General features: G+C 47.3%; 40 protein-coding genes and 2 pseudogenes. 17 read left to right on the top strand and 25 right to left on the bottom strand.

Translation table 11 applies throughout. The features are described 5' to 3' along the window. The 4 genes from CMR00_09165 to CMR00_09150 form a co-directional block, all read right to left on the bottom strand. Positions 1–336: hypothetical protein (locus CMR00_09165; protein PIO47689.1), on the bottom strand; the 336-nt coding region annotated here is incomplete at its 3' end. 114 nt (positions 337–450) lie between these two features. Then, complete coding sequence (gene galE, locus CMR00_09160) at positions 451–1,449, bottom strand: UDP-glucose 4-epimerase GalE (protein PIO47688.1); 999 nt, start codon at positions 1,447–1,449, stop codon at positions 451–453. Between the two features lie 13 nt (positions 1,450–1,462). After that, the gene (locus CMR00_09155; GenBank protein PIO47692.1) at positions 1,463–2,644 is read right to left on the bottom strand and encodes a hypothetical protein; all 1,182 of its coding nucleotides are present in this window, start codon (positions 2,642–2,644) and stop codon (positions 1,463–1,465) included. A gap of 389 nt (positions 2,645–3,033) precedes the next feature. Beyond that, entirely contained in the window at positions 3,034–4,098 is a 1,065-nt protein-coding gene (locus CMR00_09150) for a sodium:solute symporter (protein ID PIO47687.1), read from the bottom strand. Between the two features lie 166 nt (positions 4,099–4,264). On the opposite strand from CMR00_09150, the gene CMR00_09145 reads away from it, so the two are divergent. The 6 genes from CMR00_09145 to CMR00_09120 all read left to right on the top strand — a co-directional run bounded on the left by CMR00_09145 (position 4,265) and on the right by CMR00_09120 (position 11,466). After that, positions 4,265–4,762 carry a YajQ family cyclic di-GMP-binding protein gene (locus CMR00_09145; protein ID PIO47686.1) on the top strand — a complete coding sequence of 166 codons (498 nt, stop codon included), beginning with the start codon at positions 4,265–4,267 and terminating at the stop codon, positions 4,760–4,762. Between the two features lie 21 nt (positions 4,763–4,783). After that, the gene (locus CMR00_09140; GenBank protein ID PIO47685.1) at positions 4,784–6,718 is read left to right on the top strand and encodes a glycoside hydrolase family 3; all 1,935 of its coding nucleotides are present in this window, start codon (positions 4,784–4,786) and stop codon (positions 6,716–6,718) included. Positions 6,719–6,816: 98 nt separating this feature from the next. Next, positions 6,817–7,041 (top strand): ferrous iron transport protein A, encoded by a 225-nt coding sequence (locus CMR00_09135; protein PIO47691.1) that lies wholly within the window; start codon positions 6,817–6,819, stop codon positions 7,039–7,041. A gap of 17 nt (positions 7,042–7,058) precedes the next feature. Then, on the top strand, positions 7,059–9,140 hold the full coding sequence (locus CMR00_09130; GenBank protein PIO47684.1) for a ferrous iron transporter B: 2,082 nt from the start codon (positions 7,059–7,061) through the stop codon (positions 9,138–9,140). A gap of 8 nt (positions 9,141–9,148) precedes the next feature. After that, the gene (locus CMR00_09125) at positions 9,149–10,225 is read left to right on the top strand and encodes a hypothetical protein (GenBank protein ID PIO47683.1); all 1,077 of its coding nucleotides are present in this window, start codon (positions 9,149–9,151) and stop codon (positions 10,223–10,225) included. A 68-nt stretch (positions 10,226–10,293) separates the two neighbouring features. Then, positions 10,294–11,466 (top strand): cysteine desulfurase NifS, encoded by a 1,173-nt coding sequence (locus CMR00_09120; protein ID PIO47682.1) that lies wholly within the window; start codon positions 10,294–10,296, stop codon positions 11,464–11,466. Here CMR00_09120 and CMR00_09115 read toward each other — a convergent pair. Further along, the gene (locus tag CMR00_09115) at positions 11,463–12,422 is read right to left on the bottom strand and encodes an adenylate/guanylate cyclase domain-containing response regulator (GenBank protein PIO47681.1); all 960 of its coding nucleotides are present in this window, start codon (positions 12,420–12,422) and stop codon (positions 11,463–11,465) included. The two genes, CMR00_09120 and CMR00_09115, sit on opposite strands and share 4 nt — an antisense overlap. Before the next feature lie 83 nt (positions 12,423–12,505). On the opposite strand from CMR00_09115, the gene CMR00_09110 reads away from it, so the two are divergent. After that, a complete protein-coding gene (locus tag CMR00_09110; protein ID PIO47680.1) occupies positions 12,506–12,817 on the top strand; it encodes a hypothetical protein in 312 nt (103 codons plus the stop codon). Then, complete coding sequence (gene ptsP, locus CMR00_09105; GenBank protein ID PIO47679.1) at positions 12,814–14,289, top strand: phosphoenolpyruvate--protein phosphotransferase; 1,476 nt, start codon at positions 12,814–12,816, stop codon at positions 14,287–14,289. The genes CMR00_09110 and ptsP overlap by 4 nt, the downstream gene beginning before the upstream one ends. Positions 14,290–14,314: 25 nt before the next feature. Here ptsP and CMR00_09100 read toward each other — a convergent pair whose 3' ends face one another. From CMR00_09100 to CMR00_09025, 16 genes are all read right to left on the bottom strand, one after another. Beyond that, entirely contained in the window at positions 14,315–15,631 is a 1,317-nt protein-coding gene (locus CMR00_09100; GenBank protein ID PIO47678.1) for a transcription termination factor Rho, read from the bottom strand. A gap of 272 nt (positions 15,632–15,903) precedes the next feature. Then, the gene (locus tag CMR00_09095) at positions 15,904–16,512 is read right to left on the bottom strand and encodes a hypothetical protein (protein ID PIO47677.1); all 609 of its coding nucleotides are present in this window, start codon (positions 16,510–16,512) and stop codon (positions 15,904–15,906) included. A 5-nt stretch (positions 16,513–16,517) separates the two neighbouring features. Then, positions 16,518–17,207: a hypothetical protein gene (locus tag CMR00_09090; protein ID PIO47676.1), complete on the bottom strand. Its 690-nt coding sequence runs from the start codon at positions 17,205–17,207 to the stop codon at positions 16,518–16,520. Positions 17,208–17,364: 157 nt separating this feature from the next. After that, the gene (locus CMR00_09085) at positions 17,365–17,961 is read right to left on the bottom strand and encodes a Holliday junction branch migration protein RuvA (protein ID PIO47675.1); all 597 of its coding nucleotides are present in this window, start codon (positions 17,959–17,961) and stop codon (positions 17,365–17,367) included. A gap of 75 nt (positions 17,962–18,036) precedes the next feature. Then, positions 18,037–18,324: a 30S ribosomal protein S20 gene (gene rpsT, locus CMR00_09080; GenBank protein ID PIO47674.1), complete on the bottom strand. Its 288-nt coding sequence runs from the start codon at positions 18,322–18,324 to the stop codon at positions 18,037–18,039. 138 nt (positions 18,325–18,462) lie between these two features. Continuing rightward, a complete protein-coding gene (locus tag CMR00_09075; protein PIO47673.1) occupies positions 18,463–19,653 on the bottom strand; it encodes a hypothetical protein in 1,191 nt (396 codons plus the stop codon). Beyond that, positions 19,653–20,093 carry a hypothetical protein gene (locus tag CMR00_09070; GenBank protein PIO47672.1) on the bottom strand — a complete coding sequence of 147 codons (441 nt, stop codon included), beginning with the start codon at positions 20,091–20,093 and terminating at the stop codon, positions 19,653–19,655. The genes CMR00_09075 and CMR00_09070 overlap by 1 nt, the downstream gene beginning before the upstream one ends. Then, positions 20,063–20,560, bottom strand: a complete 498-nt coding sequence (locus CMR00_09065) for a hypothetical protein (protein PIO47671.1) — start codon at positions 20,558–20,560, stop codon at positions 20,063–20,065. The genes CMR00_09070 and CMR00_09065 overlap by 31 nt, the downstream gene beginning before the upstream one ends. A gap of 7 nt (positions 20,561–20,567) precedes the next feature. Then, positions 20,568–21,656 (bottom strand): hypothetical protein, encoded by a 1,089-nt coding sequence (locus tag CMR00_09060; GenBank protein PIO47670.1) that lies wholly within the window; start codon positions 21,654–21,656, stop codon positions 20,568–20,570. After that, complete coding sequence (locus CMR00_09055; GenBank protein ID PIO47669.1) at positions 21,565–22,221, bottom strand: hypothetical protein; 657 nt, start codon at positions 22,219–22,221, stop codon at positions 21,565–21,567. Before CMR00_09055 ends, CMR00_09060 begins: the two co-directional genes overlap by 92 nt. Then, the gene (locus tag CMR00_09050; GenBank protein ID PIO47668.1) at positions 22,124–22,702 is read right to left on the bottom strand and encodes a hypothetical protein; all 579 of its coding nucleotides are present in this window, start codon (positions 22,700–22,702) and stop codon (positions 22,124–22,126) included. The genes CMR00_09055 and CMR00_09050 overlap by 98 nt, the downstream gene beginning before the upstream one ends. A 126-nt stretch (positions 22,703–22,828) precedes the next feature. Next, the gene (locus tag CMR00_09045; protein PIO47690.1) at positions 22,829–23,572 is read right to left on the bottom strand and encodes a hypothetical protein; all 744 of its coding nucleotides are present in this window, start codon (positions 23,570–23,572) and stop codon (positions 22,829–22,831) included. Further along, on the bottom strand, positions 23,496–24,935 hold the full coding sequence (locus CMR00_09040; GenBank protein PIO47667.1) for a hypothetical protein: 1,440 nt from the start codon (positions 24,933–24,935) through the stop codon (positions 23,496–23,498). The genes CMR00_09045 and CMR00_09040 overlap by 77 nt, the downstream gene beginning before the upstream one ends. Further along, on the bottom strand, positions 24,896–26,167 hold the full coding sequence (locus CMR00_09035) for a hypothetical protein (protein ID PIO47666.1): 1,272 nt from the start codon (positions 26,165–26,167) through the stop codon (positions 24,896–24,898). Before CMR00_09035 ends, CMR00_09040 begins: the two co-directional genes overlap by 40 nt. Before the next feature lie 23 nt (positions 26,168–26,190). Continuing rightward, a complete protein-coding gene (locus CMR00_09030) occupies positions 26,191–27,138 on the bottom strand; it encodes a hypothetical protein (protein PIO47665.1) in 948 nt (315 codons plus the stop codon). Then, entirely contained in the window at positions 26,996–27,946 is a 951-nt protein-coding gene (locus CMR00_09025; protein PIO47664.1) for a hypothetical protein, read from the bottom strand. Before CMR00_09025 ends, CMR00_09030 begins: the two co-directional genes overlap by 143 nt. Positions 27,947–28,127: 181 nt before the next feature. On the opposite strand from CMR00_09025, the gene bchD reads away from it, so the two are divergent. The 3 genes from bchD to CMR00_09010 all read left to right on the top strand — a co-directional run bounded on the left by bchD (position 28,128) and on the right by CMR00_09010 (position 32,745). Continuing rightward, positions 28,128–29,954 (top strand): magnesium chelatase ATPase subunit D, encoded by a 1,827-nt coding sequence (gene bchD / locus CMR00_09020; GenBank protein ID PIO47663.1) that lies wholly within the window; start codon positions 28,128–28,130, stop codon positions 29,952–29,954. Positions 29,955–29,995: 41 nt separating this feature from the next. After that, positions 29,996–30,559: an anthranilate/aminodeoxychorismate synthase component II gene (locus tag CMR00_09015; GenBank protein PIO47662.1), complete on the top strand. Its 564-nt coding sequence runs from the start codon at positions 29,996–29,998 to the stop codon at positions 30,557–30,559. A gap of 143 nt (positions 30,560–30,702) precedes the next feature. After that, the gene (locus tag CMR00_09010) at positions 30,703–32,745 is read left to right on the top strand and encodes an oligopeptidase B (protein PIO47661.1); all 2,043 of its coding nucleotides are present in this window, start codon (positions 30,703–30,705) and stop codon (positions 32,743–32,745) included. Between the two features lie 34 nt (positions 32,746–32,779). On the opposite strand, the pseudogene CMR00_09005 reads toward CMR00_09010, so the two are convergent. The 3 genes and pseudogenes from CMR00_09005 to CMR00_08995 all read right to left on the bottom strand — a co-directional run bounded on the left by CMR00_09005 (position 32,780) and on the right by CMR00_08995 (position 35,373). Beyond that, positions 32,780–34,083, bottom strand: a pseudogene (locus CMR00_09005) (DUF58 domain-containing protein). Further along, positions 34,083–35,048: pseudogene (locus CMR00_09000) on the bottom strand (magnesium chelatase). Before CMR00_09000 ends, CMR00_09005 begins: the two co-directional pseudogenes overlap by 1 nt. Next, positions 35,017–35,373: a hypothetical protein gene (locus CMR00_08995; GenBank protein PIO47660.1), complete on the bottom strand. Its 357-nt coding sequence runs from the start codon at positions 35,371–35,373 to the stop codon at positions 35,017–35,019. Before CMR00_08995 ends, CMR00_09000 begins: the two are co-directional and overlap by 32 nt. A 768-nt stretch (positions 35,374–36,141) precedes the next feature. Here CMR00_08995 and CMR00_08990 point away from each other — a divergent pair. Then, a complete protein-coding gene (locus CMR00_08990) occupies positions 36,142–36,390 on the top strand; it encodes a hypothetical protein (GenBank protein ID PIO47659.1) in 249 nt (82 codons plus the stop codon). Between the two features lie 248 nt (positions 36,391–36,638). Then, positions 36,639–39,011: an endonuclease MutS2 gene (locus CMR00_08985; protein PIO47658.1), complete on the top strand. Its 2,373-nt coding sequence runs from the start codon at positions 36,639–36,641 to the stop codon at positions 39,009–39,011. Positions 39,012–39,059: 48 nt separating this feature from the next. Here the strand turns inward: CMR00_08985 and CMR00_08980 are convergent, their stop codons facing one another. Beyond that, positions 39,060–39,494, bottom strand: coding sequence for a hypothetical protein (locus CMR00_08980; protein PIO47657.1), 435 nt, complete (start codon positions 39,492–39,494; stop codon positions 39,060–39,062). A 143-nt stretch (positions 39,495–39,637) separates the two neighbouring features. On the opposite strand from CMR00_08980, the gene CMR00_08975 reads away from it, so the two are divergent. The 4 genes from CMR00_08975 (at position 39,638) to CMR00_08960 (ending at position 45,028) form a co-directional block, all read left to right on the top strand. Beyond that, positions 39,638–40,906, top strand: a complete 1,269-nt coding sequence (locus CMR00_08975) for a hypothetical protein (GenBank protein ID PIO47656.1) — start codon at positions 39,638–39,640, stop codon at positions 40,904–40,906. Between the two features lie 244 nt (positions 40,907–41,150). Further along, complete coding sequence (locus tag CMR00_08970; GenBank protein ID PIO47655.1) at positions 41,151–43,682, top strand: hypothetical protein; 2,532 nt, start codon at positions 41,151–41,153, stop codon at positions 43,680–43,682. 13 nt (positions 43,683–43,695) lie between these two features. Further along, entirely contained in the window at positions 43,696–44,391 is a 696-nt protein-coding gene (locus CMR00_08965; GenBank protein ID PIO47654.1) for a thymidylate synthase (FAD), read from the top strand. A 76-nt stretch (positions 44,392–44,467) separates the two neighbouring features. Next, on the top strand, positions 44,468–45,028 hold the full coding sequence (locus CMR00_08960) for a hypothetical protein (protein ID PIO47653.1): 561 nt from the start codon (positions 44,468–44,470) through the stop codon (positions 45,026–45,028). Positions 45,029–45,411: the final 383 nt, after the last annotated feature.

Raw genomic sequence — 45,411 nt, 5'->3', positions numbered from 1 at the left:
ACCAGTGCCTTGAATCGTGCCAAAAGTCTGCGTTGTGAAGGTCTGCACATTAAGCGTGCCGTTGACCGTAACGGTGCGTGCTGCAGCGGTTTGAACAATTTGCGAGTTCGCGGTCAGCGTAATGGTGTGCCCCGGGTTGATGGTGAAGTTATCATCAACGTTAGGCGCTACGAAGTCTGTGCCGCCGTTGGTGAGCGTCCAGATGTTTGGGTCATTGAAGTTTCCACTTTGGTAGGAGTAGAGTTGCCTATTTTGCGCTGTGGCTAAGGCAGGGATGAGAGAAGAGATGAGAAGCAACGCGAAGAGCCGTATTGCCATGGAATTGCCTCCACTCATTGAGTTTTTTTGGTTATTGGTTATTGGTTATTTTTAAGCAGGTGATTTAGGGCAGAATATATCAGGACAGAATATAGCATACAAATATACAAAAATTTTCAAACCCACAAATCTTCAAGGTGCAGATTTTTGTGTGAGTCGAGATGCAAATCGTTCTTGATGCCATTGCCAAGCGGTGCGGATAATAGTTTCAAGGTCAGCAAATCGGGGTTGCCAGCCTAAGATGCATTTTGCTTTTTCGGCGCTACCGATAAGTCGTGCAGGGTCGCCAGCGCGGCGCTCACCGATAATGGCTTTGATAGGTTTGCCAGTTACCCACTCTGCCATTGCGTGTACGTCCTTAACTGAAAACCCATTGCCGTTGCCGAGATTAAACACATCACTGTTGCCGCCCGCTTCAAGGTATTTCAAGCCTAAGACGTGTGCGTCAGCAAGGTCGGTAACATGAATGTAATCGCGGATGCAGGTGCCGTCAGGCGTAGGGTAGTCGTTGCCATAGATGGTGATGGACTCGCGCTTGCCGAGTGCGACATCGAGCAAGAGGGGAATAAGATGGGTCTCTGGCGTATGGTCTTCACCGATACCGCCTTCTGGATCGGCACCGGCGGCATTGAAATAGCGCAGGGAGACAAACTTTATACCGTAGGCTGCATCGTAATCACGCAAGATTTGTTCGACCATGAGTTTAGAGCGTCCGTAAGGGTTAATCGGGCGCTGTGGGTGCGTTTCAGGAATAGGAATTTCTTCAGGTTCACCGTATGTGGCACAAGTCGAAGAGAAGATGAAGAGTTTTACGCCGTGCTGTCGCATAGCATCAAGCACGTTGAGTGTGGCCACAAGGTTATTGCGGTAATACTTTGCAGGCTCTCTAACTGATTCGCCCACATAAGCAAATGCCGCAAAGTGCATCACGGCATGAATTTGATAGCGTGCAAAGACATCTTGTACAAATGCAGCATCTTGCAAATCGCCGATAAGATGCTCGCTTTTTTCAGCAAAGTCACGATGACCGTAGATGAGATTATCTACAATGAGGGTTTGATAGCCAGCGCGTTGCAATTGCCGGACACCGTGCGAACCAATGTAGCCAGCGCCACCGGTTACAAGAATCATGGAGCGTGCGTGGTTATGGATGATAAGCTAAACTTGCACCAATCCATTCTGCATCTTTGTTGTAAGATGCACCAAGCATTTTGCCACGGCTCATGCGTACGAGGTTATTGACCAAGGTTGGTTTTTCGTTCTCATCCCACAGAAACATCATACGGATTTCAGCTTTGGTGCCACCTTCGGGCGTACGCACTACGGGGGCGTACTCGACTTTTTCTTGCAGAAGGTAATTCTTACGATCGCTAATTCGATCAAGCGTCTCGGGCGTGACATCAATCTCTACACCAGAGCCTGAAAATGAAAAGAGCGGCTTTAAGACATAGTGCTCTAAATTTTCAGGATAATGCTCCAAGTCAGAAAGCAAATAAGCCTTTGGCGCATATTCATTTTTGAAAAGCGGCAGACAATACTTGGAGATTTTCATAAACCAATTTGGGTGATTGAGCCAGACGACATCGAGTTCATCTTGAAAGCGGAAGCCGAACTCAATTTGCTTTTTGTAGAGTTCATCGAAGACGACGCGGTTGTAGATGCGCTCAATTGGAATCTCTTTGCCGTTTTGTTTGTAGTAGAGTTTCTTTCCACGCTTAATCACTTCAGTGAGACAAACCGTCTTGACGCCGGTCAGCTCTTCGGTGCAATAAAAATCAACTCGAGTTTTTTGAGTGTGTGGTTGTACTTCAAGCAGCACGACGTTTTCAGGTGCTGCATCAGCAAGAAGCAAGCGTTTGAAGAGTTTAAGGTATGAATCGGATGAATGTCCGCTAAAGTATGGTGTCAGCGAATCGGGAATATCGAAGAACTGACGGATTTTGAGATCAAGTAGCCATTGAAAGGCATAAAGTGTTGGAAAGCCTTGCAGTTCAATCAAGCGCGGGGCAAGTTCGCCATTTGGCAAACTTACAAGTGCAAAATCAATTTGCAAAAATGTGGGATGTGCATCTTCGTTAGGTACGCGCAGGTGTTCGGGCACAGCGGCATCTAAACGTTTGAGAAAGTCAGGCGCGATGAGTTCGTCAATTAAGATGTCGCAGGCGTGTATCAACTCCTGCGTCATTTTCTCTGAAAGAAAGAGTGGGGTTTCGCAGAGTCGAAAATCCATTGCGCCACGATTATACTTGTTTAGATCGTTGATGAAGGCTTGATAGGTTTCGCGCTTGAATTTACGATTAAATTCCTCACGAATTGAGTGTTCCATTTTGCATGTGCTGAAAAATTGTTGAGATAATGAAAAATGTTGAGACACTGGCAAAGATGTTGCACTTAAAGCGCGTGACTTTGCAGAAATCTGTGTCGCATGCAGATGCTCGAGACATGCGCCTACAGCATAACTTAGGAAAGATACGCCTAAGGCAAGTGTGTATGCAAAATCAAGATGAAGAAGGTAAGTGCCAAAAGTCCAGACAAGTGCGCCTGCCAGCAAGGCGACTGTGGCGCTGTATTTCTGACCGAGCGGTGAAAACAGACCGACAGCCACCACCACAAAGACACCTGCACTGCCAATTGCCGAGGCAAGTTTGACAAGTTCATGAATGCTGCTGACATACAGCGCTAAGCAATATGCAGCAATTCCAAAAAGTCCAACCCCTAAGCGTTGATGCGTACCTTGGCAGTCTCGCTCATATCAGGACGCATCGGCAAAATGACATTGTGCGCTAAAAGAGCGCTTGCAGCAAGGAGTGTGCTATCGACGGTCGAGAGAATGGCAGAAAAGAGCGCACCGATAAAAAGCACATACAAAACTGGAGGCAAGTAGGTGTGTGCAGCAATCGGTAAAAGTTTTTCTGCATCGCTCAGATTTGGAAGAAGTGCAATGCCAAGCAGGCCGAGGAGCACAGGGATGGTGCCAAAGAGCATGTATAACGCACTTGCAATCAAGGCTGAGCGGCTTGCCACATGCGCTGACTTTGCAGCAAGGGCACGTGCCACAAGCTCCTGCGCCACGACCGAGCCGCAAATGGGCACAAGCCATGCTTCAAGTTGCTGCAAAATTGAGCCACTCTGAAAGAGATTTAATCGCTCAGCTGTAAAGGCGATGGAAAGATGCTCAGGTGTCGTTTGCATCAGCACCACGACAAAAAGGCTTGTCAAGCCAACAATTAGCATCAAGCCTTGCACGACATCAGTAATCGCATCAGCCCACAATCCACCTGAGATGGTATAGATCACCACAACGGCAGCAGAGAGTGTAATTGCAACTGAAATGTCAAGATGGGAAGAGGCAGAGAGCACTTGTCCGAACGCACGCATCTGCGAGGCTGCCCACAAAAGTGACGAGGGAATCATCAAGACTGCAGCAAGCTGTGCAACTGAAGGAGCATAACGCTGCCGAAAAAAATCAGCCAGTGTGGTCAAGTTTCTTTTCCAAAGCGGCACGGCAAAGAACAGTCCCATCAGCAAAAGGCAGATGCCATAAGCAAATGGATCTGCAACACTACCCGAAAGCCCTTCTTGATAAATCACGCCAGCAGCACCAAGACAGGCTTCTGCGCCAAACCATGTGGAAAAGAGTGTGAGCACTGAAATGCTTAAGCCTAAGCGGCGTCCAGCCAGCAAATAATCTGCTTCAGTGTGAATGCGCCGAGAGAGCAAAAAGCCAAGGCCAAGTTGAAGCACGATATAAGCTAAAATGCCAAGTTGTGTTGCGTTCATCTCTCGGCTACATAGCAAGAAAGTTTTTTGCAAATTGCGCAAACTTATATTCCAAGCTAAACATTTGAAAATAGCATCACTTGGAGAGCAAACTCAACATCACGTCAGCAGGCTACCAAAGCGATGCAAACTCAAATGAAAAAGTAATCAACAACTTGTCTTGGCAATGGCAAGCGAACACTCTTTTGACATCGTCTCCAAAATTCCAATGCAGGAACTCGACAATGCGCTCAATCAAGCGCGCAAAGAACTGCAACAGCGCTATGACCTCAAAGACTCAAAATCGCAAATTCTCTTCAATGAAAAGGAGATGGAACTGACATTAGAGTCGCAAAATGAATTTACACTGAAATCTGTCATTGATGTGTTGCAATCCAAACTCATCAAGCGCGGTATTTCTATCAAAGCCTTAGAGTATGGTAAAATTGAGCCGGCATCGCAAAACACAGTTCGCCAAAAAATCAAGTTGAAGCAAGGCATCAGCAAAGAGGTATCAAAGCAAATTACGACTGCTATAAAAGACTTAAAACTCAAAGTGCAAGCCCAAGTGCAAGGCGATGCCATACGCGTCAGTGGCAAGCAGATTGATGATTTGCAAGCTGTGCAAAAACACTTACTGGCGTTGGATCTGAATTTGCCCTTACAGTTCGAAAACTATCGCTAAACTTTGACAAGTGTGCAGCGTATGAAAGCATGGCTTGAAACACAAAACCGCAATCAATCCGAAGAGATAACGATGAGCTCAAAAACTGCGCCGAGATGTTTTCGCTCCCTGCATTTCATGGCTATGGTCTGTTTGCTGATAAGCTTGCCGCTATCACTTTCGGCGCAAGTAAGCAGCGAAATATCGCTCACCAAAGAATTGCTCACTACAAGAATACCGATTTCGCTGGTCGATGAACCGCTGCCGCTGAACACTTTCGAAGAGATGTTCCCCAATACTTCAGCATGGGTCGATTCCACTTTAGCATCGCTTACGCTTGAAGAAAAAATTGGGCAAATGTTCAGTGCGTTTTCTTACTCGTTTTACATGAGTGCAGATAACGCAGACTTTGAGCGCCTTGCAGAGCTTGTGCGTTCAGGTAAAATCGGTGGCGTAATGTTCTCCAAAGGTGATGTCTATGAAGCAGCAATGCTGGCAAATCGATTGCAGCGCCTTGCAAAAATTCCATTGCTCATTAGTGCCGACATGGAATGGGGTGTATCCATGCGCATTGAACGCGCAACAGAATTCCCCTACAATATGGCAATTGCAGCAACCCGTAAGCCAGAATATGCTTTCCGTGTCGCACAAGCTATTGCCAGAGAAGCGCGTGCCTTAGGCATTCATCAAAACTATGCACCATCGGTCGATCTGAACAATAATCCACGCAACCCCATCATCAATACACGTGCCTTTAGTGAAAATGTTGCGCTCACCAATCAAATGGCAGCGGCTTTCATCAAAGGCACTCAAGCCGGCGGAATGATTGCAACGGTCAAACATTTTCCTGGACACGGCGACACGGATATCGATAGTCATAAAGATTTACCCATCTTGCCGTTCGAGCGCCCTCGCCTCAATGCACTTGAACTCAAACCGTTCAGGCATGCCATTGAGCAAGGTGTGGCTAGTGTGATGGTCGGACACTTAGCACTTCCAAAAATCAGTCTCTCTGACAAAATCCCAGCAACACTCTCGCCTGAAATCACAACCAAAATTTTGCGTGAAGAATTAGGCTTCAAAGGCTTGGTCGTAACTGATGCGATGGGGATGAAAGGCGTGAGGAAAAACTTTGAGGTTGGCGAAGCTGCTGTGCGCGCCGTGCTGGCAGGCAACGATATGATTCTGATGTCGCCCGATATTGATGCAGCGCAAAGCGCACTACTCAAAGCCGTGCAAGAACAACAAATCGAGCTTGAGCGCATCAATGCATCCGTACGCAAAATTCTTGCACTTAAAGCTTGGCTTGGCTTGAATAAATCGCGTTTTGTGAGTCTGGACGACATTGAGACCAAAGTAGGCACGCGCGCCCATCAAATGCTGGCACAGGAAGTTGCAAATAACTCTATTACGCTGCTCAAGAATGAACGAGGAATTTTACCACTTCAACTGACTGAGCCGAAACAGCGTGTGCTCAATATCTCGCTGCAAACCTCGGAGAACTGCACCATCGGCAAAAGTTTCTTTGCAGAACTCGAAAAAGTCTATTCCAATACCCTGCGCTTGCAACTTATGCCCAAGAGCAATGAACTGAACTTCAAATTTGCCTTGCGCGCCGCTGAAAAATCCGCTGCTGTTATCGTCTCCTGTTATGCCGATACACGCGCATGGGAAGGCAAATTCGGCTTGGATAAAGACCAGACCAAGTTTCTACAAACTTTAGTCAAAATGTGTAATGCGCGTCAGATTCCAATTGTGCTGATTTCATTTGGCACACCTTATATCATCATGGACGTGCCTGATGTCCCAGCCTATCTGTGCACATATTGCCCTGCCAAAGTCTCTGAAATCGCTGCACTGAAAGTGATAACAGGACAACTGACGCCAAAAGGCAAACTCCCTGTAAGCATTCCTGATCTTTTCCCCTATGGCTCAGGATTGACAAGTTTCGCTGCACCTGCCGATAGCACGCAGTAAAGTGCGACAAGTGCTTACGAAAGTATGCGCATAAAGACGGCTTGGTGAGTTAGGAGAATTCGATTAGATTCAATCTAAATAAAAATAAAACAAATGTGATTTTGCTTAACCATGTCAAAAAGGGAAAACGATTCAAAGTGGTGCGTATTGATGATAAGGATACACGCACTCAGCTTTTGCGCTTTGGTTTAGGCGAAGGCAGTACAGGCATCTGCTTTGAGCGATTGCCGTTTGGTCCTATCGTCATCAAGCACCAGCGACAAGAGGTAGCAATCGGCAGAGAACTGGCTAATAAAATTTGGGTAGAGACCTTTGAAAACTAATTTCAACATTTCATGCTATGGAAAAGTCTACATTTGAGCTGCCGACAGAGGCAGAAGTGACCGCACCAATTCCCGCCGTTTCTAAAGACACAGCGACGGCTAGACCGACCAAGTTGGTTTTAGTTGGTAACCCGAATGTGGGTAAGTCAGGCTTCTTCAATTACTTCAGCGGTTTGTATGTCGATGTCTCTAATTTTCCGGGCACAACGGTTGAAATCGCCCGTGCCCATTACAAAAATTATGAGGTCTATGACACACCAGGCATCTATGGTGTAAGTTCTTTCAACGATGAAGAGCGTGTGGCACGCGATACCGTGCTTTCGGCGGATGTGGTCTTGAACGTGGTGGATGCAACCAATCTCGAGCGCGATCTTTTTCTGACGCTGCAACTGATCGATATGCGCTTCAAAATGGTTGTGGCGCTCAACATGATGGATGCGCTGAGTGAAGCTGGCTTAGAGATCGATACCAAAGAATTAGAACGCTTGCTGGGCGTGCCGGTCGTCGAAGTTGTGGCAATTAAGAAAAAAGGATTTGACAGACTTGAAGCCATGCTGCCACACGCCCGTGTAGGGCACTCCGATGCAGCGCTGCAGCACGAAATTGAAGCGCTAAGAGCGAGGCTCAAACCGACAACGAACCCTACTGCCGACGCTCTGATGATTCTCGAAGGTGATGAAGTGGTCGCAGAACGCCATGCGCTTCGACCAATGGACAGACGCGAAGAAATCTATGTGGCGCGCCGCAACCGCGTAAATGAACTTGTAGCGAAAGTCTACAAGCAAAAATCAGCGATGCGTTTTAGCATGCAGCTAAGCGAAAAATTAGGACAATGGACAATCAACCCGATAACAGGTATCCCGATTCTGTTCTTGATGCTCTGGCTAATCTATCAAGTTGTTGGAGTGCTGGTGGCACAGCGTGTGGTAGGACATCTGGAAGTAGAATACGGCAATAAACTTTGGGAACCTGCGGTCAAACATGTGTTTGCGCTCATCACACCAGTAAGCATTTCTGTTGAAGTCTTGCAAGAGAATGAGGAGGGTGAAGAGAAGGTCGTGGAGACACGCACATTTGATTTCCCAAATGGCACACGTGCTGATGATGCAGAGCTGCAAAAGTTGCGCAAGTTCATTGAAGGCAAAGATGTGATGCAGAGTTTTACTTTTTCGCAAGAGACGCTGTGGGGAAAACTCGTAACCATTCTTGCCGGTGAGTTTGGTGCCATCACCATGACCGTTACATACTTGCTTTTCCTGCTCTTGCCACTCATTATTGGCTTTTACCTTTTCCTTGCAATTCTTGAAGATTGTGGTTACTTGCCACGTCTTGCAACTATGGTTGATAGACTGCTCAACATGATGGGGCTCAACGGTCGCGCGGTCATTCCAATTATCTTGGGCTTTGGCTGTGTAACGATGGCAACGATTACAACACGCTTGCTGAATACCTCACGCGAGAAAACGATTGCTGCCTCGATTCTCAATTTTGCAATTCCTTGCTCGGCACAGCTGGCGGTCATTACTGCCTTGCTCACCAAAGCAGGCGGCGAATACACGCTCATCTTCTTCGTGATTATTCTTGCAAATCTTGTGGGCATTGGCACAGCAATTGACAAAATTTTACCGGGCAAGTCTTCCGCCCTGCTGATTGATTTGCCGCCGATACGTTTGCCACGCCTTGACAACATTATCAAAAAAACTTGGATTAAGACGCTAAGTTTCATGAAAGAAGCCTCACCGTGGTTTTTCATCGGCGCCGTGCTAGTTTCTACGATGCAAGTTACAGGACTTTTGAGCGCATGGGTAAATGTCTTTGAGCCGATAACCACTCGCTGGTTAGACTTACCTGCCGATGCCGCACGCGCTTTTGTAATGGGAATGGTACGGCGCGATTTTGGCGCAGCAGGTCTCTATGAACTTGCCTTGACGCCAAAGCAGATAGTGGTCTCGCTTACAGTCATCACGCTGTTTGTGCCATGTATTGCAAGTTTGATGGTGCTGCTCAAAGAGCGCGGGGTGCGCGAAGCTATGACCATATGGTTCGGCAGTTGGGTGCTAGCATTCTCGATTGGCGGTATCGTGGCTGTTGTATTGTAACACAACCTGTGGCATCGTTGCAATTCGACAGCTTGGTCTTTGCGCAGCATAGACATTTCGTATTTTGTGCGCAAGATTGTAGTGCGACCAAAATTTTCTCAAATGCACAAAAATTCTTAGCACTGAGGTCAATTGTCCTGCTCTGTAGTAGTTTGCTTTTTGTAGATGTGCTGTTTGCGCAAGTGCGTGCGTCTTTCAGTGTTCTTGATGCCTCTAAATTGCAAGCAGAGTATGAAGCCAAGCGCGGTTTTCAAGCTAAGTTGCAAGGTGAGCGTGTAAGTTCGCTGCAGACTCAAGTGCACCATGCCACACTTGAGAAGGCGCAACCTCGCATGCTTCGCTCGCCAGCTTTGGCAGGTATTTTCTCGGCAATTGTGCCGGGGGCAGGAGAGTTTTACGCAGAAAGTTACTTACGCGCAGGATTGTTTGTAGCCATAGAAGCTGCGCTGTGGATATTTCACATACAACTTCTCGATCGAGGCAATCGCGCAGCGCAAGATTACAAGGCTTTTGCTGATGCCCCTTCCGCTCTCAACGATGGGCTTTCACGGTGGAGTGCCGCGCGTTATGCCAGTCGGCTCTCTCAAATTTTCCGCGAACATCCTAATCCACAGCTGCGCTCACTGGCGCAAGAACTCAGCACGTCAGCACGTCTGAACGAAATCCGCAATCAAGACTATCGCTTCCTTAACACTTTTGAGCGACAGGCTGTCTTTGCCAATGGCACCACGTTCTCGCATACACTCTCACCTTTCGGCTCACAGCAGTACTATGAACTCATCGGCAAATACAGCGAATATGCCATCGGTTGGGATGACTTCGACCTGCGTCAACTTAGCAATGCATTTCCACCTGCCAGTCAACATTTTTTGAATTATGGCATTCAGCGTCGAGACTTCAACGACATTTTGAACCGCGCTACAACCGTAACATATTTCATCATTCTCAATCACCTCTTTAGTGTGATCGATGCAGTCTTAGCCACCAATGAATACAATTGGCGCATCAAGACAACTCTTGACCTAACACCTGACCCGCTGACGGGCGCACTCATCCCACGCACCACAGTACAAGTGCGTTTCTGAACTTGCCTAATGAACATTTCTGCTCACAAAGAGTGTTTGAGATGCTATGAAAAAAAATCAATGCTACGATGACACGCATTTATCTTGACAATGCGGCTACGACCGCCATTGAGCCAGAAGTTTGGGCGCAGGTGCAACCCTATTTCACAGAACACTTTGGTAACGCAGCCTCAATTCATTCTTTCGGACAATTCACAAAAAACATTTTGGAAGAAGCACGTGAGCGTGTGGCGACAGTGCTTGGCGCTTCACCAGCTGAGATTTTCTTTACATCAAGCGGTACGGAAGCCAATAACTTTGCGCTCAAAGGATTTGCCTTTGCAATGATGCGTGCCAAAAAGCCTTTTCGTTTTATTAGCTCACGCCTTGAACATAAAGCCGTGCTCGAAAGTCTTGCGTGGATTGAAAGTGTCTTTGATGCACCAGTGCACTTTGTTGAGCATGATGCTCGCGGCATACTCGACCTTGACAGTCTAAAAAAACTTTTGTGCAGCGGCGATAAAGAAATGGCTACACTGGTCTCAATCATGCATGCCAATAATGAACTCGGCAATATCAATCCTCTTGAAGAGATGGCGCAGATAGCTAAGCAATATGGCGCATTTGTGCATAGCGATGCGGTTCAAACCGCAGCAAAGTTGCCAATCCATGTAGAAAAACTGGGCGTGGATATGCTCTCAATTTCTGGACACAAGTTTCATGCGCCGAAAGGAATTGGAGCAATTTATGTGCGCAAGGGCGTGCCAATTGAACCGCTATTGCACGGCGGGAGTCATGAGCGCAATCGACGCGCAGGTACGGAGAACTACGCCTTTGCTTTAGCACTGGCTGAAGCACTACAGCGTGCAACATCATCAGCAGCGCAGACGATGGCACATGTCGAGGCGTTACGCGAGAGATTTCTCTCTCAATTAGAGCGTGAAGGTATAGCGTTTGAAATCAATGGGCAACCAGATGCAGCGTTACCTCACATTTTAAATCTGACATTCAAGATTAAAGTCGCCAGCAAAGTTGCAGCTGATGTGTTGCTGTTAGCGTTTGATGCTTGTGGGATAGCGGTCTCAAGTGGCAGTGCATGCACGAGCGGTACAGAAAAGCCATCGCACGTGCTCTTAGCCTTGGGGAAAACGGAGCAAGAAGCACGTACCAGTATTCGGGTCTCTTTCTCGAAGTTTAATACGATGCAGGAGGTAGAGCAAGCAGCGCAGCGTATGGCGTCGGTCTTGAAGCGGTGGCTCTAGGTGTGAAACGATTTGCGTCCAACAAGAAAATAGGTTGGCATTTCCCCAATGCCGCGCACATTGATTTTGCCCGGGCCTTCGAAGATGTAGCGGTTTTTAAGTAACTTAAATGATGACTCTGACACCTGAATTTTTCCGCTGACGCCCTGCGATTCCATTCGGCTAGCGATATTGACTGTATCGCCCCAGAGGTCATAGATAAATTTCTTTTTGCCAATAACGCCAGCCACAACGCTACCAGTGCTCAGACCAATGCGCATGCTAAGATGTCCCATGCGTGCCAGCTCTAACTTATCGAGGCTATCGAGCATTTCCAGAGCAGTTTCGGCAGCGGCAATTGCATGATCGCGCCGTTCTTCAGGCACGCCACTGACGGCCATGTAGGAATCGCCGATGGTTTTGATTTTCTCCAACCCATATTTTTCGCACAGATCATCAAAGTAAGCAAAAACGTCATTGAGAATAGCGACAACAAACTCTGGCGAGGTAACGGAAGAGAGATGGGTAAAGCCGACGATATCGGCAAACAGCACCGTAACTTCGTTGAATGAATCTGCAATGGTTGTCTCACCACGCTTCATACGATCGGCAATGATGCCGGGTAAAATGTTGCGCAGCAGTTGTTCAGAGCGCTCACGCTCGCTATTGAGTTGCAGATTCGTATCAGCAAGTTTCGCATTGAGTTCTTGCAAAGCCTCTTGCGCCTTGAGTAATTTTTCTTGCATGGTATCGCCGACTTTGGTAATCTTCACCGCCTCTTGCAGGAGCCGTTGATACTCTTGCGCAAGAAACTTATACTCTCTGAGCAATTCCTCGTTACTAAGCTCCGTGCTTTTAGCAATTTTTGCGGCGTGCTCAACGATTTGCAATTCTGACTTAAATACCGCAGCCGCGCGTGCAGTGGCTTTCGAGGAATTTTTGCGCGATGACTGTTCTGCGTCAGGTGTTAGACTCATGGATAATGATAGTCTTGATTGCAAGTGAAGTTACAAAGTTCATTACAAACTTCTTTTGAAGCCGTGTAGAAATTTTCGCTGGCATGCTATATTCTGCAAAGCCAGTAACAGATGGAAAAAGAGCAACTTACATTACCGCAATCATCCGAACTTTTTTTCAGGGTATTGCCGCTTCCAAAGGCATTGCGAAGGGCATAGTATATGTGTTCGAGCGCAAGAAACATGATGCACTTTCAGCAAGTGAGCCTGAAATGCGGCAAGAGTACATTCAAGATGAAATTGCGCGCTGGCATCTTGCCTTAGAGCGTTCCACGAAGGAGCTTGAAAAGATTGCTCATATCACTGAACAAAAATTGGCGGTGCATACTCTGAAATTTTCACGGCGCAAATTATGATGTTACGCGATGAAGTCTTTGTTCAAAGCGTGGAACGACGCATTCGTCAAGAGCATCGCCGAGCTGGTGTAATTGCTAGTGAAGAAATTGCGAAATATCAACAAATGCTGCTGGCGTCTAGCGAAGCGATGTTTCGAGAGCGTGCGTATGATTTTCAAGATCTCAAAGAACGTCTCATTCGCAATCTTTATTCTGGTCAGATTATCTCGCGCATTCCAGAGCACAGCATTGTTGTCTCTGCAGTGCTCACCCCTGCTGATGTGATTCTCTTCAGTCGCCAAAATATGCTTGGTTGTGCTACAGAGAGCGGCGGTGCCACTTCACATGCAGCGCTGATATGTCAATCGCTGGGGGTACCTATGGTGGTAGGACTGCGCGACCTTGTCTCGCAGGTGCACACAGGCAATGTGATGCTCATTGATGGCTACGACGGCAAAATCGTGCTTCATCCCTCAGCAGAGACGCTCCTGCTCTATGAACGCAAAGCCAAACGCAAACTCTCTGCACTAAATCCAACACTTGCACAAAGCAAGACTAAAACAGCTTGCGGAAAGCGCATCTACATTTACTCCAACATTGACTTCAAAGAAGAATTGCCATCGATAGAAAAGTTTGGCTCAGAGGGTGTCGGGCTGTTTCGCAGCGAGACCCTGTTTATTGCAGGTAGTGAACCCCCGAGCGAGGAAGAGCAAACTGAATACTACACACAACTTGCCACGCAACTTGCGCCAAAGCCGCTGACTGTTCGGCTCTTTGATATCGGTGGCGATAAATTCCTCTATGCTTCTTACAAAGAAGAGAACCCAAACTTAGGCTGGCGCGGGGTACGCATCTTGCTCGATGTGCCTGAACTCTTAGAAAATCAATTGCGCGCATTGCTTAGAGCCAATCAGCATGGCAACATCCAAGTGATGATTCCGATGGTCTCCTCTGTCGAGGAAGTGCGTGCCGTCAAGAAAATACTCGCACGAGTCAAGCAAGACCTTAAAAAGCAAAAAGCCATACCTGAAGCACCTCTACGGCTTGGTGCAATGATTGAAGTCCCTTCTGCTGTGGAACTCATTGAGGAACTCGCCCAAGAGCTTGAATTTTTTAGTATTGGCACCAATGATCTCATACAATACACAGTTGCCGTTGACCGCAACAACGAAGTCGTGCAGAGCCTTTACAATCGCCTTCACCCTGCGGTGATTCGCATGATTGGTCGGATTATCAAGGTAGCACGAAAGTATCGGTGCCGTGTGTCAATGTGTGGTGAGATGGCTGCAAACACCTTAGCAATACCCTTGCTTTTGGGCTTAGGACTGCACGAATTTAGCGTTGCAAGTTCAAACATTCCGCAAATCAAGCGCATCATTTCGCGTGTCTTGCTCAATGAAGCCAGCGAACTAGCTGCGCAGTGCTTGAAGTTTGCAACCTCACAAGAAATTGAACAAGCCTTGCGTCAATTCAAAGCACAGCATCAACTGTGAGATAAAGTTGCGCCCTTTGCTTCGCTTATGCTCCCGCGTTCATGAGTTTGAAGAACTCTTTGTTGCTCTTTGTGCTCTCGATTTTCTCCAAAATAAACTCCATACCTTCAATTGGGGTCTTGTCGGCAAGGTATTTGCGCAGGAGCCACATTCTTGAAATTTCTTCTTGTGAGACGAGCAACTCTTCACGGCGTGTACCAGATTTGAGAATATCAATAGCAGGGAAGATGCGCCGATCTGCAAGGCGACGATCGAGCACAAGTTCCATATTACCTGTGCCTTTGAACTCTTCGAAGATAACATCGTCCATACGTGAGCCTGTATCGACGAGTGCTGTAGCAATAATGGTCAGGCTGCCACCTTCTTCGACATTGCGTGCGGCACCAAAAAATCGCTTGGGCTTATGCAGAGCATTAGCATCAATCCCGCCAGAGAGAATCTTACCAGAATGCGGAATAACCGTGTTATGTGCACGAGCAAGGCGTGTAATGGAGTCGAGCAAGATGACCACATCACGGCGCGTTTCCACAAGGCGCTTGGCTTTCTCAAGGACCATCTCTGCAACTTGCACATGCCGCTCGGGCTCTTCGTCGAAGGTCGAGCTAATGACTTCAGCTTGCACATTGCGCTCCATATCAGTGACTTCTTCAGGGCGTTCATCAATCAGCAGCACAATGAGATAGACTTCGGGATGATTCTTAGCGATGCTGTTTGCAATTTTTTGCAAAAGCATGGTTTTGCCTGTTTTGGGCTGTGCTACAATCAAGCCACGTTGCCCTTTGCCAATCGGTGTGAAGATGTCCATAATTCGCATGGAAACTTCGCTGGGCACGGTCTCCAAGCGCAAGCGCTCGGTAGGATAGAGCGGTGTAAGGTTATCGAAATTGATTCTATCGCGTATGGCTTCAGGATCAACGCCGTTAATGGTCTCAATTTTAAGCAGAGCGAAGAATCGCTCGCCTTCTTTCGGCGCACGTACTTGCCCGCGCACGGTGTCACCCGTCTTCATATTGAAGCGTTTGATTTGCGAAGGCGAGACATAAATGTCATCGGGCGAAGAAAGATAGTTGTAGTTCGGTGAGCGCAAAAAGCCATAGCCGTCAGACATCACTTGCAAGACACCCGTATTGGTGATGACATTAGTGGCAGTTTCGGGTGCACTCTCAGCCTTTTGGGCTTGTGTCTCGATGATTTTATAGATAATCTCATCTTTGCGCAACCCGCTTGTGGAAATGCCCATTTCTTTTGCGATGACAGTCAGCTCAGCCACCTTCTTTTTTTGCAGGGTAGCAATATCAAGCCCGTTGGTCGTGGCGGTAGTTGCAGTGCTTGGTGAACTCATAATTATCTTCAAGAATGATGTTGAGAATTATAATGTTGTAATGCTTCTCTTACGAGAGCAATTACAGTTTCAACTCAGTGACGTGTTTGAAAGGGTATAGAAAATTCCCGTAGAAAAATCTTCGGCGCGTATTTCAAAGTTACAGTTGACGCTTCAAAGTCTGAATGCAGGCCGACACAGGCTTGTGAAAGAGAGTGTATTGAAAAAAGTGATTTGCTTACTTAATGCGTTCAACTGCAAATATAAGGACAAATTTGAGACAAACAACAAAATTACGCAAGGACTTTTTCAGACTCACCACTCATCTTCAAGATTAACGAAACTTCGCCTGAGACATAAAACGAACCTGTTATCAGCAAAGCATCTTTTTCCTGCATCTCTTCTCTTGCAGCATGAACGGCTTGCGCAATGCTCTCAAAAGTGCGGTGCATAGCCCCAATCTCTGAAAGCAACAGAGCAAGGTCCTCCACACGAGCCGCACGCTCAAGATTCGCAGATGCGAGATAAAACTTATTTGCTATACGTGCAAGAGGCAGCAGCATGCCTCTGATATCCTTATCCTGCATAGCCCCAAAGATAACTAAGAGTCGATTAAACTCATGGCGATGCTGCTCCAAAGTGCGAACGGTGTGTTCCATGCCGTTGGGATTGTGCGATGCATCCAAGATTACAAGCGGTGAACGAGAAAGAATTTCCAGACGCGCACGATGTCCTGTGTTGCGCAAAACATGCCGAATGCCATCACGGATAGCGCGCTCGGTAAGAGTCATAGCCTCTGCGCAGAGCGTAGCAAGACGCAAGTTTTCGGCTTGATACTGACCCCAGAGTGAGGTGCGCAAGCCAAAATAACTGCGTACGGGCGTTTTGAGATGTACCGCCAACTCACCTAACGCAGAGGGCGCAAGTTGACTGTGTGCAACCGCTGGGGCAACTGTAACAGGCGACTTTTTTTTTCTTTTGCGACTGCCATAATCACTTCCAGCGCTTCCAAGTGCTGACGAGCCACAATAGTCTGGGCACGAGATTTCACGATACCTGCTTTTTCTGCGGCAATTTGCTCAATAGTCTCGCCTAACCACTGTTGATGGTCATAATCAATCGGCGTAATGAGGCAATAATCAGGCAAGACCACATTAGTTGCATCAAGTCGCCCGCCCATGCCCACTTCAATGACGGAGACATCAACGGATTCTTCTGAAAAATACCTAAACGCCATAGCCGTTGTAGCTTCAAAAAACGTCGCATTAAGGTCTTGAATTTTTGCTTTGAGGTCAGCGGTTAAGCCTGCTATGTAGTCTTCGCTAATCATCTGACCATTGATGCGAATTCTTTCCTCAAAGCGTTCGACATGCGGCGAGGTGTAAAGTGCGGTTTTTAATCCTGCTTCTTGGCAAATTGATGCCATAAATGCCGCAGTTGACCCTTTGCCATTTGTGCCGGCAATATGCACAACGGTGCCAAGCCGGCGTTCAGGGTTACCCAGATAGTTGCAAAGCGCCGTGATATTCTCCAAGCTCATCTTCATGCCGAAGCGGTGAAGCGGAAACAAAAAGGCGATGGCATCTTGATAGGTCATTGATTAAATCAAAAGTGTTAAACTCGGTGTATTTTCATCCTGCAGTGTCTGTGGCGCAAATTGCGCTCTAAGCTTATGGCTTACGGCGTAAGTTACTAAACCGCCGGCAGATTTATGAGTGGCTTTTTGACATCTAAAGTTGAAGACTTAAGGGCTATCACTTCTGTGCGTACTTTAGAGCGAGGCGCACAAGTTCATCGGTTTTTGCATTCGGTGCTTCAGCGATGGCGGCACGCATGGCTTTTTCGGCAACAGGCTTTGCAAAGCCAAGTGCTAAAAGTGCAGAATACGCATCACTTCGGGCTTGCTGCAAGTCGCTTTGAACACCGATTGGCGTTGGTTTTAAATCTAATTTGGTAAGTTTATCGCGTAGTTCCAAAATGATGCGCTCTGCAGTTTTTCTGCCTACGCCTGAAATGCGCGTCAGCGCAGCAAGGTGATTGCCAATAATGGCTTCACGCAGTGCCCCAACGTCCATGCCAGAAAGAATGGTTTGCGCCATTTTGGGTCCGACACCGCCAACGCTAATTAGCAGCTTAAAGATCACACGTTCTTCTTCGCGAGCAAAACCATAGAGTTGAAAGGCATCATCACGCACATAAAGATAAGTAAGCAATTTGACCGTCTGATTGAGCTCTGGTAATTCCGCATAGGTATTTGCTGAAATACTCGCACTAAAGCCAATGCCGCCTACTTCCATCGTTACCTCTGTCGGCGATTTGTCGGTCAGCGTGCCAATCAGGTAGGCAATCATGAGAGCGGCAAGTTAAGATGAAATAAACGTAGCAACAGGGCGTAAGACAGGCACCTCAAGAGCACTATGCCGACTTTACGCTGAAGCGCTGGCTGATTGGGTGCGACGGTTGACCAGTTTCGCGAGCGCCGATTTTTGGCGAGCAGCTTTGTTTTTGTGAATCACGCCTTTAGCGGCAATGCGATCGAGCTTTTGGGTCGCTGCACGCAGCGCTTTTTCAAGTTCTTCCTTTGGCGCATTGCTTGCAGCAAGACGTGCAACGGTTTTAATCAACTGTTTCGCCTCTTTTTTCCGAGCGCGGTTATAGGCGTTGCGACGCTTGGACTGGCGTACACGTTTTTCAGCGGACTTATGCTGTGGCATAGTTCAGCGTTATCGTTTCAAATTTGATGTAAAGACATTCAAAAAATTGAGCGCCAAAGATACAGCGATTCTTTCGGATTGCAAAACAGCAAATCATCTGTTTTGGCATGAGTGCGGTATGCTTGGAGAGCCTGTTTGCTAACACTCGTGCCAGCACCGAAGGTAAAGCTGCTCGATTGCATGTGTCATAGCGGCGTTTGTAAACTCAGCATAAGCGCGCTGCACAGAGGCTTGCCCCAAAGCAAGACGCAAGTCAGCGTGATGCGCCAGCAAAATGATTTTTTCTGCCAATTGCTCAATTGTCTGCGGTGTAACAGGCGAAGCAGGAATGAGAAACCCATTTTCACCATCACGAATCATCTCTGAGGCCCCGTCGAGATTGAAACAAACAATTGGCTTTGCCATTGCCATTGCTTCCTGAATGACACGTGCTAAACCCTCATGCAGAGAGGTATGGACAATCACATCGCTAATAGCAACAAGGCGTGCAACTTCCGCAGGTGGTACAACACCCACAAAGCGCACCGCCGAAGTAAGCCCACACGCTGCGATGTATTGGCGAAGCTGAGGCTCAAAATCGCCACCACCAATGAAGAGAAACTTCGCTGAAGGCACTGCTGCCAAAATGCGTGGCATAGCATCAATGAGAAATTGATGACCTTTGAGCTTCGTCAGTCGTGAGATTTTAGAGACAATGAAATCACTCTCAGCAAAGCCAAACTTGTTTGCATAGTGCTTTTTGAGTTGTCTGACATCAGGAATGGGCATGAAAAATGAATCATGCAAGCCACTACGCACGACGGAGTATTGCTCTCTTCTGCCAATTGCGTTGGCAAGATGTGTTTCAATCATGGTTTGCGAGACACTGGTAAAATGTGTGGTATAACGCGCTGCCCAGCGTTCAAGCAAAAGGAAAAGTCGACGCAAAGCAGCAGGTTGATGCGCTGTAAAAGAAAGTAAATGCAAAGTGTGAAAGGTGAGTGGCACGCCAGCCAGAGCTGCAGCAAAGCGACCTAAGATGCCCGCTTTCGCTGTGTGCGTGTGCACAATGTCAAACTTACGCGAGCAAATGAAATCGTAGAGGTCAAGAAAGGCGCGCAAGTCGTGCAATGGGCTAACTTCTTTGACAAGGTCAGGAAAGACCGTAACACGCAGCCCTAAGGTGCGTGCTTCGCTAAATAAATCCCCTTCAGATGCAACGTTCGGACCCGTTGCAATTTCAACATCATAGCCTTTCTTTTGTAAGCCGCAGGCTAAAGCTACAACGCCTTCAGTAGCGCCACCGACACTAAACACGGTGATGATATGCAGAATCTTCGGTTTGCGCATCAGTATCGGTTTAGCGCAATGACGGTTTTGAGAATCACATTGTCAAGAAAAGACTGCCGAAGCGCTTCACCTGTCAAGAGATACCCAATACGTGCAGAAAACTGCTGTTTAGACTGCAAAAAACGCTGCAAGATACGGCTTTCTCGTGCGGCAAGTTTTGCACCAAAACACTTCTCGAATTCATGAGCTTGCTGGCTTAATCGGAAAATGCGGCTATTGCCCTGTGTCAAACTTTTCCAATGCCGCTGCATTTTGCCCAAAAGTGTAACTGAAGTACCAATGGCATTCTGTGCATGTTGGCGGTATTTAAGTGTGGGTGTCTCATCATAGAGCAAGGTGCCGAAAGCAGAGGCAACAAGATAAATCCACCAGTCGTGCATAATCGTGCGTTCAGGCAAGGCAGATAGAATCAGCGACCGCAAAGCGCGATTGAAGACCATCGTGCAGCCGGTGGCTTGATTTTGTACGAGTGCATTAGCAAACCCCAGGCGTTGTGCATGAGGTGAATATGCCAAGTGCCTGAGTTGTGTGTCAACAATCTCAAAGCGTGAAAAGTAAAGCAAAGGCGCTGTGCCATCGGCTTGTGAAAGATAGGCAAGGGCACGAGAGAGTTTGTCAGAGTGCCACACATCATCTTGATCGCTAAAGCTAAAGTAATCTGCCTCAGCATCGGCATGCTCCAAAAGCCAAAAAAAACTTTTGCAGCACCGAGATTTTCGCCACGAAAGAGTCGAAGGTTCGCATACCGCTGGGCATAATCGGAGAGAATCTGCCAAGTGCGGTCTTGTGAGCCATCGTCGCGCACATAAAGCGAGAGCGCAACCTGCTTTTGACGAAAGATGCTCTCCAACTGTTCAGCCAGATAGGTTTCGCCGTTGTATGTAGAAAGTAGCACGCAGACTTTCATCTGACTGTCATGGGTGAGTTGCTGATGGCTGTGTCAAAGTTTTGAGAAAATAAAATCCAAAGCGGTTGCGAAAAATCTCAAGTTCGAGCGCAGACTGTCGGGCTTTGTGTGCAAAATGGCGTTTGAGTCGCAGCATGAGCCATGTCTTGAAAAAGAGCCAGCGATAGAGCCGCAGCGTCAGGTATGCCTTAGCAGGTAAGTAATGTTTGTAGCAAAAGCGTGAGAGTCCAAGCAGAAACCGTTCCATTTGGCGCTTGACTTTTTCGGGTGTCTCGCCGCCGTAGGAGTAACTAAACAAATGGGTAAGCCGTGCGGAAGGCACGAAAAAGACTTTCCAGCCTGCACGCCAAGCACGATAGCACAGGTCGCTATCCTCGAAATACGCTACGAACTGTTCATCGTAGAGTGAAAGTGCGTGAGCAAGGCTTGCGCGAATGAACAGGTTTGTGCCGACCACCATAGGCACAGGATAGGCGCGTGTGAGGGTGCGTGGCACAGTCCCAAGATGCGTTGGTGGCAAGAAGGGAAATAAGCGTCGGAGCCAGAAGAGTTCGGCAAATGCAGCAAAAGGTGAAGGAAACGCCCCAAATGAATGTTGGTGCGAGCCATCAGGATTGAGAAGCAAGCCGCCGCAAATACCTGCCTCTGGTGTTGCATCCATAAATCGTACAAACTCTAAGAGCACATTATTTTCAAACATGGCATCGTTGTTAAGCAGAAGAAAATATCGACCAGAGGCGAGTGTCATGGCGCGGTTTGTAGTAGCAGCATAGCCGAGATTGCGCGCATTGACAAGTACTTTGACCTGTGGAAAATTGCGCTGCACAAGTTCGAGGCTTGCATCGGTCGAGGCATCATCGCAGAGCACGATTTCAAATGAAACTTGTTGTGTATGCTGATAAATTGAGTCAAGACAGCGCGGCAAAATGTGCTCCCCGTTCCAATTTGCAATCAAGACAGAGACATCGGGCGCCGTGCTATTCATGCTGGATTTGGGTTGCAGGTTAAGATTTGACAAGCAAAGCAGCATAATCTGCGATAAGTTGCGCAGCACTTTCTTGAGCGTTAAAGGCTTGACGCACAAATGCGTAAGCATGTTCAGAAAGTAAGGTGCGCCGCTCAGGTGACTGCAGCAAAAAGAGAATTTGCTGTGCAAATGTCACGGCATCATCGGCAATCAAAATATCGCGCTCGGGCATAGCACCAACGCCTTCGTTTGCAATAGAACTTGCCACAGTGGGCACACCATAAGCCAGCGCATCCAAAAGTTTGACAATAATGCCGCCACCTACAAAAAGCGGTACAACTGCAAGTGTGGCGCGCATGTAAAAATCTGCCAACCGTTCCTGATAGCCATGCACCACAACAGGCAATCCTTGAACGTGCTGCAAAAAGTCATGGCTAGCACCAGCACCGACCAAATGCACATGCGCCTGTGGTACTTTTTCCCATACAATGGGCATCACGTCGTCGATTAAGAAATGCACCGCTGACAAATTTTCAGGGCGATAGAGTGCGCCAACAAACAAAATCATGTTGTTTTCACGATGGCAAGTGCGCACATCAAAAACTCGGGGTATCAACGCTGGAGCGGCGCACCCCAACAGAAAGTGAAGGTGCAGCATCGCGCAGTAACTTGGCATCGAACGCCGAGAGTGCATAGACTTTTCTCACATATCGGTATGCTTTGAGTTCAGCACGACGAATAAAAGCATAACGCATCCATGCTGCAAGTCTATCAAGCCCCTTTGTGGCAAGCGCCATTCGAAGCGCTGGCTTGAACTCCACATCGTGTGCCACACCTACCGTCACGCCATAAGGTGCAAGCCTACGCGCAAAGAGCCGACAAAAATAGCCATATTCAATCTGAATAATGTCAGGTTGAACTGCTGCAATTGCCTGCACGGTGCGCTGCAAAAATGCTTTTTGGTCGGGGTACGCTCGCGCATAAATGCCGAAAAATGTTGCTGCATACTGTGCGGTGCTCACCAACAGTGTGCGCAGCGTCTTTAGGTAGCCACCCAAAGAAGACCGCCGTGCTTGGATTGCCACAAGAGCGCTTTCACGTTTGGGTACGGCGCAAACAAGCTCAAAGAGTGTTTTGACTTCATCGAGTTTTGCGACTTCATCCGGCTCATACATCGTTGCCAAAAAATTTGATGCGATTGCACAAGTTCACGCAGCAGCGTAAAGAGAATAGCACTGCCGCCGTGCGGAGCATTCGCATAAGGTAAGTATGGCGTGATAACCAAAATTTTCATTCTGATTCTATCTCAACGATAAAGAGGCGACGATAGCACTCACCGAAGGAAAGGCACTTGTAGAGCAAGGAAAAATTTTGATGTACTCAAAGAGTCGCTGCGCCAGCGCTGAAGGATTAAGCCAGAGGCGCATTTCAAGTTCGCGTATGCAGAGATTGTAATTTTTCTGCACACGAATCTGTGCGCGCCGTTGATGCACATGCAAGGCGTGCGCAAGGTAGGCTTGAATCTCCGCCACTGTTGGTAAGCCATACGCGACGTGTTCAATGAGAAAGGAATCTCGCTTGCCGTGTTTGTGAGCGTAAAGCGCATCGAGTTTTTTGTCCTGTTCAGCTGCATGCTTGCCTGTTGGTACAGCAAGAAAAAGGCGCTGCTTCGACACACGAATCAGTTCTGAGACCATTGTTGCGCGCTGATGTGGCACAATATGCTCGAGTGTATCTGTAGAGACAACTACATCAAATGAGCAATCTGTAAAAGGCAGATGAACATCCGTGAGCGCTACTGTTTGCAAATTCGGAAGCGGTGGTGTTGGAAAGTGAACATCTGCACCGACGACAGAATGCTTAACAAAGCGTGCAATGCCTTCCGAGCCACTGCCAACTTCTAAGAGTGTAGTGTAGTGTGACTGTTGTTGGAGTTCATGCAGCACAGGCAAATAGCGAATGTTGGTATCAATCCCGGCGGTCAGTGTGCGAAGTCGCATAGCAAAGTCGATCAAAAAATGTGATTGAGGCAAAGAGCAGCGCATTGACAAAATTCGTGTTGATGTAAGTCATCACCGGTGATGTAATTGAGGTTACCATATAAGCCGTAAGTGTGCCCACAGCGGCAAGCAAGATACTTTGTGCCGTGCTCGAGGGCGCTCTCTGAAACAAACGAATACCTTGAAGCAGTGCGCCAATCCAAAGCATAAGAAAAATCAGCAGACCTAAGCAGCCAGACTTATGCAAGACTTGTGCGTAGTTGTTGTGAATAAACCACCACTCCACAATACCTTCTTTGATGTTGCTATCTCCAAAGCGATAGACTGCAACGGTAGCCCCGGCGCCTTTTCCAAAGAGCCAGTGATTGGGCAATTCATCGAGCACGGCTAAGACTTCAAGCACGCGTTCTGCACTGCTGACATCCAAATTGCCAACAGCAGATGAGCCGCGATATGTGGTCAGCGAAATGAAATTGTCAAGTGAAAGTCCTAATGCCAGTGTAGTGCCAACTGCAGCGAGTGCAAGCAGACCTAAGCCAATGGCAAATTTGAAAGAGCGTCTGAATCCAACGACAAGGAGCATCATAACGAAGCCTGCAAAGAACCCCAGATAAAGTCCGCGTGTGAAGGTAATCAGTAGACCAGCGAGCATGACAAGTAGCACCAGAGAAGTTGACAGCAGCGGAGTTGTGCCCCTGCTCGTGAGCATTTTTGCAATCAGTGCGAGCGTAGAGCCAACAAGCAAAAACGATATGCCAGAATTGTATCGCACAAAACCGCGAATGAGAATGTCATCAATGAGACTGAGAGCAGCAAACAGGAACCCCACGCCAATCAAGGCGTTGAGAGCAAAAGCAATATCGGTATCTGTTTTGAAAAAGTGCAGATAAACATAGAATAGCAAGAGATAGAGAAAATCGCGCACGTCGCCGAAAAGATAAGTGAGCGTATTGCGATTGATTGCGCCATAGATAGCTGATGCAAAAAACATGATAGCGTAGATGGCAAAAAGTCGCTCAAGGCGTGTCCAGCGTGAAGGGCGCGGCAGGCGTGGTTGTTTGAGGTAATCGAAGAGTGCAACGGCAAAGAAGAGCAGCAGCACAGCATCTTGCAGAAAGAGTCCGCCGCCGCCAATCGGTTTGCTGAAGTGTTTTTCAGAGAGTGGGATAGCAGGACTAATAAGAAAAAAGAGAGCAAGCAGCAGCAAAAACAGGATACGAAAAGAAAAGGCTTGAAAGAAACCCACGACCACTAAAGCCCCAGCTAGCAGCACGGCAAAGATGATGTTGAAGTAAGCGATAGCTCCGAGTATCAAAACAAGTACAAAGAATGCAGCATAAAGTGCCGCTTGGCGGCGAGGCGTGGGCGTTAGCGTAGGCTGAACATCTTGCGCAGAAGTTGAAACCATGGTTCGCTTGAAAGTTTTTCGGCTTCATGCTGAAAGATCACAAAAGAGAGCGAAAGAAATAGCCCAGCAAAAAAGCCACCTAAGATAATCAGCAGGCGCTTGGGGCGATCTTTCCACTCTGGTACATTGCCTCGGTCGAGCACAAGTAGCGTTGGTGTGTCGCGTGCTTCTTGAAGTTTAGCTTGTTCATACTGCGGCACGAGAAATTCTACAATCTTGGTGTGAAGTAAAACATCACGATAGAGCCGCAGATACTCCATGCCCAAATCAGGCATCTTAGCAAGCGGAATGATGAGGTCAGACTTCAAGCCGCCGACTTCAAACTTCTTGGCTTGACGGCGCAATTCAGCAGCTTTGCTGCGTGCTTGCAACACTTCTGGGTGAAGGTCGCCCAGGCTTTGACGCAAGACATTGTATTCTACTTCGCTTTGCACGGCTAAGGCTTCAACCTGTGCAGAGGCTTCCAAACTTGCTTTAACTTGCTCACGCACTTCACCCACACGGTAAGTTTTCTGAAATTCATTGAGCCGTTCTTCAGCTACTTTGAGATCGGCTTGTGCGTCAGCATATCGTTTTTCAATAAACTTGCGCTGATATCGTGCGTTTTCGGTTGCAAGTTCACGGTTAATCGAATCAATGAGGGCTACGACATAATTAACCATCTCTGCAGCTTTGACTGAATCGCCTTTGAAATACGCCGTAATGGTAACGGTGTTGTTGCGGTTATTTTTGAAGATGAGATTTTTGTCTAATTCCTCAAGTGTTTTTTTAATCGGTTCGCGTGTAGAAGGCGAATCAAATTCGTATTGGCGCACAAGGTCAAATTTTTCAATGACAGCAAGACGCAAACGGCGGCTATCAAAAATCGCTTCATAGCGATCGATATCGTCAGCAGTTTTGCTTTTACCAAAAACACTTTCTGCGGCACTGCCAAGATTGCCCCCGAAGCCTGTGGCACCGCCCAAAAGTCGAGTGAGACCGACAAGATCGCTTTGTGGTGGCACAAGAATCGTTGCAGAAGACTTATACCATTCTGGCAAGAGGAAACTGATAACAGTGGCAACAAGTGTAGAAAAGAGCGTGCCAATCACGATGAACTTGCGCCAAGGGTAAATCACATTGAGGTATTCTACAAAACGAGAGGGCGCAGCGCCAGCTTGTCCATTGTCAAGGGCATGTTCCTTTGCAACAGGCTCACTTGTAGAAGGCAGCGAAAGCGGTTCTTGTGGCATAGCGTGTCGTTAAGAATTGACAATCAAGGTTGGCGAAAGACTTGGAAAATCAAGAGTGCCAGTGTAGCCAGCGTTGAGACAATTGACACCACAGGCGTAATTTCTGCCATTTGTTGCGCGAAAGTTTTCTGAAACTTTTTGGGTACAAAAATCCAATCGCCTGATTCTATAGTGGTTTCTCTGGGAAACTTCCATTCATAACTGCCTGCTTTAAGAATGCGGACATCGCCTGTAGATTCGTTCGTTTCACCGCCTGCAAGCGCAATATAGTCTTTGTAAGTGCGCCCTGCTACGTATTTGATATGACCGGGATGAGCAACTTGTCCGAAGACATAAACCGTGCCTGCATCACGTGGCACGATGATAAGGTCGCCATCTTCGAGTACAGGGTCTTCTTGCTGACCGCTAAAAATAGCGCGAAAGTCTGCTGAGACATAATTGCGACGGGCGCCAAACTCAAGATTGAAGTTTGCAGCCTCTTCTGCATCAAGGTCGCCGGTACGAATGAGCTGCTGGCGAATGAAGTCAAGGTCTTGTGGCGCATTAGCTGGCAGCGGCACACCCTCTTCTGATTTAGGTCGGCGAAAAATGCGCGCCCCCGACAGCAAGGCTTCTTTAGTAAATCCACCTGCGAGTGCAATCACTTCTTTAAGTGTTGTCTTTTGCGATTCGATTGCATAGAAGCCCGGATATTCGACTGCACCTTTCACGGTAACATTGCCCACGCGTGAGAGCGCTTTGAGGCGCACTTGCACACGGTCGTTGGGCAAAAGCGGTACATCAGGCGCTTTGCCTAAGAGAATCTCAGAGAGGTTGACTGTGAGCCGCTCAAAGCCAGTTGGAGTGCGACGCGTGATTTGCACATGTTCTAAATCGGCATTTTTTGGTGGCGCCAAGTGCAATTTTGTAAAGTGTCGAAAGACTATCAAAACGTGAGTACTCATAGAGTGCAGGCAATTGCACAGCACCATCAATGCCAACCAAATCCATATTCTCGAGCTGCAAATTCGGTACTTCAATCACATCGCCCTCGCGCAGGCGTGGATTAAAACGACGGTCACCCGTCATAAAGTAACGAATAAGGTCAACGGCTTCAGTACTACCATCGCTGTGTCGCAGCGTGATATTGCGCAGGGAAGCCTTCACGATTGACGCCGGTTCGGGATAAAGACGACGGGCAACAGCTTGTGCCGCATCAGGCGGGGGCGGACCTTGTGAATTAGCAAGGTAGAAGACTTTATCGACGCGGTCTAAAGGCGTGGCAATTTGCTGCCCTTTGGTAGAAACAGCACCAGAGACCATGACAAAAAACGAGCGCGGCTGATAGAGCGAAAGTGCAAAACTTGAACTCTTGTACTGACGCAGTGCGGCTTGCTCTACTTCCTTTTTGAGGTCAGCTAGCGATTTGCCTTTGGCTTCAAAAATTCCAATCGTTTTGAGCGAAAGCAAGCCTTCAGGCGAAATCATGCTGCGAAGTGTGAGCGGCACAGTACCGAAAACATTGACTTCCACGACATCGCCCGAGCCCAAAACATATTCGTTCGGGTTGATGGCTTCCTCCAATGGCAGACTTTGAAAGGACTCTGGAGCAAGGCTAAGTGCATTTAGACGGTCAAGTGAGCCTTGTCCCTGACTGCCGAATGCCGAAAAGTAGTTCCGCATAATTGAACTGCGGCGTTCATCTGCGCTTGGTGCAGGTGGCGTTTGACCCTGCACCATTTGACTATGCGTAAGAAAGACACAGAACAATAATGCAGCAAGAACAAAAAAATGAGTCATCAAGCAAGAGACACTGAGTTTTAGAGACGCGCAAGATAAAAAGCATTAGGATTTTCTCGTGGAGAGAAAGTCGACCCTGGATAGACAAATAAACACAAAACATCAAAAGAAAACGTAAATTCGACAAACTGGCTAAAAATAACGCACTGGTTAAAAATCGCTTTTGAACATCTGTATTGAGATGCCATCTCTCTCCTTTGGCGAAATCGTTGATATGGAGTTAGCAAAGCGTGCGCTGCTGTTGCTTGCAGTTGATCCAACTTTAGGCGGTGTGGCAATTCCGGCATCTGTAGGCTCTGGCAAGTCAACGCTGGCACGCGCCTTTGCTCGCATCTTGCCTGAAGATACACCGTTTGTCGAGTTGCCTATCAATGCCACAGAAGATCGTTTGCTTGGTGGACTAGACCTTGAAGCAGCACTTGCAACTGGCAAACGCTTGATTGAAAAAGGATTGCTTGCAAAGGCACACGGTGGTGTGCTTTATGTCGATTCACTCAATTTGCTCGATAGTGCAATTTCTGCGCAACTCATTGATGTAATGTCGCGTGGCGTGGTCATCGTTGAGCGTGAAGGACTCTCAGCAGTGCATCCTGCCGAATTTATGCTGGTTGCAACATTCGACCCAAGCGACGGCGATGTGAGAATGGGGCTGCTTGACCGCATTGGACTCATCGTGCCATTTTCAGCACAAAGTGAAGCAGAGATTCGTGCCGAAGTGGTGCGCAGCGTGCGTGCCAAAGAGTTAGGACACACAGTGCACCATGAAGATGTGCATCAAGAAGAAACAGCGTTGCGTGCGCTCATTTTCTCAGCACGTGAAGATTTGCGAAGAGTTGTCATTTATGATGAGCAGCTCGAGGCGCTATCGCAAGCTGCTTTGGAGCTTGGTGTAGAAGGCAATCGTGTCGATGTCTTTGCGGCAAAAGCGGCCATGGCAAGTGCCGCTTTGAACGGCGAGACCGAAGTCGGCGAGAGCGATCTCAAACTGGCAACGAAGTTGGTGCTCTTGCCGCGTGCCACACGTATGCCAGAACCACAAGAAGATGAACCAGCGCCAGCACAGCCAAAGCAAGCCCCGCCATCAGACAAAAATGAATCGCAAGATGAGCAGACTAATGAGCAAGCACAGCGCCCTTCGCCCGAAGAAATTAGTGAGATGCTTCTAGAGACCATTGAAACAGAGCTGCCTGATGTATTGCAGAATTTGGCATTTGCAGAGCAGCGAAAGGGTAAATCTGGCAAGCGTGGTGTAGCCGAAAACACGCGACGCGGCAAATACATTCGCGCAGTCAGCGGCAACTTGCGCGAAGGCAAACTTGCACTTATTCCAACCTTAATGGCAGCAGCACCGTGGCAACACACACGTCAAGCAGCACAACCTCACACTGCAAAAAAACGCTTGGTAATCAAAAAAGATGATGTGCGCATCAAGCGCTTTCGAGATAAAGCAGGCACGCTGTTCGTCTTTGTGGTCGATTCCTCAGGCTCCATGGCGCTCAATCGTATGCGTCAAGCTAAGGGTGCCGTGGCAAGCCTCCTACAAAATGCTTACGTTCATCGTGATCAAGTTGCGCTAATTGCATTTCGTGGCAAGACAGCCGAAGTCCTATTGCCGCCCTCGCAGAGTGTTGAGCGCGCTAAACGCGAACTTGATATCTTGCCCACTGGCGGCGGCACACCCTTAGCAGCAGCCTTACTTACAGCATGGAAAACCATTGAGCAAATGCGCTCAAAAGGTAACTTGCGTGCAACGCTTGCGCTCATCACAGATGGACGTGCAAATACCGCACTTGACCAATCACAGAACGACAGAGAAAAAATTCAGAAAGAAATTGATGAACTGGCTTTGCTCATTCGTTCAAGCCATATCAACACGATTGTGATTGATACACAGATGAATTTTCTTACTAAGGGTGAAGCCCAAACGTTAGCACAAAAACTGGATGGCAAATACGTGTATCTGCCTAATGCACGTGCTGACCAAATCACGCAAGCGGTGCTGTCGTAGTGCAAACTTGAATAAGCAAAGAATAAGCAAAACTTGTTGAAATGATACTTGTCATTGACAACTACGATTCATTCACTTACAACCTTGTCCAATACTTAGGCGAACTCGGCGCTGAGCTTGAAGTCTACCGCAATGACGCACTCACAATTGAAGCCATTCGACAAAAGCATCCTGAAAAAATTGTCATCTCTCCAGGACCCTGCACACCGAAAGAAGCAGGTATTTCTGTACCGCTCATTCGAGCTGTGCAAGGTGAAATTCCAATCTTGGGCGTATGCTTAGGTCATCAATCTATCGGCGAAGCCTTAGGCGCAAACGTAGTGCGAGCACCAGAACCAAAGCATGGCAAAGTGTCCATGATTTATCACAATGGCAGTGCGCTGTTCAAAGATGTGGCAAATCCATTTCAAGCTACGCGCTACCATTCGCTGATTGTAGAGCAAGAAACCTTACCAGCCTTGCTGAGTATCACGGCGTGGACAGATGATGGGCTTATTATGGCAATGGAGTGCACCGCAAAAAAACTCTACGGCGTGCAGTTTCACCCTGAATCGATTATGACGCTCGAGGGCAAACACATACTCAAAAATTTTCTTGAGCTCTAAGCAAATGAAGGGACGCAAATTTCAAATAAGCATTTTAACTTAACTCTTTGAGCAATGCATCACTTCAAACTTTTAATCACACTAACAATGATTGTTCTAACCTCTCTGGTAGAGACGCCTGAAGCCGAGGCACAAAAAAATCGCTGCCACCAAAACCGCCTGTTGCAAAGAAAATTCCAAAAACTGATGTATTGCATGGTGAGACGCGCGTAGATAACTATTTCTGGCTGCGTGAAAAATCCAATCCTGAAGTGATTCGCTATCTCGAAGAAGAAAATGCTTACACCGATGCGATGACGGCTGACATCAAAGCCTTTGAGGAAGCACTCTACAAAGAAATTAGAGGGCGCATCAAAGAAACAGATTTGAGCGTGCCATACAAAAAAGGCGACTACTGGTATTATGTACGCTTCGAAGAAGGCAAGCAGTATGGCATCTATTGCCGCAAGCAGAAGTCAATGGAAGAAGGGCAAGAAGAAATTTTGCTTGATTTGAATGAACTGGGCAAAGACAAACCATTTATCGCACTGGGCGAATATGCCGTAAGTGACAACGGCGAACTGCTGGCGTATTCACTCGATCTAACAGGCTTTCGTCAGTATCTCTTGCAAATCAAAAATCTTAAGACCGGTGAAGTTTATCCTGAAAAAATTGAGCGCGTAACTGGCGCAGAGTGGGCAGCTGACAATCAAACGCTGTTCTACACGCAAGAAGATTCGCTTACAAAGCGTAGCCACAAACTCTTCCGACATAAAGTCGGTGAGCCAGTTGAAAAAGACGCATTGCTCTTCGAAGAAAAAGATGAACTGTATCGTTTGTTCGTCTCCCGCACGCGCGATCAGAAGTACATTTTGCGTAGCTCAGCAAGTTCAGAGACCTACGAGTTTTGGTATCTCGATAGCCAGAAGCCAATGGAAGAGTTTAAGGTGATTTTGCCACGCGAAGAAAAACACAAATACACAGTCGAGCATCGTGAGGGACTCTTTTACATTCGCACAAATAAAGACGCCAAAAATTTTCGTCTTGTTACTGCGCCTGTCGAAAGACCAACGGAGTGGACAGAAGTGCTGGCGCATCGTCCGAGTGTGAAACTCGAAGAAGTTGATGTCTTCAAAAATCATCTGGTGATACACGAGCGCGAAGCTGGGCTGCTGAAGATGCAAATCATAAACTTTAGCACAAAAGAATCGCACGAGATAGCTTTCCCCGAGCCAACCTATGATGCCTATCCGTATGTCAATCCAGAGTTTAACACGAACCTTTATCGCTACGGCTATCAATCGCTTGTCACCCCAGCATCGGTGTTTGAATACAATATGGACACACGTGAGCAGAAACTCTTGAAGGAAACTGAAATCGTAGGCGGCTACGACAAAACGCAGTTTCAAAGCGAGCGCATTTTTGCTACAGCCTCAGATGGTACGAAAATTCCGATTTCACTTGTCTATAAAAAAGGCTTCAAAAAAGATGGAACGGCACCGGCATTGCTTTATGGCTACGGTTCATATGGTATCTCAATGGATGCCTCGTTCAGTGTGGCGCGTCTTTCACTGTTGGAGCGTGGGATGCTGTTTGCAATTGCACACATTCGCGGCGGCGGCGACTTAGGCGAAGAGTGGCATGAAAACGGCAAGATGATGAAGAAAATGAATACCTTTACAGATTTTATTGCATGTGCAGAGCATCTCTTCAAGGAAAAATACACCTCACCGAATAGACTGGCGATTCAAGGTGCAAGTGCTGGTGGCTTGCTCATCGGTGCAGTAATCAATCTGCGTCCTGATATTTGCAAAGTCGCACATCTTGGCGTGCCGTTTGTTGATGTCATTAACACAATGCTCGATGAAAGTTTGCCGCTCACAGTTGGCGAATTTTTAGAATGGGGCAATCCGAAAATCAAAGCAGAATATGACTACATCAAACAGTATTGCCCCTACACTAACTTAGCACCAAAAAAATACCCGGCAATTCTTGTAACAACATCACTTAACGATAGCCAAGTCATGTATTGGGAACCTGCAAAATATGTAGCAAAATTGCGCACATTGAAGCAGGACAAAAATCTACTGTTGCTTAAAACCAATATGTCAGCAGGACACAGCGGCGCCAGCGGCAGATTTGATCGACTCAAAGAAATCGCATTTGAGTATGCGGTGATGATGCGTGAACTTGGTATCACAAAGTAAGACAAGCAGTGAACACAAATAATTGCAATGGCATTCAAATTAACCCACGCGCTTTAAGTTCTAGATACTTGTTGATGAGCCTTAGCGAAAGGTTTTTAGGCGGCGTGAGCACAGATTGAATGCCGTGTCGGTTGAGTTCTAAAACAATCTCGCGTTTTTCAAAAGTAAACTTTTCTGCAATCGTTTTGATGTAAGCATCCTCGAATGTTTTAATCTTGCGCTCAAGCAAGGTATGCAGTTCAGTGTTCTCAAAGAAAATCGTAACAAGCAGATGTCGCGCTGCCAAGTGTTGAAGGTATTTGAGATGACGGCGCATTGAGGAAAGTGTCTCAAAGTTCGTAAAGAGCAAAAGCAGAGCGCGCTGATGGATTTGACGTTGCACAGTAATGAAAAGCATTTCATAATCGGACTCTTCAAACTTTGTGTCTTGGTTGTATAGCGTCTGAATGATTTTGACAAGTTGTCCGCTTCGGCGTTCTGCAGGCACTATGGAGTGAATCTTGCTTGAGAACATTATCAAGCCTGCTCGGTCTTGCTTTTTGAGCGCAATGTTGGAAATCGCAAGTGTGGTGTTGATAGCGTAATCCAGAAGCATCACACGCCCCATATCAATGAGGCAATAAATCAGCTGCGAGCGTTCATCTTGATACTGATTAACCATAAGTTGATTGCGCCGCGCAGTAGCTTTCCAATTGATGGTGCGAATGTCATCGCCGATGACATAATTCTTAATGCGTTCAAATTCAAGGGTGTGTCCAATGCGCCTGATACGTTTGAGACCAAGTTCCATCGAGCGTGACGCAGTAGCAAGCAGTTCATAGCGCTGCATTTGCAAATAGGAAGGATAGGTAGGAACCATAGTGGCAGCTTGAATCGTAAAGCGGCGACTGACAAAGCTAAGCGCGCTCTGTGCATAGATGTTGAGGTTGCCGAAGTGATACTCCCCGCGCGTAGTTGGGCGAAGCGTATAGGCAAACCGTTTTTTTGTGCGCGGTGGCATGGAGAGCTGATAAAGAAAATCACGCTTCTGAAACTGAATGGGTAACTCATCAATAACTGAAAAACTTGCGGTGAAAGGATAAGGATTTTCAACAGTAATCGTAATGATATTATCGTCGCCGTTAGATAAGCGTTTGGGCGCAAGACGCGATGCGGGAAGGGTCTTGATGCGTGCTGAATACAGCAGGAGGGTATCGAGCACAGCAAGTGTGAAGAGCACAAAGAGTGCAACTTTAGCAAGTGCCTCAATACCTGAAAAGAGAAAACGAAAAGTGTTACACAGGCGCCCAAACTGGTAAAGTCGCGCGGCGTCAGAAAAAAACTGTGCAGAAATTTGATCATCGTGGTATTTCGAGTTTAGCAAGTATCTCTTTGAGCACATCGTCAGGTGAGGCGCCTTGCATTTCACGCTCGGGTGTGAGAATAATGCGGTGGCGCAAGGCAGGAATGGCAACGGTTTTGATGTCGTCAGGGATAAGAAAATCACGACCTTGCATTACAGCAATCGCTTTAGCAGCCGTGAGAATGGCAATTGAAGCGCGTGGTGAAGCGCCAAGGTAAATATCGCCGCTCGTGCGTGTCTTACCAGTCAGTGCAGCAATGTAACGAATCAACTTTTACGCTCCGCACAGCCGCCTGACACACCACGATTTGCTCTGAGCTCAGCACAGGCTCAATAATAGCAAGCGGCATCTCGTGTGTGCGTTCATGATGCTGCAGAAGAATTTGCGCCTCCGCCTCAAGCGAAGGATAAGAAATGATAATCTTGAAGAGAAACCGGTCAAGTTATGCTTCAGGCAGGCGGTAGGTGCCTTCTTGCTCAATTGGGTTTTGCGTACCAATGACAAGAAAAGGCTTTTGCATAAGGTAGGTTTGTCCATCGACCGTAACCTGACGCTCTTCCATCACTTCAAAGAGAGCAGATTGCGTTTTTGCAGGGGCACGATTGATTTCATCAATCAAAATAAAGTTTGAGAAAATTGGACCTTGATTAAATGTAAACTCCACCGTTTTGGGATTAAATACCGATGTCCCAATCACATCAGAGGGCATTAGGTCTGGCGTAAATTGAATGCGCGAACATCCAACAGAAAGTGTGCGTGCTAAAAGTTTTGCTGTAAGGGTTTTGGCAATGCCGGGCACACCCTCAATAAGCACATGACCATTCGCAAACAACGCTGCAAGTAAAAGCTCAAGCATCTGATCTTGACAACAAGAACTTTACGAAGTTCGCGTTTGATAGCTGCGACAGCTTGCTGGAGCGTGCTTAAATCAATTCGATTTTGGAAGAGCGTGTTCTGCATTGGCACGAGAGGCTATGGTGGTTTTAAATTGCTCAATAGCATCTATCAAACGCAAAAGATCGTCTTCAGACAGTGCTGATGAGCGGTTGGCGTGCTCAATAAGTCTAAAGAGTTGTTCAATTTCCTGCAGCGCTACGCCTGATTTTTCCGAGAGCATGGTGTAAAATTCTGCCGAAAACGAAACCGAGGTCAAATAAAAATGCGTGCGAATAAAATCAAGAAAATGCCTGATTTTTTTCTCTGCTAAATCTTTATGATCACCATACTGAAAATAGAGCCGCCCAACGGTCTCGACAAACTCTAACGCACTTTTTAATGTTGGCAAGTGTCATATTCACGTATCGGTCACCAAGAATAAGCCGCACGAAACTGTTGTGCCTGCTGTGGAGAGCGCCCCGATGCATGCAGAAATCGCAAAAATGATGAGCGAGTAGAAAATCTGACGGTGTGAAGCACGCACGGTCAGCGGCAAATCTACGCCCCAAAATTCAACTAAACGATTGCTGCGCTCTTTGCGATTGCGGTAAATAGCTTGATGAGCTTTAGCTGTCAGTGCCTTGAGATACTGTGTAGCTTTGCTCTTCGGAAAAAATGTGCGAGCGTATGCAAGGTCGTCTGTGAGTTAAATGAAGGAATCGGCTAAGGCATCAGGCGAGGCTTGCCTTGGATTGGAAAGCATGTGCTCAAAATGTTGCCATGCTTCACGACGAGATTTGACAAATGCAGTTTCAGTCATTTTTCCCTTGCTTCAAATTGTGTGAAAAACTCTTACTTCACTTCTATGGGTGCATCATCCAAGTGCAGCAAGGAATCCATAGGCAAATGTGGAGAGACTCCATGTTGCTTTGTGTAGAACAATAGCACTGTGCTCAATGATGAAAAGTTGGGCTCAAAATTTACCTTGGGGACAATTTACCTTTTGGGATAACTAAAAATAAGCCAAAAGTCTCAAAAAGCAAGTTATGGATAGCATCAGGGTTCAGACGACACAAAATGTCGAGATTAACTACGAAGTTGCAAGTCTGAGTGATAGAATATTTGCAGTCCTTATTGATATGTCGTAATACTGGCATACTTCATCTCGCTGAGCGTGATGATATATCTTGCAGCGCTTAAGCTGGGAGATGTAAGTATAGCCGTATTTGTGCTAATCTTTTTGCCCACGATGTTCTATGATTTGCTCTTTGAAACGTTCATGAATGGGCAAAGCATTGGCAAGAAACCTATGAACATCAAGGTCATTAAAGTTGATGGCACGCAGCCGAGTTTCCTGAGTTATTTTATAGTTAGATTTTGCGCCTCGTTGATATTGTGCTATTCTCGCCTGCAGTTGGGGCGGTGACAATCTTGAGCAATGGTAAGGGGCAACGGCTCGGCGATATTGCCGCCAACACAACGGTGGTCAAGCTCGTGTAACGCACGAAACTGTCTGATACGCTCTTTGAAGAAAGTAAAGGCGTATCAACGAAAGGTGTGCAGCGTGTGCTGGGCAAGGGCAGTGCAGGAAATGAATTAAAGTGTACGGTGTGTTACATATTTTTGAGACTCTTATAAAACTCTTTAACCAAAGCAACGCACACATTTTTCTGTTTGATGACACTTTCAGAGAAGTTAGAGTTCGACAAAATTCTTCGTTACGCTCAAAGGCTCTGCTTATCGGATATGGGCAGAGATCGATTAAATGATGCTTCGCCGATTCTCTCACTGGATGCACTAAAACTCCAACTCAGCAAAGCCGCTGAACTCAAACTCCTTATTGAGTCAGGCGAAGAGCTGCCGATTCCATCGCTGCCCGACACGCGTGAGCTTTACCGCAAACTTGCTATTGAAGAAAACTACTTGCAGCCCAAAGAGCTCTTGCAAGTTGCAATGTCGCTGCGTGTTGCATCGCAATTGAAAAAGTTTGTCTTCAATCGCCGTGAGACCTACCCCAATTTAAATTTGCTCACAGAGAATCTCTGGATGGAAAAATCCTTGCAGCATGAGATTACTCGTGTGGTCGATGAATTCGGTGAAGTGCGCACCACAGCAAGCGATGCACTTGCTTTTATTCGCAGTGCACTTGAGCAAAAACGCAGTGCCTTACGCCGAAAAATGGAGTCGCTCTTGCGCCGCTACTCCGAAGCAGGTATGCTGATGGAAGATAGCATCACAATTCGCAATGGTCGATTAGTCTTAGGGTTTCGTGTAGAGCATAAGTATCAAGTGCCCGGCTTTATTCATGATTTTTCGCAATCAGGACAAACGGTCTTCATTGAGCCTTCAGATACCTTGATGCTCTCCAATGAAATCCGTGACCTTGAAATCCAAGAAGTGCGTGAAATTGAGCGCATCTTGCGTGAGGTAGCACGAGTGCTACGCGAACACATAGACAATTTGCTCAGCAACCAAGAAATTCTCGCTGAGTTCGATGCACTTTACGCCAAAGCGCGATTTGCAATAGAAACCAAATCCGTGATGCCAGAACTCTCGGCTGAAAAATCGCTGCGCATTCGTGAAGCCTATCACCCTTGGCTACTGCTGACACACAAGAGACTTGGTAAGCCTACCGTGCCACTGACATTGGAGCTGGGCGAGCACAATCGTGTGCTGGTAATCACAGGTCCAAATGCTGGCGGTAAATCTGTAGCCATGAAGACGGTTGGACTGCTAGCGTATATGTTGCAGTTTGGGTTTTTGCTGCCATGTCGAGAAGACTCAAGATTTGCGCTCTTCGATAACATCTTCGTTGAAATCGGCGATGAGCAGTCGATTGAAAACGATCTCTCGACATTCAGCTCACATCTGAAAAATCTTAAAGATATTTTGGACAATGCCACGAGCGAAAGCCTTGTCTTAGTCGATGAAATTTGCTCGGGCACTGACCCTGAAGAAGGTGCAGCAATTGCCACTGCAGTCTTAGAAAGCTTGCTCACACGCAAAGCCCTTACGATTGTAACTACACACCAAGGCATGCTCAAAGCATATGCGCATCAGCGCGAGGGTGTTGTCAATGGGTCAATGCAATTTGATGCTGCCGAACTGCATCCGACTTACCAATTTCAAATGGGCATACCGGGCAGCAGTTTTGCACTCGAGATGGCAAAACGGATGGGCTTTGCGCCGCATATCTTGGAGAATGCCAGACGGTTTATGGGTGAGAGCAAACACGCGCTTGAAGATCTGATTGCAAAGCTAAGTTTGGAGTTGCAAAACACTTTGGCAGAAAAAACTGAACTACTGCGCGAGCGCACCGAACTAAAGCGGCTCATGGAATCGTATCAACAAAAACTGCGTGCACTTGAGCAAGAGAAAAAAGACCTGCGCAGACAAAGCCTCAAGGAAGCCAAACGCTTGCTTGCTCAAGCCGAGAGTGTGATTGAAAAAGCTGTCAAAGATATTAAGCAAAGTCAAGCTGATAGTGAAGCAGTTAAACAAGCGCGGAAAGATGTAGAAAAACTGCGCAAAGAACTGGCAGCAGAAGAAATGGCAGTAGGCGCAAATGAATCGCAGACACCGTTGCCAGATGCCTCGCTGCGAGTCGGTGATAAGGTCAGGTTGCTTGATACAAGCAGCACAGGCGAGATTGTGGAGATTCACGATGAAGATGCCATTGTGAATTTCGGCAACTTCCGAATGAAAACGCAGCTACGCAATCTTCAAAAAATTTCAAACAAAGAAGCTCGAGAAGCTGAACGCAAAGAGCAAAAGCTGAGTGTCTCGCTGCCAGTGGAAATCAAAGACGTGTCGACACGCTTAGATTTGCGTGGTTTGATGGGTGATGAAGCGATTCAGCGCGTTGAAAAATTCCTCGATGAATCCATCTCAAATGGCATTCATAAAGTTGACCTGATTCACGGCAAAGGCACAGGTGCGCTGCGTAAGCGTATTATAGAGTATCTCAAATCCGACAAGCGCGTCAAGTCTTTTCGACTGGGAAATTGGGACGAAGGTGGAACAGGTGTAACGATTGTGGAGGTGTAGTAAGGCGCTATGCTTATCTGCACATCTACCGACTATCCTTGTCAGAGATTAGCGGAAAAGTGCTTTGATGCTGCCCCATGTGCGGCGTGTGGTGGAAGTTTGGTAGACCAGCGAAGTTTGCATTTCATCAATGCGTGAAGTGCCGATGATGCGCAAAATGTAGGTGTAGCGTGTGGAGAGTATGCCGACGGGCGTAGGTGAGGTGCTTGCCATCGGTGAGGTGCGCGCAACATTCATATCGGCAACTTCATAACTGCTGCCCGACCCTGTAGGTTGAACCGTTGCCACCAGCGAAAGGGCGCTTTCATTCTCGACACGCCGATAGACCTCATAGCGCACCAAATTCGATTCAACTGAAGCCGACCAGCGCACATAGACACGATCAGACGCTGGCACGGCAACAAAGCGCGTGATAGAAGTATTCGCTATTGCAAGTCCTGAAAGAAGCAGCAGCGCAAGGTAGAGAATTGTCGCTTTTTTCATACAGAGGAAGTCTGTCGTAAGGCGCAAGTTACAAAGAGGAGGGACAGTAACCAAACAAGTCTTTCAAAATAAACGATGAGCAACGCTCAAAAAGGAAAAGCCGACGACAAGGCGTATATTAGCGTCTTTAATGCCAGCAAACGATGCACGATGTCCTTGCAGCCATATTCATCAATCGCAACTTAGGACTGCTCTGGTCGGGACAGATTGTTGCCAAGTTCGGTGAGTCGCTCTTTCTGATGGCACTGCCTTTTCTTGCCTTAGACCTGAGCGGCAGCAGCATAACGGCAGGACTGGTACAGATGTCGGGCTACTTGCCAATTCTGCTCTTTGGCTTATTTGCAGGGGCATACATTGACCGAGCTTCACGCCAAACGGTGATGCTGACTGCTGACCTGATGCGTGGTGCACTTGTGCTGCTCATTCCGATTCTGGCTTTTCTCAACCAGCTGAGTGCGCTATGGTTGGGCATAATTGCATTTGCAATTTCAGCCTTTAGCGCATTCTTTGTACCAGCCCGTAATGCAATCATTCCTGAACTGACCTCGGGCTCAACATACGAGCGGGAAGTGGCTTTGCTCAAAGCTAATTCGTTAGTGCAAACCTCTGAGCAAATTGCCTTTCTGGTGGCGCCTTTAGCGGTCGGCGTGCTTGCAAGCCTGATGCAGCCAGTGAATCTTTTTGCCATTACATCAGCCACGTTTTTCATCTCCTACGCTTTTATCTGGGGAATTCGTGGCACAGCAAAACCAAATGTCAATGGGCTGAGATTCAGTAAAATTTTGAGCGATACAAAAGAAAGTTTGATACGCCTCAGTCGCAATGCACCATTGCGCAATATCCTTGTGATTACAACGCTCAACAATCTTTTCCTAATGGGTGCAGCGGTAGTGGCAACACCTGTCCTGATTAAGAATGTGCTCGGTAAGGGCTTGGAAGTCTTCGCACTCATTGAGTTTATTTTTGCTGTGATGATGCTGATTGTAGGATTTCTAATGAACATTTTTGCAAAACAAGTGCGTGAAATTGGCTACGAGAAAGTATGGGCGTTTGGTCTTGTGATGGACGGCATTTCGTATTGCCCGTATTACTTTTGTCGCTCTGTGGAAGAACTTTGCCTCTATGCGGCAATTCATGCTTCGTTTATCATTTTGATTATTGTGCCTCGCAGCGCAATGATTCAGGCATTAGCGCCAAGTGATGACTTAGGCAAGGTGTTTAGTTTCCTCAATGTTGCTGTAGCTGGAATGACCGCGCTGTCGTCGGTTGCAACGGGATGGCTATGCGAGACGATTGGCGTTCGCGAAGTCTTTTTGGGCGTGGGCGTGTTAGCTGGATTAACTGGCGTTGCCGCTTGGCAACTTATTGCAAAACAGGTTGGGCAAGTAAGCCTTCAGCAGCAAGCAAACTGATGCAGCAAAAAAATGAGAGCAAGCAAATATCGGTCTCTCAGCGTTCAAAATTGCAAACGACTTCTACTGGTGCTGTGTGCTATGCTTGCTATGCTTGTGTTCAATGTGAGGGCATTGGCACAAACACTGCGCATTGAAGTCGATAGTCTGACCTGGCAGAATCGCCGTTATGTGATGGTCCCCTATAAAAAAACCGCTGCGCAAAAAAGTTGGACTAGCACTCTCAGGCGGCGGAGCACGAGCTTTGTGTCAAATCGGGGTGCTCAAAGCCTTCGAAGAAAAGGGAATTCCAATTGACGCCGTGGTCGGAACAAGCATGGGTGCCATTGTCGGCGGGTTGTATGCAAGTGGCTACAGTGCAAGCGAACTCTGGACGCTGGCAGAAAACTTGAAGTGGAGCGATATTGCATCGCTGAGCGATGGCGAAGAACGCCGAAATTTGTTCTTAGAGCAAAAACACGTGCGCGACAAAGCCGTACTTGCCCTTCAATTTAGTGGCTTGAGACTCATCATTCCAAAGTCGCTTTCAGCGGCGCAAAAACTGACCGAGACGCTCGATCTGCTCACACTTAGCAGCACTTATCAACCACAAGGCGCAGACTTCAATACACTGGTGATACCGTTTCGCGCTATAGCGACCGACTTGGTGTCTGGCACACGTGTGATACTAAGCCGTGGCTCACTCTCGGAAGCCATGCGCGCAAGTGCAGCCGTACCGTTGCTCTTCGCCCCGATTGAACAAAACAATATGCAGCTTGCCGATGGCGGTCTGCTCTCAAACATTCCTGTCGATGTGTGCGATTCATTAGGCATGGAGTATAAAATTGCCGTCAAAGCCGTTAGCCCACTGTACGCGACATCCGAGGAGATAGACCTGCCTTGGAAAACTGCTGACCAAGTCATCGGTATTATGATGCAAGAGACAAGTGAAAAGCAACTGCATCTTGCAAACCGTGTCATTGCGCCAAATCTCAACGGCTACAGTGCCACAAACTTTGAGCGTATCAGCGAACTTTTACAAGAAGGCTATCGTGCAGCACTGGAAGTTGCCGATGAAATTAAAAAAGAAATTCAAGTCGAACAGACAAACGACATAAATATCAGCGACTACTACAAAACCGTTGTCGGTGTAGATAATTGTGCGCCGTTCAAAGACAAGCTTGAAGACATCATCAGACGTGCGAAATTTGCTAAAGCTGCACTGGCTGAATGTTTGCAGACTGATTTTTTCACAGATGCCTTTGCAGAGGCGGACACCTTGAACAAAACGATTGTATTTCATCTGACGCCCACGCCAAGATTTTTTGCCGTAGAAGTGCATGGTCTGCCGCCTGAAGGTGCTGAAGCCGTCAAAGGCATTTTTTATGAGGACATCGGAAAGTTCTACACCAATCAAACGGGCACTGCGCGCTTAGAGCGCATCTTTGCTTACTTACGTGAGCATGGCTATTGCCTTTCTCGCTTGCGAGAAGTGCATGTAGCAAACGATACACTGCATATAGACATAGAGGAAGGAAAACTCACGAACTTGGATATTCAGCAGAGTCGTGGGTGGGCACAGCGTTTTGTGATAGAGCGAGAGCTAAATGTGAAAATAGGGAAAGCGCTGAAGGTCAAAGATATCAAGTCATCCATTTATGGCTTGTATAACACGGGTATTTTCAACCGCGTCTCAATGTGGGTAGAGCAGCAGGTAGATTCAAGTGAGGGAAAGGCAACGACACTCAAAGTCAAATTAGATGAGCGCTTCTTTGAGTTGCTGCGTGTGGGTCTTCGCGTTGATGATGTCTATGCAGGACAACTTTTTCTTGACTTCCGCAATGAAAACTTTTTAGGCACAGCAAGTGAGCTTGGTACATGGATCATGGCAGGGCAGCGCAATTTTACAGCGCAGACAGAATTTCGTGTGCACCGTCTGTGGAATACTTACATCACATTCTTTGCAAGAGCCTTTTTAGAACAGCGCAATTTGTTTGAATTTCAGACGCGTTTTACTGCGTCCAATCTCAAGCCAGAGCGCAGCATCTTAGGTGAATACGGACAGCGATTTTGGGGAGTTTCGGCAGCTGTGGGATGGCAACTCTACCGTGATGGAAATGCGATCATAGAATTCATGCGCTGGCGTAATGAAACTGTCCCCATCTCTGTTGTGCCGCCACAGGAAGGTGCATGGCTAACGACACTGCGCGCCCGATTTACAATCGACACTCGCAATTTGCCGGTTGGTGCAACACAAGGCGCATATACCAATATCTACTACGATTTCAGCCCCAAGTTTTTGGGCAGCGACATCGGCTACTCCAAACTTTTTTTCTCGCATGAAGAAAATGCATCGTGGTTCGGTGGTGCTGTGGTAGGGCGACTGCGTCTTAACGCAGGCTTTGCAGACAATACAACGCCATTTGCACAGCAGTTTAGCTTAGGGGGGATTGGCTCGCAGTTTAGTGCAACTTTCTACGGCTTGAGGTTCGATGAATTTCGTGGCAGGCAGCTTATCGTGGCGGGCATTGGGGCGCAAGCGCCACTGCCAATTCAACTTGTGGTGCCAACGTTTTTTAGCGTGCATTACAATGTGGGTAACATTTGGCAATTTGCAAGTGACGTTAAACTGCGCGACTTTCTGCATGGTGTCGGCATTGAACTTTCGCTCAAAACCCCAATCGGACTGGCAAGGCTTGCAGCCTCAATGAGTTTCCGCATAGGTGAGTTTGAGCGTACCACATTCATTCAGACAGCGCCGCCTGTCTATTACTTTTCACTAGGCTATGAATTTTAAATCAACTCAACCTATGCACGTTCGTCTTATTTCTATAACTGCGCCGCTCATCAAAATTGAGGGTAAAGACATCTCACCTGAAGGGCTCATTGCTTACTGTGCACGTGTCTCAAGTCCGAATCAGGAAAATCCTGATTATGCTAAACTCTTGCGCTTCTGTATCCGGCAAAAGCACTGGAGTATTTTTGAGATGGTCGATATGACGGTTGAGATTACCACTACGCGTGCAATTGCGCCGCAAATTTTGCGCCACAGAAGTTTTTCCTTCCAGGAGTTTAGTCAACGCTATGCCAAAGTGATGAACTATGAGCTTTATGACGCACGCCGACAAGACGAAAAAAACAGGCAAAACTCATTAGACGACTTTGATGAAGAAACTAAAGCATGGTTTAGGTCAGCACAAGAAGAGGTGGTGGCGTTAGCGTTTAAGCGCTATGAAGAAGCCTTAGCGAAGGGCATTGCCAAAGAGTGTGCGCGCTCACTTTTGCCTCTGAACACCGAAACGCGTCTTTACATGAAAGGCTCTGTGCGCAGTTGGATTCACTACTTGCAAGTGCGCTGCGACCCAGCCACACAAAAAGAACATCGCGACATTGCCAATGCCATACGCGAAATTTTTATAGAGCAATTTCCAATCGTGAGCAGTGCCTTAGAGTGGAAAAAACAAGAAACACCAGTTGCAAGCACTGCAGATAACGAACAACAATAAAACATGGCTCGTAGAGAAAAGCCAAAAGAAAGACACACAAGTGTTATTTTTGTGCTGAGACTCAACCTTTGAGCAAATGGCGCAGAAACTAGCACACCTCATCTCAAACACGCTTCATCCTATTGTGTTGCCTGTCCTGACGTACTGGGCAGTGTTGTTTTTGGGATATGAAAACTTGGAGAGCCGTTATCTCTATCTCTTCGTAGCATTTCTGATTTGCACCGTAACGCCAGCCTTAGTGGTCGTTCTCCTGCTCAAACGCGGCAAGGTCAATGACTACGATATCTCACATCGTGAGCGGCGAACTGTGCCCTTCCTGATTGGCATTGTGGTCTATCTGATTGGCGCACTCATCTTTGAGGTCTTAGGTGCACCGCGCATCGCCTCCGCTTTTATGATTTGCTATGCACTCAACACGTTCTTCATTATGCTCATCACTTTTGTCTGGAAAATTAGTGTGCATGTCTCATCGCTTGGTGGACCGATTGCAGCGCTTTATGTTGTCTTCGGCAGTCCCATGCTCATGCTGTTGCTACTGTTGCCGCCACTGATGTGGTCGAGAGTCAAACTCAAAGCGCATACGCCTATGCAAACTTTGGCAGGTGCGCTCTTGGGATTTTTTTTTCACGCTCATTGAACTGCGCCTGCTGATGTAGTTCAAGCGGAGTGCCATGCGAAAAGCTTGCACTGAAGTATAGCTTACCAGCGTTTGCAAGCAACTCAAGCAAACGCAAACACTAGACCCTAAATAACACTAAGCCATCCCTACCTATCAAATCAAAATCAACATCACATCAGTGCTGCTAATCGTGCTGAGTCTGTTAAGTCTAAGTCAGACTGCAAAAGCTCAATTTGGCTTGCCTGGAGGTGGCGGCAAACCCCGTGCAACTATCAAAGAAGATAACCTTGTGCGTCTTTGGCGATGTAGTCCCAAGCCTCACATTACTTCAAGGGCTGCCCAGCTTTGATGCAATTGGGTGAGACTGTCAAGTACACGACGCTCGGCAATAGCCAGTATGA

Source organism: [Chlorobium] sp. 445 (assembly GCA_002763895.1).
Lineage (GTDB): Bacteria > Bacteroidota > Chlorobiia > Chlorobiales > Thermochlorobacteraceae > Thermochlorobacter.
This window is presented reverse-complemented; position numbering and strand designations above follow the sequence as displayed.

Bases quoted from the DNA above. Each gene is read 5' to 3' on its own strand.
- ptsP (PIO47679.1), top strand. From the start codon at position 12,814: ATGATGTTACGCGATGAAGTCTTTGTTCAAAGCGTGGAACGACGCATT.
- CMR00_08980 (PIO47657.1), bottom strand. From the start codon at position 39,494: ATGAAAAAAGCGACAATTCTCTACCTTGCGCTGCTGCTTCTTTCAGGA.
- CMR00_09085 (PIO47675.1), bottom strand. From the start codon at position 17,961: ATGATTGCCTACCTGATTGGCACGCTGACCGACAAATCGCCGACAGAG.
- CMR00_09040 (PIO47667.1), bottom strand. From the start codon at position 24,935: ATGGTTTCAACTTCTGCGCAAGATGTTCAGCCTACGCTAACGCCCACG.
- CMR00_09150 (PIO47687.1), bottom strand. From the start codon at position 4,098: ATGAACGCAACACAACTTGGCATTTTAGCTTATATCGTGCTTCAACTT.
- CMR00_08965 (PIO47654.1), top strand. From the start codon at position 43,696: ATGCACGTTCGTCTTATTTCTATAACTGCGCCGCTCATCAAAATTGAG.
- CMR00_09110 (PIO47680.1), top strand. From the start codon at position 12,506: ATGCTATATTCTGCAAAGCCAGTAACAGATGGAAAAAGAGCAACTTAC.
- CMR00_08975 (PIO47656.1), top strand. From the start codon at position 39,638: ATGCACGATGTCCTTGCAGCCATATTCATCAATCGCAACTTAGGACTG.
- CMR00_09065 (PIO47671.1), bottom strand. From the start codon at position 20,560: ATGAAAGTCTGCGTGCTACTTTCTACATACAACGGCGAAACCTATCTG.
- CMR00_09100 (PIO47678.1), bottom strand. From the start codon at position 15,631: ATGAGTTCACCAAGCACTGCAACTACCGCCACGACCAACGGGCTTGAT.
- CMR00_09050 (PIO47668.1), bottom strand. From the start codon at position 22,702: ATGTATGAGCCGGATGAAGTCGCAAAACTCGATGAAGTCAAAACACTC.
- galE (PIO47688.1), bottom strand. From the start codon at position 1,449: ATGATTCTTGTAACCGGTGGCGCTGGCTACATTGGTTCGCACGGTGTC.
- CMR00_09130 (PIO47684.1), top strand. From the start codon at position 7,059: ATGGAAAAGTCTACATTTGAGCTGCCGACAGAGGCAGAAGTGACCGCA.
- CMR00_09055 (PIO47669.1), bottom strand. From the start codon at position 22,221: ATGCACTCTCGGCGTTCGATGCCAAGTTACTGCGCGATGCTGCACCTT.
- CMR00_09115 (PIO47681.1), bottom strand. From the start codon at position 12,422: ATGAGTCTAACACCTGACGCAGAACAGTCATCGCGCAAAAATTCCTCG.
- bchD (PIO47663.1), top strand. From the start codon at position 28,128: ATGCCATCTCTCTCCTTTGGCGAAATCGTTGATATGGAGTTAGCAAAG.
- CMR00_09155 (PIO47692.1), bottom strand. From the start codon at position 2,644: ATGGAACACTCAATTCGTGAGGAATTTAATCGTAAATTCAAGCGCGAA.
- CMR00_08990 (PIO47659.1), top strand. From the start codon at position 36,142: ATGATATATCTTGCAGCGCTTAAGCTGGGAGATGTAAGTATAGCCGTA.
- CMR00_09015 (PIO47662.1), top strand. From the start codon at position 29,996: ATGATACTTGTCATTGACAACTACGATTCATTCACTTACAACCTTGTC.
- CMR00_09090 (PIO47676.1), bottom strand. From the start codon at position 17,207: ATGACCTATCAAGATGCCATCGCCTTTTTGTTTCCGCTTCACCGCTTC.
- CMR00_09035 (PIO47666.1), bottom strand. From the start codon at position 26,167: ATGCCACAAGAACCGCTTTCGCTGCCTTCTACAAGTGAGCCTGTTGCA.
- CMR00_08960 (PIO47653.1), top strand. From the start codon at position 44,468: ATGGCGCAGAAACTAGCACACCTCATCTCAAACACGCTTCATCCTATT.
- CMR00_09045 (PIO47690.1), bottom strand. From the start codon at position 23,572: ATGCGCTGCTCTTTGCCTCAATCACATTTTTTGATCGACTTTGCTATG.
- CMR00_09060 (PIO47670.1), bottom strand. From the start codon at position 21,656: ATGCTTACGCATTTGTGCGTCAAGCCTTTAACGCTCAAGAAAGTGCTG.
- CMR00_09120 (PIO47682.1), top strand. From the start codon at position 10,294: ATGACACGCATTTATCTTGACAATGCGGCTACGACCGCCATTGAGCCA.
- CMR00_09030 (PIO47665.1), bottom strand. From the start codon at position 27,138: ATGGTGCTGTGCAATTGCCTGCACTCTATGAGTACTCACGTTTTGATA.
- CMR00_09075 (PIO47673.1), bottom strand. From the start codon at position 19,653: ATGCGCAAACCGAAGATTCTGCATATCATCACCGTGTTTAGTGTCGGT.
- CMR00_09025 (PIO47664.1), bottom strand. From the start codon at position 27,946: ATGACTCATTTTTTTGTTCTTGCTGCATTATTGTTCTGTGTCTTTCTT.
- CMR00_09070 (PIO47672.1), bottom strand. From the start codon at position 20,093: ATGGTCTTCAATCGCGCTTTGCGGTCGCTGATTCTATCTGCCTTGCCT.
- CMR00_09140 (PIO47685.1), top strand. From the start codon at position 4,784: ATGAAAGCATGGCTTGAAACACAAAACCGCAATCAATCCGAAGAGATA.
- CMR00_09145 (PIO47686.1), top strand. From the start codon at position 4,265: ATGGCAAGCGAACACTCTTTTGACATCGTCTCCAAAATTCCAATGCAG.
- rpsT (PIO47674.1), bottom strand. From the start codon at position 18,324: ATGCCACAGCATAAGTCCGCTGAAAAACGTGTACGCCAGTCCAAGCGT.